Annotated in this window: 44 protein-coding genes (2 of these 44 cut by a window edge); 24 read left to right on the forward strand and 20 right to left on the reverse strand. The window is 68.0% G+C overall.

The features are described from left to right. Positions 1-416 carry the start of an FAD-dependent oxidoreductase gene (locus ACWPN8_RS21770; RefSeq protein ID WP_492242255.1) on the reverse strand. 2,542 nt of this gene lie to the left of the window's left edge, so only the first 416 of its 2,958 coding nucleotides appear in the window; it begins with the start codon at positions 414-416; its stop codon lies beyond the left edge, outside the window. Positions 417-553: 137 nt separating this feature from the next. On the opposite strand from ACWPN8_RS21770, the gene dapA reads away from it, so the two are divergent. The 6 genes from dapA (at position 554) to ACWPN8_RS21800 (ending at position 5,735) form a co-directional block, all read left to right on the forward strand. Further along, the gene (gene dapA, locus ACWPN8_RS21775; protein ID WP_109446850.1) at positions 554-1,447 is read left to right on the forward strand and encodes a 4-hydroxy-tetrahydrodipicolinate synthase; all 894 of its coding nucleotides are present in this window, start codon (positions 554-556) and stop codon (positions 1,445-1,447) included. Positions 1,448-1,494: 47 nt separating this feature from the next. Then, complete coding sequence (locus tag ACWPN8_RS21780) at positions 1,495-2,322, forward strand: ABC transporter substrate-binding protein (RefSeq protein WP_492242256.1); 828 nt, start codon at positions 1,495-1,497, stop codon at positions 2,320-2,322. Between the two features lie 77 nt (positions 2,323-2,399). After that, positions 2,400-3,095, forward strand: coding sequence for an amino acid ABC transporter permease (locus tag ACWPN8_RS21785; protein WP_098737327.1), 696 nt, complete (start codon positions 2,400-2,402; stop codon positions 3,093-3,095). 13 nt (positions 3,096-3,108) lie between these two features. Next, positions 3,109-3,798: a GntR family transcriptional regulator gene (locus ACWPN8_RS21790; RefSeq protein WP_492242257.1), complete on the forward strand. Its 690-nt coding sequence runs from the start codon at positions 3,109-3,111 to the stop codon at positions 3,796-3,798. 46 nt (positions 3,799-3,844) lie between these two features. Then, a complete protein-coding gene (hydA, locus tag ACWPN8_RS21795; RefSeq protein ID WP_492242258.1) occupies positions 3,845-5,293 on the forward strand; it encodes a dihydropyrimidinase in 1,449 nt (482 codons plus the stop codon). A gap of 25 nt (positions 5,294-5,318) precedes the next feature. Then, positions 5,319-5,735 (forward strand): DUF3830 family protein, encoded by a 417-nt coding sequence (locus tag ACWPN8_RS21800; protein ID WP_042700347.1) that lies wholly within the window; start codon positions 5,319-5,321, stop codon positions 5,733-5,735. Positions 5,736-5,843: 108 nt separating this feature from the next. On the opposite strand, the gene ACWPN8_RS21805 is transcribed toward ACWPN8_RS21800, so the two are convergent. Both ACWPN8_RS21805 and creD read right to left on the reverse strand, forming a co-directional pair. Then, positions 5,844-7,160: a glycoside hydrolase family 3 N-terminal domain-containing protein gene (locus ACWPN8_RS21805; protein WP_492242259.1), complete on the reverse strand. Its 1,317-nt coding sequence runs from the start codon at positions 7,158-7,160 to the stop codon at positions 5,844-5,846. Then, positions 7,157-8,440, reverse strand: coding sequence for a cell envelope integrity protein CreD (creD, locus tag ACWPN8_RS21810; protein WP_492242260.1), 1,284 nt, complete (start codon positions 8,438-8,440; stop codon positions 7,157-7,159). Before creD ends, ACWPN8_RS21805 begins: the two co-directional genes overlap by 4 nt. A 209-nt stretch (positions 8,441-8,649) precedes the next feature. On the opposite strand from creD, the gene ACWPN8_RS21815 reads away from it, so the two are divergent. From ACWPN8_RS21815 to ACWPN8_RS21830, 4 genes are all read left to right on the forward strand, one after another. Further along, positions 8,650-9,342, forward strand: a complete 693-nt coding sequence (locus tag ACWPN8_RS21815; RefSeq protein ID WP_492242261.1) for a response regulator — start codon at positions 8,650-8,652, stop codon at positions 9,340-9,342. Between the two features lie 355 nt (positions 9,343-9,697). Next, positions 9,698-10,963: a sensor histidine kinase gene (locus tag ACWPN8_RS21820; RefSeq protein WP_492242262.1), complete on the forward strand. Its 1,266-nt coding sequence runs from the start codon at positions 9,698-9,700 to the stop codon at positions 10,961-10,963. 86 nt (positions 10,964-11,049) lie between these two features. Beyond that, positions 11,050-11,976, forward strand: a complete 927-nt coding sequence (locus tag ACWPN8_RS21825) for an ABC transporter ATP-binding protein (protein WP_492242263.1) — start codon at positions 11,050-11,052, stop codon at positions 11,974-11,976. Next, a complete protein-coding gene (locus ACWPN8_RS21830) occupies positions 11,973-12,734 on the forward strand; it encodes an ABC transporter permease (RefSeq protein WP_109446834.1) in 762 nt (253 codons plus the stop codon). Before ACWPN8_RS21825 ends, ACWPN8_RS21830 begins: the two co-directional genes overlap by 4 nt. Positions 12,735-12,845: 111 nt before the next feature. On the opposite strand, the gene ACWPN8_RS21835 is transcribed toward ACWPN8_RS21830, so the two are convergent. The 6 genes from ACWPN8_RS21835 to ACWPN8_RS21860 form a co-directional block, all read right to left on the reverse strand. Continuing rightward, entirely contained in the window at positions 12,846-13,919 is a 1,074-nt protein-coding gene (locus ACWPN8_RS21835; protein WP_492242264.1) for a two-partner secretion domain-containing protein, read from the reverse strand. A 276-nt stretch (positions 13,920-14,195) separates the two neighbouring features. After that, a complete protein-coding gene (locus tag ACWPN8_RS21840; RefSeq protein ID WP_146208046.1) occupies positions 14,196-14,414 on the reverse strand; it encodes a hypothetical protein in 219 nt (72 codons plus the stop codon). 112 nt (positions 14,415-14,526) lie between these two features. Next, a complete protein-coding gene (locus ACWPN8_RS21845; protein WP_247873004.1) occupies positions 14,527-15,150 on the reverse strand; it encodes a TetR/AcrR family transcriptional regulator in 624 nt (207 codons plus the stop codon). Between the two features lie 47 nt (positions 15,151-15,197). Beyond that, positions 15,198-15,776, reverse strand: coding sequence for a TetR/AcrR family transcriptional regulator (locus ACWPN8_RS21850; protein WP_109446832.1), 579 nt, complete (start codon positions 15,774-15,776; stop codon positions 15,198-15,200). A gap of 73 nt (positions 15,777-15,849) precedes the next feature. Beyond that, positions 15,850-17,274: an MATE family efflux transporter gene (locus tag ACWPN8_RS21855; protein ID WP_492242265.1), complete on the reverse strand. Its 1,425-nt coding sequence runs from the start codon at positions 17,272-17,274 to the stop codon at positions 15,850-15,852. 51 nt (positions 17,275-17,325) lie between these two features. Then, positions 17,326-18,141 carry an oxidoreductase gene (locus ACWPN8_RS21860; RefSeq protein WP_109446828.1) on the reverse strand — a complete coding sequence of 272 codons (816 nt, stop codon included), beginning with the start codon at positions 18,139-18,141 and terminating at the stop codon, positions 17,326-17,328. A 154-nt stretch (positions 18,142-18,295) separates the two neighbouring features. On the opposite strand from ACWPN8_RS21860, the gene ACWPN8_RS21865 reads away from it, so the two are divergent. Both ACWPN8_RS21865 and ACWPN8_RS21870 read left to right on the forward strand, forming a co-directional pair. Beyond that, positions 18,296-19,453 carry an efflux RND transporter periplasmic adaptor subunit gene (locus ACWPN8_RS21865; RefSeq protein WP_492242266.1) on the forward strand — a complete coding sequence of 386 codons (1,158 nt, stop codon included), beginning with the start codon at positions 18,296-18,298 and terminating at the stop codon, positions 19,451-19,453. Next, a complete protein-coding gene (locus ACWPN8_RS21870) occupies positions 19,453-22,545 on the forward strand; it encodes an efflux RND transporter permease subunit (protein ID WP_109446826.1) in 3,093 nt (1,030 codons plus the stop codon). The genes ACWPN8_RS21865 and ACWPN8_RS21870 overlap by 1 nt, the downstream gene beginning before the upstream one ends. A 185-nt stretch (positions 22,546-22,730) precedes the next feature. Here the strand turns inward: ACWPN8_RS21870 and ACWPN8_RS21875 are convergent, their stop codons facing one another. Next, positions 22,731-24,140, reverse strand: coding sequence for an amidase (locus ACWPN8_RS21875; protein WP_492242267.1), 1,410 nt, complete (start codon positions 24,138-24,140; stop codon positions 22,731-22,733). Positions 24,141-24,252: 112 nt separating this feature from the next. On the opposite strand from ACWPN8_RS21875, the gene ACWPN8_RS21880 reads away from it, so the two are divergent. After that, positions 24,253-24,816 carry a TetR/AcrR family transcriptional regulator gene (locus ACWPN8_RS21880; protein WP_109446822.1) on the forward strand — a complete coding sequence of 188 codons (564 nt, stop codon included), beginning with the start codon at positions 24,253-24,255 and terminating at the stop codon, positions 24,814-24,816. Between the two features lie 175 nt (positions 24,817-24,991). On the opposite strand, the gene ACWPN8_RS21885 is transcribed toward ACWPN8_RS21880, so the two are convergent. Next, positions 24,992-26,506 carry a TolC family protein gene (locus ACWPN8_RS21885; protein WP_492242268.1) on the reverse strand — a complete coding sequence of 505 codons (1,515 nt, stop codon included), beginning with the start codon at positions 26,504-26,506 and terminating at the stop codon, positions 24,992-24,994. A 192-nt stretch (positions 26,507-26,698) separates the two neighbouring features. On the opposite strand from ACWPN8_RS21885, the gene ACWPN8_RS21890 reads away from it, so the two are divergent. From ACWPN8_RS21890 to ACWPN8_RS21900, 3 genes are all read left to right on the forward strand, one after another. Continuing rightward, positions 26,699-27,397, forward strand: coding sequence for an ABC transporter ATP-binding protein (locus ACWPN8_RS21890; RefSeq protein WP_109446816.1), 699 nt, complete (start codon positions 26,699-26,701; stop codon positions 27,395-27,397). Next, on the forward strand, positions 27,394-28,683 hold the full coding sequence (locus tag ACWPN8_RS21895) for an ABC transporter permease (RefSeq protein WP_492242269.1): 1,290 nt from the start codon (positions 27,394-27,396) through the stop codon (positions 28,681-28,683). The genes ACWPN8_RS21890 and ACWPN8_RS21895 overlap by 4 nt, the downstream gene beginning before the upstream one ends. 901 nt (positions 28,684-29,584) lie before the next feature. Beyond that, on the forward strand, positions 29,585-30,019 hold the full coding sequence (locus ACWPN8_RS21900) for an efflux RND transporter periplasmic adaptor subunit (protein ID WP_492242270.1): 435 nt from the start codon (positions 29,585-29,587) through the stop codon (positions 30,017-30,019). 62 nt (positions 30,020-30,081) lie between these two features. Here the strand turns inward: ACWPN8_RS21900 and ACWPN8_RS21905 are convergent, their stop codons facing one another. The 3 genes from ACWPN8_RS21905 to ACWPN8_RS21915 all read right to left on the reverse strand — a co-directional run bounded on the left by ACWPN8_RS21905 (position 30,082) and on the right by ACWPN8_RS21915 (position 32,227). Next, complete coding sequence (locus ACWPN8_RS21905) at positions 30,082-30,915, reverse strand: hypothetical protein (RefSeq protein WP_492242271.1); 834 nt, start codon at positions 30,913-30,915, stop codon at positions 30,082-30,084. A 28-nt stretch (positions 30,916-30,943) separates the two neighbouring features. After that, positions 30,944-31,378: a hypothetical protein gene (locus tag ACWPN8_RS21910; protein ID WP_109446809.1), complete on the reverse strand. Its 435-nt coding sequence runs from the start codon at positions 31,376-31,378 to the stop codon at positions 30,944-30,946. A gap of 147 nt (positions 31,379-31,525) precedes the next feature. After that, positions 31,526-32,227, reverse strand: coding sequence for a calcium-binding protein (locus tag ACWPN8_RS21915; RefSeq protein WP_199237589.1), 702 nt, complete (start codon positions 32,225-32,227; stop codon positions 31,526-31,528). A gap of 339 nt (positions 32,228-32,566) precedes the next feature. On the opposite strand from ACWPN8_RS21915, the gene ACWPN8_RS21920 reads away from it, so the two are divergent. The 3 genes from ACWPN8_RS21920 to ACWPN8_RS21930 are packed head-to-tail and all read left to right on the forward strand — an operon-like array spanning position 32,567 to position 36,806. Further along, positions 32,567-33,661 (forward strand): hypothetical protein, encoded by a 1,095-nt coding sequence (locus ACWPN8_RS21920; RefSeq protein ID WP_492242272.1) that lies wholly within the window; start codon positions 32,567-32,569, stop codon positions 33,659-33,661. 44 nt (positions 33,662-33,705) lie between these two features. Further along, positions 33,706-35,499, forward strand: coding sequence for a type I secretion system permease/ATPase (locus ACWPN8_RS21925; protein WP_492242273.1), 1,794 nt, complete (start codon positions 33,706-33,708; stop codon positions 35,497-35,499). Next, complete coding sequence (locus ACWPN8_RS21930; protein WP_492242274.1) at positions 35,496-36,806, forward strand: HlyD family type I secretion periplasmic adaptor subunit; 1,311 nt, start codon at positions 35,496-35,498, stop codon at positions 36,804-36,806. Before ACWPN8_RS21925 ends, ACWPN8_RS21930 begins: the two co-directional genes overlap by 4 nt. A gap of 324 nt (positions 36,807-37,130) precedes the next feature. On the opposite strand, the gene ACWPN8_RS21935 is transcribed toward ACWPN8_RS21930, so the two are convergent. Both ACWPN8_RS21935 and ACWPN8_RS21940 read right to left on the reverse strand, forming a co-directional pair. After that, a complete protein-coding gene (locus ACWPN8_RS21935; protein WP_158285388.1) occupies positions 37,131-37,820 on the reverse strand; it encodes a response regulator transcription factor in 690 nt (229 codons plus the stop codon). Between the two features lie 19 nt (positions 37,821-37,839). Continuing rightward, on the reverse strand, positions 37,840-40,269 hold the full coding sequence (locus tag ACWPN8_RS21940; RefSeq protein WP_492242275.1) for a sensor histidine kinase: 2,430 nt from the start codon (positions 40,267-40,269) through the stop codon (positions 37,840-37,842). Positions 40,270-41,212: 943 nt separating this feature from the next. Here ACWPN8_RS21940 and ACWPN8_RS21945 point away from each other — a divergent pair. The 5 genes from ACWPN8_RS21945 to ACWPN8_RS21965 are packed head-to-tail and all read left to right on the forward strand — an operon-like array spanning position 41,213 to position 52,557. After that, entirely contained in the window at positions 41,213-46,831 is a 5,619-nt protein-coding gene (locus ACWPN8_RS21945; protein WP_492242276.1) for a beta strand repeat-containing protein, read from the forward strand. After that, a complete protein-coding gene (locus tag ACWPN8_RS21950; RefSeq protein WP_492242277.1) occupies positions 46,828-47,880 on the forward strand; it encodes a POTRA domain-containing protein in 1,053 nt (350 codons plus the stop codon). Before ACWPN8_RS21945 ends, ACWPN8_RS21950 begins: the two co-directional genes overlap by 4 nt. Next, the gene (locus ACWPN8_RS21955; protein ID WP_492242278.1) at positions 47,846-48,595 is read left to right on the forward strand and encodes a ShlB/FhaC/HecB family hemolysin secretion/activation protein; all 750 of its coding nucleotides are present in this window, start codon (positions 47,846-47,848) and stop codon (positions 48,593-48,595) included. Before ACWPN8_RS21950 ends, ACWPN8_RS21955 begins: the two co-directional genes overlap by 35 nt. 21 nt (positions 48,596-48,616) lie before the next feature. Continuing rightward, on the forward strand, positions 48,617-50,491 hold the full coding sequence (locus ACWPN8_RS21960) for a tetratricopeptide repeat protein (RefSeq protein WP_492242279.1): 1,875 nt from the start codon (positions 48,617-48,619) through the stop codon (positions 50,489-50,491). Next, complete coding sequence (locus ACWPN8_RS21965) at positions 50,488-52,557, forward strand: O-linked N-acetylglucosamine transferase, SPINDLY family protein (protein ID WP_492242280.1); 2,070 nt, start codon at positions 50,488-50,490, stop codon at positions 52,555-52,557. Before ACWPN8_RS21960 ends, ACWPN8_RS21965 begins: the two co-directional genes overlap by 4 nt. 250 nt (positions 52,558-52,807) lie before the next feature. On the opposite strand, the gene ACWPN8_RS21970 is transcribed toward ACWPN8_RS21965, so the two are convergent. From ACWPN8_RS21970 to ACWPN8_RS21985, 4 genes are all read right to left on the reverse strand, one after another. Further along, complete coding sequence (locus ACWPN8_RS21970; protein ID WP_492242281.1) at positions 52,808-54,160, reverse strand: ABC transporter ATP-binding protein; 1,353 nt, start codon at positions 54,158-54,160, stop codon at positions 52,808-52,810. Between the two features lie 45 nt (positions 54,161-54,205). Next, positions 54,206-55,228, reverse strand: a complete 1,023-nt coding sequence (locus ACWPN8_RS21975; RefSeq protein ID WP_492242282.1) for a rhamnan synthesis F family protein — start codon at positions 55,226-55,228, stop codon at positions 54,206-54,208. A gap of 38 nt (positions 55,229-55,266) precedes the next feature. Continuing rightward, positions 55,267-57,033 carry a class I SAM-dependent methyltransferase gene (locus tag ACWPN8_RS21980; RefSeq protein ID WP_492242283.1) on the reverse strand — a complete coding sequence of 589 codons (1,767 nt, stop codon included), beginning with the start codon at positions 57,031-57,033 and terminating at the stop codon, positions 55,267-55,269. 200 nt (positions 57,034-57,233) lie between these two features. Further along, on the reverse strand, positions 57,234-57,671 hold the 3' portion of the coding sequence (locus tag ACWPN8_RS21985; RefSeq protein ID WP_492242284.1) for a glycosyltransferase. Its footprint extends 1,665 nt past the window's final position; only the last 438 of its 2,103 coding nucleotides appear in the window; its start codon lies beyond the right edge, outside the window; the stop codon is at positions 57,234-57,236.

The raw sequence follows: 57,671 nt of genomic DNA on the forward strand, positions 1-57,671 counted from the left end.
CGCCTTGCCGCCGCTGTCGCTGCCGCCAGACCGGCCGGCCCGGCGCCGATCACCAGCACATCGACCACCCGCTCCTCCGGCGCATCGCCCACCGGCGGCGGCACCAGCGCGACCAGCGGATCCTCCGGCGTGCCGGCCGGCGGCTGCGAGCGGATGGTCTGGCCATCCGCCACCTTGGTCAGGCAGGCGCGCTGGCTCGCCTTGCCGTCGACCGTCACCAGGCACTCGAAGCAGGCGCCCATGCCGCAATAGAGGCCGCGCCGGCCGCCGTCGCGGCTGTGGCGGTAGGCGGCGACGCCGTGCGCCGCCAGGGCCGCCGCCACCGTCTCCCCGGCCAGCGCGGGAATCCGCTCGCCGTCATAGGTGATCTCGATGGGGGCGCCGTCGCGGCGGACGCTTGGATGTTCGAGGCGCATGGGCGGTCGGCTTTGTCCGGGTGCGGTGGAAAGCGCTTTTCGAGGCTGCGTCAATTAGCGCTGGATTCCTGTATACAGGTAGTATACGAGTAGTATTTAGGCAAGGTCAAAAATTAGGCAGGAGCTTGGGGGAACCCATGACGGCATTGCGCGGCACCTACACGGTCCTCATCACCCCCTTCACCGCCGACGGCGGCGCTGTGGACGTTCCGGCCTTGAAGAAGCTGGTGAACTGGCAGATCGAGCAGGGCATCCACGGGCTGATCCCGCTCGGCAGCACCGGCGAGTTCCTGTCGATGACGCCGGAGGAGCGGGCGCAGGTCATCGAAATCTGCGTGACCGAGGCGGCGGGCCGCGTGCCCGTGCTGATCGGCACCGGCGCCGAATGGACGCGCGACGCCGTCGCGCTGGCCAAGGAAGCGGAAAGCATGGGCGCCGACGGGGTGATGGTGATCCCGCCCTATTACAGCTCGCCGACACCCGACGAACTGTTCGAGCATTACCGCCGCATCGGCGAGGCGATCTCGCTGCCGGTGATGATCTACAACAACCCGGCGACCGCCAACGTCGACCTCACCCCGCCCATCGTCGCGCGGCTCAGCGAGATCGACAACGTCCTCTACATCAAGGAATCGACGCTGGAGGTGACGCGGGTCCGCGACATCATCGAGCTGTGCGGCGACCGCATGACGGTGTTCGCCGGCATTCTCGGCTATGAATCCTTCTGGCTCGGCGCCCAGGGCTGGGTCGCCGTCTGCTCCAACCTGATCCCGCGCGATTCGGCCCGCCTGTTCGAGCTGGTGGCCGACCATGGCGACAAGGAGCAGGCGCTGGCGCTCTACAAGAAGATGCTGCCCATCGTCCGCTGGGTCGGCGGCCACCGCTACGTCGCCGCCTCCAAGACCGGGCTCGGCATGATGGGGCTGCCGGTCGGCGACCCCCGCGCACCGCGCCTGCCGCTGCCGGAGGCCGACGCCCTGGCCCTGCGCGCCGATCTGGCGGCCTACGGCCTGATCGACTCCCTCGCCTGACCGCTTCGCCCGCATCCGAGATCCGAACACGAGAAAAGGGGTTTACGATGACCATTCGCACGCTGCTGATCGCCGCCGGCCTGACCCTGTTCGCCCTCCCCGCTGCTGCCCAGACCGCCTGCAAGCCGGCAGTCGCCGATTCCGAGCTGGTCAAGCCCGGCACGCTGGTGATGTCGACCAACCCGACCCTGCCGCCGATGCAGTTCGTCGACAGCAGCGGCCAGCTGAAGGGCATGCGCATCACGCTGGGCAACGAGATCGCCAAGCGCCTGTGCCTGACGCCGGAATATGTCCGCATCGAGTTCTCGGCGATGATCCCCGGCCTCCAGGCCGGCCGCTGGGACCTGATCAACACCGGCATCTTCTGGACCGAGGAACGGGCCAAGATGATGCCGATGATCAATTATGAATCGCAGGCGATCAGCATTTCGGTGACCAAGGGCAACCCGCTGAAGATCGCCAAGCCGGAGGATTTGTCGGGCCGTCCGGTCGGTGTCGAGCTGGGCGGCTTCGAGGAGCGCAAGCTGCGCGAACTCGACAAGATGGTCGTCGCCAAGGGGTTGAAGCCCATCGAGATCAAGACCTTCGACAATTTCGCCACCGCCTATCAGGCGCTGCGCGCCGGCCAGACCGAGGCGTCGGTGGCTATCGACCCGACGGCGGCGGAATACGCCAAGCGCGGCGATTTCGAGCGCGCCCTGCACGGCCTGTTCCCGACCCCGGTCGCCCTGGCGATGAAGAGCAAGACGCTGAGCGAGGCCGTGGTCGGCGTCCTCAACGACATGCAGAAGGACGGTTCGTACAAGAAGCTGATGGACGAGTACGGCCTGCTGCCCAACGACGGCGCCTTCAAGGTCAACGGCCCCGGCATGTGAGACGCATAACGCGGGCGGCGGCAGGGACCCGTTCCCGCCGCCGCCCGCGCATCGGACAAGAGTGAAAGGGTGAGGGAATGACCAGCGGCTGGAACTGGGACGGTTTCTTCGAGTACCTGTTCAACGGGTATCTGTTCAGCGGAGCGATCACCACCCTGTGGCTGACGCTGGCGGGCATCGCCGGCGGCCTCGTGCTCGGCTGCGTGCTGGCGCTGCTGCGGCTGTCGCCCTATCGCTGGGTCGCACGGGTGGCGCAGACCTACATCTGGGTGTTCCGCGGCACCCCGCTGCTGGTCCAGCTCATCATCATCTACACCGGCCTGCCGCAGATCGGCATCAAGCTGTCGGTGACGGAATCGGCGCTGATCGGCCTGATCCTCAACGAGGCCGCCTATCTGGCCGAGATCATCCGCGGCGGCATCCTCGGCGTCGCCGCCGGGCAGAGCAATGCCGGCCGGGCGCTCGGCCTGAATTCGGCCCAGGTGATGGCCTATATCGTGCTGCCGCAGGCCGTCCGCATCATCATTCCGGCGCTGGGCAACAGCGTGAACGGGCTGCTGAAGACGACCTCGGTGACCTCCGTCATCTCGATGGAGGAGCTGCTGCGCAGCACCCAGCTGCTCATCCAGGAGCGCTTCATGGTGCTGGAGCTGTTCACGGTCGCCGCGCTCTATTACCTGCTGATGACCTCGCTGTGGGACATCGTCCAGCGCCGCATCGAGCGTCATTTCGGCCGCGCCTACCGCAACATCGCCATCGTCGACGGCCAGTGAAGGGCGCTCTGCCATGAGTCCTCCCCTCCCCCCGGCCCTCCCGCCATCCTCCCGGACCGCCAACCTCGGCGACCGCGCCTTCGCGCACCTGCGCGAGCTGATCCTCAGCCGCGAGATCCCCGGCGGTGCCGAGGTGCCGGAGGGGCGGCTGGCCGAGCGGCTGAACGTGTCGCGCACGCCGATGCGCGAGGCGCTGGTCCGGCTGGTCGGCGAGGGGCTGCTGGAGCGCACCAGCGAGCGCAGCTACCGCGTCCGCATCGTCTCGGCCCGCGAGTTCTTCGAGTGCATGCAGATGCGCGAGCTGCTGGAGTGCCACGCCATCGAAACCGCGGTGCCGCTGGTCGGCGACGCCGATCTGGCCGAGCTGCGGCACGGGCTCGAGGCGCTGGAGGACGGCGAGGACGACATGCAGCACTGGCTCTACGACAACCATTTCCACAGCTTCTTCGCCCGCGTCAGCGGCAACGCGACGCTGGCCGAGACCATCACGCGCATGCGGGTGGTCGCCCGGCTGTTCCGCATCTCCAGCAGTTTCCACCGCAAGGGCGAGATCGACACGGAGCACCGGGCGGTGCTGGACGCGGTGGAGCGGCGCGACGCCGCCGCCGCCAAGGCCGCCATGCTGGCGCATCTGCGCAACCTCCAGGATGACGCCCGCCGCGCCATCGCCACAGAGGCCAATCCGGGCGGCTATTTCCTCTAATCCCGGCAACCGCAAGACCCGTCCTTCGGGACCGAGGGAGAGTTCCATGCCGCAGTTCGACACCGTAATCCGCAACGGCACGCTGGCCACCGCGTCCGACGTGTTCGCCGCCGACCTCGGCGTGATCGGCGGCCGCATCGCCGCCATCGGCGCCGGGCTGGGGCCGGGCACCCGCGAGATCGACGCGACCGGTAAACTCGTGATGCCCGGCGGCGTCGACGGCCATTGCCACCTCGACCAGCCGACCAGCGACGGCTCGCAGTCGGCCGACGATTTCGAGACCGGCACCCGCTCGGCGGCCTGCGGCGGCACCACGACGGTCATCCCCTTCGCCTGCCAGTTCAAGGGCCAGTCGCTGCGCGACGCGGTGACCGACTACCACCGCCGGGCCGACGGCAAGGCGGTGATCGACTATGCCTTCCACCTCATCGTCAGCGACCCGACCGACCAGCTGCTCGGCCAGGATCTGCCGGCGCTGATCCGGGACGGCTACACGTCGTTCAAGATCTACATGACCTACGACGACATGAAGCTGAACGACCGGCAGGTGCTGGAGCTGCTCAGCGTCGCCCGGCGCGACGGCGCCATGGCGATGATCCATGCCGAGAATGCCGACTTCATCGGCTGGCTGACCGACAAGCTGCTCGCCGCCGGCCACACGGCACCGCGCTACCACGCCGATTCCCGACCGATGCTGGTGGAGCGCGAGGCGACCCACCGCGCCATCGCCATGGCCGAGCTGGCCGACGTGCCGATCCTGATCGTCCATGTCTCCGGCCGCGAGGCCATCGAGCAGATCCACTGGGCGCAGGGCCGCGGCATGCGCATCTACGCCGAGACCTGCCCGCAATACATGGTGCTGACCGAGCATGACCTGCACGGCCACGGCATGGAGGGGGCCAAGTGCATCTGCTCTCCCCCGCCGCGCGACAAGGCCAACCAGGCGGCGGTCTGGGACGCGCTGGCCGGCGGCACCTTCCACATCGTCTCGTCCGACCATGCGCCCTTCCGCTACCAGGATCCCAAGGGCAAGATGCTGCACGGCGCCGACACGCCCTTCAACTGGATCCCCAACGGCGTGCCGGGCATCGAGACGCGGCTGCCGATCCTGTTCTCGGAGGGGGTGAAGAAGGGCCGCATCAGCCTCCAGCGCTTCGTCGAGCTGTCCTCGACCAACCCGGCCAAGATGTACGGCCTGCACCCGCGCAAGGGCAGCCTCGCCATCGGTGCCGACGCCGACATCGTCATCTACGACCCGGACCGCAAGGTCACCATCACCAACGCCATGCTGCACCACAATGTCGACTACACCCCCTACGAGGGGCTGGAGGTGACCGGCTGGCCGGAGACCGTGCTGTCGCGCGGCGAGGTGGTGGTGGAGAAGGGCGCCTGCGTGGCGCAGCCCGGCCGCGGCGCCTTCCTGCACTGCGACACCCCGGATTCTGGCGCGGCCGAAGGTCGGCGCCGCCTGAAAAGACGATTGCCCATTTTTTGAATTTTAGACGCGAGGATCATCCAGCATGGACGCCCTGACCATCACCGCCGGCCCCTTCACCTTCGGGGCCCGTTTCGAGACGGCCGCCGCGCCGAAGACCTGCGCCAAATTCCGCAGCCTGCTGCCCTACGAGGGCCAGATCGTCCATGTCCGCTGGAGCGGCGAAGGCGTCTGGATTCCGCTGGGCGACACCGATTTCGGCCTCGGCTACGAGAACCACACCAGCCACCCGGCGCCGGGCCAGATCATCCTCTATCCCGGCGGCATCAGCGAGACCGAGATCCTGCTGGCCTATGGCGGCGTCCAGTTCTCCAGCAAGATGGGCCAGCTCGCCGGCAACCATTTCATCACCATCACCGACGGGCTGGAGAACCTGGCGGAACTCGGCAAGCGCACCCTGTGGCAGGGCGCGCAGCCGATCCGCTTCGAACTGGCGCGCTGACGCGGCAGAGGGCATTGGCGCCGCGGGGCCTGCCTCGGCCCCGCCGCCAGGGATGCGCCTGCCGCGAACAAGCTCCAAGCTCCCCAGTGAGAACCCCGCCGATTCCCTTTACCGGCCCAGTGCGAGATCACGGCTCATCGGTCCGGACTGTCCGGAGCCTTCCAGGCGACTGCCGCTCGCCGCCAGCATGGCCCGATCCAGCCGGTCCTGCTTCCCGGCGTCCATGGCGCAGGCCATGGCCCGGTAGAACTGGCTGCCGTCGAGCGCGAACAGCAGAAGATCGACCCCGGCGTTGAGCGCCTCGACGACGGCCCGGCACAGACCGTACTGATAGACCGGCGTCATGACCATGTCGTCGGTGACGATCAGCCCGTCGAACCCCCAATCCCGGCGGATCACCCCGTCGATCAGCAGACGCGAGTGGGAGGCCGGCCGGTCGGGATCGACGGCCGCCACGATGGCGTGGCCGACCATCAGAAGGGTCTGCGGATCGCCGGCCAGCACGCGGCGGAAGGGCAACCAGTCGGTCGCCTCCAGCACCTCGCGCGGTTCGCCGATGACGGCGCGGAAATGGTGGGTGTCGCTTTGCGCCCGGCCCAGCCCGGGGAAATGCTTCGCCGTCGGCCGGACGCCGCCGTCGGTGACGCCCCTGGCATAGGCCGCGGCGACCTCGGCCACCACCTCCGGATCGTCGGAGATCGCCCGCTGAGAGATGAGGCTGTGGAAATCCAGCGGATCGGGCGGACGGTCGCGCCGCAGGTCGAGGACCGGCGCGAGGTTGACGGTCACGCCGATCGATTGCAGGTCCCGCCCATGCGCCTGCCCGAGCGCGCGGGCGGCGGCCCGGCGCTCCTCGGCGGGCAGGCCGGCCAGCGACGCCGGGGCCGGGCGATGCGGCAGCCAGGGCGACAGCCGGGACACGATGCCGCCCTCCTGGTCGGCGGCCACCACCAGCGGCGGCAGCCCGGCCCGCCGCCGGATCTCCTGCAAATGGCCGATCTCGTCGCGCAGTTCCTCGGCCGACCGTCCGGCCAGATTGTGCCGGGACACGAACACCCCGCCGATCAGTCCGCGCGCCGCCAGCGCCTCGACCTCCGCGACCCGCCGGTAGCCGACGATGAAGTGCCGCCCCAGCCCGGCCGCCAGCGGCTCCTGCATCGCCAGGACATGCGCCTTGCGGATCTGGAACACCGCCTCCGCCCCCACCGTGCAGAGCGGCACCGCCAGCCAGAGCAGTACCAGCGCCGGCCGCCCGCCGACGCCCTTCCGCAGCGGGGGCCGCCGCAGGACCAGCAGGCCGCACAGCCCGGCCGCCGCAATCACGGGCAGCGACCAGCCCTTGACCGGGGTCAGGTAGGGATCGTGGATGTTGGCGCCGGCAAGAGCCAGCAGCAGGCCGCCGACCCACCAGACGAAAGCCCTCACGACTCATCTCCCTGCCAGTCCACGCGCTGGGTGACGGCCATGACCGCCGACAGGACCAGGAACAGGGCAACCGTCCCCACCAGCAGGGAGTAGTTTTCCAGCCCGATGAGGAGGTGGAGGAAGGCGAACAGGCCCGCCAGCGCCACCGCGAAGACCAGGGTCGGACCGGCGCGCCGGGTGACCGCCGCGGTGTAGGCCGTCGCCTGGACCAGGACGAGCGCCGCGCTGATCCAATAGCCGGCGACATAGCCGAACGGTTCGGCGAAGGACACCAGCAGCAGGGAGAACAGCGTCATCGACAGCCCGAGCAGGCCATACTGGACGATGTGGATGCGCACGCTGGAGAGAAGCTCGAACAGCGCATAGACCGTGAAGGACAGCACGACGAAGAGACTGGCGTATTTCGAGGCACGGTTGATCATGCGGTAGGTGGGAACCGCCTCCAGCAGCTCGACGCCGACCGAGGGGAGATACTGGGCTTCGGCGGAGTCCAGCAGCGCCGCGTCGGACCGGAGCGGCGGCCTGGAATAGTCGGAGACGGTCCACCGCGCCTCGAAGCCATCGGCGGTCACCGTCGGGTCGGACGGCAGCACGGTGCCGACGAAGCTCGGCGTCGGCCACGGCGCCCTGATGGCCGCCGTCGCCTGCCGGCCGTCCAGGGTCTGGTGGAAGGCCCCGGTGCCGCGCAGGGTCACCGTCGCCTGGAACTTCATCTCCACGCTTGCCGCGGGGGCAGCCGCCATCGTCGGACGGGCGGCGAGCGCGGCGCCCCAGCAATCCTCGGCGCGGGCGACCAGCTCCTGGCAGCCGCGCCAGGGGATGGTCTCCCCGTTCCAGACCACGCGGTCCTCGGCCGTCATGCCGGCCAGCCCCGACAGCTGGAGCAGGAAGACGCTGTCCTGCCAGGAGATGGAGCCGCCGCGCCCGACCAGCTTCTCCAGGCTGGACGCGGACGGGACCGCGAAGCTGCCGGTCATCTCCAGCGCCGCGGTATAGACGGTCGCGGAGAACAGGCCGCGCCTCTTGCGCTCGGGCGCCAGGGCCGCCTGCGTCGCCAGGGTCGCCGGCGCGATCTTCAGGTAACCGCGGGTCTTGCCGTCGGCGGCGAGATAGGGCACCGCCAGCACCGGCGTCCGCACGGTCTGCTCGGGACTCCAGCTCCGCGCCAGCTCCTCCTGCATCTCGGCCTGCCGGTCGGAGCGTTCGCCGATGATCCCGGAGACCGGCAGGCCGGCGATGAGGGTCACCACCAGAAGCAGGACGATCTGCAGGAACTTCACGGACCGGCGGTTCCGGCGCGCGGGTGGGGAAGCAGGCGCGGGACTGGGTGGGGAATCAGGCGGCACGGTCATTCGGACACTCCACGAGGGGAAGGGAGACAGGCCCCCAGCGTGGCGTCCCGGCATGCCGCGGCGATGACGCGGTTGTGCAGCCGGGAAGGAATCTCCGTGCAGAACTTGTGCAGATTATCGGATAGGCTTGCGCTGCCATGACCAAGATCCTGCTGATCGACGACGATCCCCACATCCGCGACATCGTCCGCTTCGCCCTGAACCGGGAGGGCTTCGCCGTGGTCGAGGCCGGGGATGGCGTCCGGGGGCTGGCGCTGGCCCACGCGGACTCTCCCGACCTGATCCTGCTCGACATCGGCATGCCGGAGATGGACGGCACCGAGGTCTGCCGCCGGCTGCGCCGGGAGAGCCGGGTCCCCATCATCTTCCTGTCGTCGCGCGACGACGAGATCGACCGGATTCTCGGCCTCGAACTGGGGGGCGACGATTACGTCACCAAGCCCTTCTCGCCGCGCGAGCTGACGGCGAGGGTCAAGGCGGTGCTGCGCCGGATGGTCCCGCCGGAGCCGCCGGCTCCCGAGGCTCCGGCACCGGTCCTCCGCCACAACCGCCTGCGCCTGGACCTCGACGGCGTGCGCGCCTTCTGGGACGAGACGGAGGTGGTGCTGACCGCCACCGAGTTCGGCCTGCTGCGCACCCTCGCCGACCGGCCGGGCAAGGTGTTCAGCCGCGACGCGCTGATGGACGGCGCCTACGCCACCGAACGCTATGTCGCCGACCGCACGGTGGACAGCCACATCCGCCGGGTCCGGGCCAAATTCCAGGCGGTCGGCGGCGCTCCGGTCGAGACCGTGCATGGGCTGGGCTACAAGCTGTCGGACTGCCGATGAGGTCGCCTTTCGGGAGGTCGCCATCCGCGCGGCGGCCGTCCATCGGAACCGTTCTGCTGGTCATGACGGTGGCGGCGCTGGTGCTGCCGCTGAGCGGCCTGTGGATCCTGCGTCTCTACGAAAGCGCCCTGATCCGCCAGACCGAATCAGAACTGATCGCCCAGGCCGGGGTGGTGGCGGCCTTCTACCGCGACGCCTGGCGCCGCGCCGGCGGACAGGCGGAGGCGCTCGGCCCCTCGGTCGATCCGGCCTGGACACGCCCGCCGGGCTTCGATCCGCCCTGGACGCCGCGGTTCGCCAGCCTCGACCTTGCCGAGGATCCGATCCTTCCCCCGCCCCCGATCCGGTCCCGGCGATGGCGAGCGACCCGTCCGCCGCCATTGCCGGAGCGACGCTCGGCCCGATCCTGCGCGAGGCGCAGCGCATCACCCTGGCCGGCATGCGGATCACCGACCGCCGGGGCGTGGTCGTCGCCAGCACCGGCGAGGAGATGGGCCTGTCCCTGGAACGGCAGGACGAGGTCCGCCGCGCCCTGGCCGGCGAGGCCGCCAGCGTCCTGCGCGAACGCACAAGTCACGACAGGGTGAGCTACCGGTCCGGGTCGGACAGCCCGGCCGTGCCGGACCGCAGCCGGTCGGTGCGGGTCTTCACCGCCCAGCCGGTGCTCGACGACGGGCGCGTCGTCGGCGTGGTGGTGGTGTCGCGCACGCCGCGCAGCATCGCCGACACCCTCTACGGCAAGCGCTGGCACCTCGCCGGGCTGGCGGTGCTGCTGCTGGTGTCGGTGGGGGTGCTGGCGCGGCTGGGGACGGTCGCCATCGCCCGCCCGCTGCGCGCGGTCACGGGCTTGGCGAAGCGCACGGCGGACGGCGAACGGGGCGTGATGGTCCCGCTGCCCCGCCCGGTGGTGCGCGAGGTCGCCGAACTGTCGGACGCGCTGACCCGGATGGCCAGCACGCTGGAGGAGCGGGCCGACTATATCCGCGACTTCGCCGCCCATGTCTCGCACGAGTTCAAGACGCCGCTGACGACCATCCGCGGCACCGTCGAGCTGCTGCGCGACCATATGGACAGCATGCCGGCCGAAGACCGCGACCGCTTCCTCGCCAACATGGACGCCGAGGCCGGACGGCTGTCCCGCCTCGTCCGCCGCCTGCTGGAGCTGGCCCGTGCCGACGTGATGGCCGTGACCGACGCCGCGGTGACCGACGCCGTGCCGGTCGCCGCCCGTCTGGCCGAACGTCATGGCGCGGACGCGTCGCTGCCGGCCTCGCTGCCGGTCGCCATCGGGCAGGACTCCCTGGAAAGCGTCCTGGCGAACCTGATCGAAAATGCGAGACACCATGCCGGCGCCGACGCGCGGGTGACCGTCACCCTGCGGGCCGAGGGCGGGCGGGCGATCCTGCGGGTTGCCGACGACGGGCCGGGCATCTCGCCGGCCAATGCCGACCGCGTCTTCGTCCCCTTCTTCACCACCGCGCGCGACCGCAGCGGCACCGGTCTCGGCCTTACCATCGCGCGGGGGCTGGTGGAGGCCCATGGCGGAAGCATCGCCCTGCTGCCGTCGGACCGCGGCGCGCTGTTCGAGGTCGCCCTGCGCCGGGTCCTACCACGCAGGTAAAATTCCGCCGGGCGCCGCGGAGCGCTATGGTGGCCCCGCCCTGGTGGCGTCCGCAGCCGGGAATTGGCCCCAAGCCGAGGAAAGATATGCAGCCTATAATTGAGATTCGTGGGTTGGAGAAGACCTACGCATCCGGCTTCCAGGCCCTGAAAGGAGTCGATCTCGACATCCGGCGCGGCGAGATCCTGGCGCTGCTCGGTCCCAACGGCGCCGGCAAGACGACGCTGATCAGCATCGTCTGCGGCATCGTCCGGGCGACGTCGGGCAGCGTGACGGTGGACGGCCACGACATCCGGCGCGACTGGCGCGCCGCGCGGTCGCTGATCGGCCTGGTCCCCCAGGAGCTGACGACCGAATCGTTCGAGAGCGTCTGGGCGACCGTCAGCTTCAGCCGGGGCCTGTTCGGCAAGCCGCCCAACCCCGCGGTGATCGAGCGGATCCTGAAGGATTTGTCCCTGTGGGACAAGAAGGACACCAAGGTCATGGCACTGTCCGGCGGCATGAAGCGGCGCGTGCTGATCGCGAAGGCGCTGTCGCACGAGCCGCGCATCCTGTTCCTGGACGAGCCGACCGCCGGCGTGGATGTGGAGCTTCGCCGCGGCATGTGGGAGATGATCGGTCGCCTGCGCGACAGCGGCGTCACCATCATCCTGACCACCCACTATATCGAGGAGGCGGAGGAGATGGCCGACAGCATCGGCGTGATCTCCGGCGGCCGGATCGTCCTGGTGGAGGAAAAGGCCGCCTTGATGCAGAAGCTGGGGAAGCGGCAGCTGACCCTGCAATTGCAGAGCCCCCTGGGCGCCATCCCGGCCGAACTCGCCGACTATCCCCTGACCCTGTCGGAGGGCGGGCGGGAGCTGGTCTACAGCTTCGACACGCAGCAGGAGCGCACCGGCATCGCCGGGCTTCTCCGCAAGCTGGGCGACCACGGCATCACCTATACGAACCTGCGCACCGAAGAAAGCTCCCTGGAGGAGATCTTCGTCAATCTGGTGAGGGAGCGGGCATGAACCTTCATGCGATCAAGGCCATCTATCTCTTCGAGCTGGCCCGCACCTGGCGCACGCTGGCGCAGAGCATCGCCGGCCCGGTGATCTCCACCTCGCTGTATTTCGTCGTCTTCGGGGCGGCGATCGGCGGGCGTTTCGCATCGATCGAGGGCGTCAGCTACGGCGCGTTCCTCGTCCCCGGCCTCGTCATGATGTCGGTGCTGACGGAAAGCGTGTCGAACGCGTCCTTCGGCATCTACATGCCGCGCTATTCCGGCACGATCTACGAGCTGCTGTCGGCCCCCGTCTCCGCCTTAGAGACGGTGATCGGCTATGTCGGCGCGGCGGCGACCAAGTCCCTCATCCTTGGAACGCTGATCCTGCTGACGGCGCGGCTGTTCGTGGATTTCTCCATCGCCCACCCGGTCTGGATGGTCGCCTTCCTCGTGCTGACATCGGTGACCTTCAGCCTGCTCGGCTTCATTCTGGGCATCTGGGCCGACGGCTGGGAAAAGCTGCAGATCGTGCCGATGCTGATCGTGACGCCGCTCGCCTTCCTGGGCGGGAGCTTCTATTCGATCAACATGCTGCCGCCGTTCTGGCAGACGGTCACCCTGTTCAATCCGGTCGTCTATCTGGTCAGCGGCTTCCGCTGGAGCTTCTACGGCGCCGCCGACATGCCCGTCGGATTGAGCCTCGGCATGACCGCCCTGTTGCTGGCGATCTGCCTTGCCGTCGTATGGTGGATTTTCCGCACGGGCTACAAGCTGAAGAACTGACCGGCCACCGGCGTCGCCCAGAGCAGTCAAGGAGAGGCCCCGGCGGGTGAACCGCCCGCCCGGCCTCGGTCCGCGGCCGGGTCCTCTCCGCTTCGGGCAGCGTCAGCCCCTTCAATCCTGTTGCGAACGAGATTGCACCACGGAAAGGCACATCGCCTCGAACCGCTCGGCAAATCGTTGGGCATCGCACAGATCCGACGCGATCAGACGACCGCGCAGTCCTTGGCGAACCGTCGCCAGATGATCGGGATCGGCAGCCAGAGCCACCGCCTTGGCCACGAAATCCTCCTCATCGGCGGCAATCCAGCCGGTCAGACCGGCGGTGGTCAACAGGCTGGCGCCCACCCGCGCGGCATGGCGATCACCGGGGAGCGTCAGCATCGGCACGCCCATCCACAACGCCTCGCAAGTGGTCGTGGTGCCGTTGTAGGGAATGGGATCGAGCGCGATGTCGATCTCGCCATAGCTGTTCAGATGACTGAAATGATCGGGGCTGTGGCACAGCAACGCAAGGCGGTCCGGCCCGATTCCGGTTCCCTGGTTGTCGACCTGGCCGGTTCCGGCCCGCACCAGCACCCGTCCCCGCCGGCTGTCGCCCCCTTCGGTCAGCAGCACCTCATGTCCGCCGGCAAGGGCGGCGGTTCCATTCGGCGCGGACAAGCTTCCCTTGTTGGACACCTCGCGGGCGATCAGCAGGACGTCGCCGCCGGACGAAGAGATGGCGCCGAGATTTTCCACCTTGGCCGTGCTGTCGCCCTTGAAGGTCAACGGCTTGGCCGACATGAAATCGTCGCTGGGCACGTCATGGGTGCTGGCGACGAAACTGCCGCCGGTGGTCACGGTGCCGGTGGGGCCGACCACCACCCCGGCGGGGTTGATCAGATAAACCGAGCCGGTGGCGGTCAGCGAACCGGCGATCGCCGACGGATTGCCGCCGCCGACCCGGTTGAGGGTGGCGCCGCTGCCATTCTCGAACGCGACCTTGGCGCCTTGGCCGATGGAAAAGCCGTTCCAGTTGACGATGCCACGGCTGCCTTGCTGGGTGACGGTCATGGTCGCGCCGGTGGTGGCGATGCCGCCGCTTCCCGCCACGAATCCCCCGCCGGTCGGAAGGGTTTGCGCCGACAGCGGGCCGTTCAGGACCAACAGGCTGGTCAAGCTGCTCGTGCTCAGAATGACGCTCAACCACCCCTTCCAGGTCATGCTGCCGACGCTCCCATTCGCTCAGCCGCCGTCGATGATCGCCTCCGCCAGGATGATCCGGACGGCATAGGTTTCATCAATTTTGGGGAGGAGTGTATGGCCCGTTCTACCTATGGGACATCCCGTATTCATGTGAGATGGCCCCGTTTCCCGGACAGTTCGGCGGCTGGATTAAGCTTGTTTCAGGTTCGTGTCAGGCCGCCAGCCTGTGTGTGTTTTATGCACCCAGAGTGCGAGTTCCGTCCCAAGCTTTGACGGCTATAAAGGCACAAAATCATTGATTAGCGTGTCGGAACTTTGCCGTTTCATTTCAAAAATGAGTCCAGCACAGGCAATGACCTTGCCGTCGTCTTTGACGTAATGACCAATCGTAAATTCAGTGACGCCAAACCATCGGAAACCGGCATGAGCAAGTGGAGCATTTCGGCTGTAGGCTCCCACATTTCCGACTGATGGCGAGCTTGCCGCTTCAGGCACTTGTCTCTCACCTCCGCGACTTTCCGGTCTTTCCAGATCAGACTGTTCGCACTATCAGCCTTTGACGGATATACGGGAAAATTCCGTCCGTTTCTTCTCATTATTTTGAAAATCAGAGATATACTTGTCTCAGACAGCCTCGCAGGAAGCGGGCGACCGCCTGCTGGGCGACGCTGCCGACATCCTCCGGGGAAGCCGATTCGAATACACCCCACAGGCATTCCTCATGCAGACCGGCTTCACAGAGAGCCCGGAAATGAGCAGCAGCGCCGGGCAGTGCCAGAAAGTCCCAGCCGGGTTTGTCGCTCCGCTCTGCCAAACGCTGCAATATGGCTGCGATCTGACTCTCCGCGCGCCGAATTCCGCGCTCGTAGAAGATGCGGCCGATCTCCGGGAAACGACCGGTTTCAGCCATCACGAGGCGGGTCACGGCAAGCGCTGAAGGAGACAGTATCAAGTCCAGATAGGCCCGCGCCGTGTCCTCCAGCACAGCCTCGGTTCCCTTTTCCTCCACCTGTACAGCGGCAAGGGCGGACCAGGTCAACGTCCCGATTTCCTCGACATAGGCTGCGAACAGCGCCGCTTTGGAAGGGAAATACCGATAGAGGGTGCTCTTGGAGCCGCCCACCTCGGCGGCGATACCATCCATCGAGGCATCGGCATAGCCCTGCCGAAGAAAGGTTCTGCCGGCGATCGTCAGGATTGCGGTCCGCCGGGCGGATGTACCTGCTGGCATGGTCAAACACCCTCCGATCGACCAGTTCACGGTGTGGTCATGCCCGGTCACGCGGCGGCAATATTTCGGACCTGCGCAGCAGCCGTATCCAGAAAGGCCTGAGCAAGGCCGGGATCGTTGACGACACGCGAGAGCGTCAGCGCACCGACCATCAGTGAAAGAATTGCCATCGCCTTGCTTTTGAACTCTTCGCCCTGCGTTTCCGAAATCAGCCGTTCGAGGATGTCGAGATGAGCCCTGATCCCGGCTTCGAACGACGTCTTCACCGCGGCGCCGTGTCTGGCGGCGTCGGAACCGAGCGCCACGATTGGGCAACCGTCGGTCTTTTCCTCGCGGTGCCCGGCGCTGAGATAGAAGCCGATCACCGGGCCAAGCGGATCCTCTGGATTTGCTGTGGCCGCCGCCGTCCATCGGCAGTAAGCGCTCTCCAACGCCCGCGTCGACGCCTGAGCCGCCAAATCCTCCTTAGAGGCGAACTGCTTGTAGAAGGCACCCTGGGTCAGGCCCGCCGCCTCCATCAAATCCTTGAGACCGATGCCGTCGAAACCGTGCTCCCGAAAAAGACGGCTCGCCACGTTGATCACGGTCTGCCGGTTTTCCTCAGCCTGAACGCGACTCACACGCATGGTATGCTCCTATTTAGATTTCGACTGACATCTATAGGAGATATGGATGACCGACACAATTCTCCACCTCGACCTACTCCGCAGGACGTCTCCGAACTGGCGGATGGGACGCGTGATGCCGGCCCCAGGCACCCCCCATCATCGCGGCGGCCGTCAGAAGCCCATATGAGAGCGCGGCCAGGGCGGTGATCTGGAACAGGGTCGACAGTCCGGCACCGAACCAGATCACCGCCGCCCAGCCGATGACGGCGGCGACGATCATGCGGACGGTGCCGGCCAGGACGGGAAACAGGACGCGCTTGGCTCCCTGGCTGGCGAAATAGAGCGCCAGCCCCAACCCGACCGCGCCGTAAACCGGCGCCACGGTCCGCAGATAGAGGGTGCCCATCGCCAGTACCTGTGGCTCGTCACTGAACAGGCCGATCCAGGCTTGCGGACAGAGTGTGGCGGCAAGGCCGATGGCCTCGGTCATCCCGAAGGCGATGGCGGCACCGCTCCAGGCTATGCGGCGCGCCCGCGCCGGCTGCCCGGCCCCGATGTTGTGGCCGACCATGGTGACCAAGGCGGTGCCGAGCCCGAAGATCAGCGGAATCTGGATGTAATCGAGCCTCGATGCGATGCCGTACCCGGCGATGGCATCGGCGCCGAACCGGCCGACCGCGGCGGTGACGAGGGTGACGGTGAGGTTGACCTGGACGGTGCCGATCGCCGACAGGAAGCCGACCCCGAGGATATCCTTGAACAGGCGGGCGCGCAGGGGAACGGCCCTGAGCTTCAGCAGGCTCCGTGAAGAGCGCAGATACAGTGTCAGCGCAAGCGCCGCGACCAGATAGTAGACGACCACCGCAACCCCGCCGCCGGCAACGCCGAGACGGGGAAAGGGGCCCCAGCCGAAGATCAGGACCGGCGACAGCAGGAGGAGGAGCACGGTGCCGGCCGAGATCACGAGCGCCGGCACCCTCACATTCCCGGCACCGCGAAGGACCGACGACAGCAGGGCGGTGAGCCAGACCGGAATGGAGCCGGCGAACACGGCCCCGGAATAGGCGAGCGCCGCCGTCAGCGCCGGTCCGGTTCCTCCCATCGCCCGATAGAGGGTCGGTCCGGCGAGAAGAGCCGCCACGGTGAAGAGCAGGCCGAATGCGCCGGCCAGGACGACCGCGTGCCAGAGCAGCGCTTCGGCATCCTCGTGGCGTTTCGCCCCCAAGGCCCGCGCGACGGCCGAGGAGACGCCGCCGCCGATGCCGCCATTCGCCATCATCTGCATGAGCATGAGCACGGGAAAGACCAGGGCGACTCCGGCGAGCGCATCGGTCCCGAGAAAGCCGACGAACCAGGTCTCGGCCACCCCGACCAGCGTCTGGACGACCAGCACCAGGGTCGTCGGGACCGCCAGGCGGAGCATCGTCGGCACCACCGGCCCGTCGAGAACGCCGGGCGGCACTTTGTAGGTGGGCGCCGGCGTCGCCGGACCCTCCCGACGGGACAGGGCGGTCATGGACTCTCCTTCCTTGCAGCGGATGTGACGGGTTTGTTCCCAAAAACGGGATCAGACCGGCAGCCGCAGCATCTTGCGCAGGCTCTTGTCGAAGGCGGCGGCCGGGACGAAGCGGCGCAGGAGGCTGACCTGCCGGGCCAGTTTCCCCGCCGGGTAGCGAAGCTTCGGATCGGAGTCCGTCGCGGCCTTGACGATGGTTTCGGCGATGGTCTCGGGCGTGTCGCCCTTCCCGATCGCGTCCTCGACGGCCACGGTCACGCCGGCAAGCGCGGACGCATAGGCGTCGAGCGAGCGGTCCGGCTTGAAGAGGTTCCCGTCGAACGAGGTCCGGGTGTAGGCGGGCTCGACCAGCGTCACCCGGATGCCGAGCGTGCGCAGTTCATGGTCAAGCGATTGGGAGTAGCCCTCCACCGCATGTTTCGTCGCCGCGTAGAGTGCGAAATAGGGGGCCGGAATGAATCCGTGCGCCGAGCTGAGATTGACGATCCTGCCGCTTTTCTGGCGCCGCATGATCGGCAGCACGGCGTTGGTCATGCGGATGACGCCGAACATGTTCACGTCGAACAACGCCTTCGCCTGGGTGAGCGAGGACTCCTCCGCACCGCCGAAAAGCCCGACGCCGGCATTGTTGACCAGCAGATCGATGCGGCCGGCGTCGTCCAGCACCTCATCGACCAGCGCGGCCACGGAAGCGTCGTCGGTGACGTCGCAGGTCAGCATGGTGACGCCCTCGGGGCCTTCGGCATCCGCGTGACGGCTGGTTCCGAACACATCGAATCCTGCGGCCTGCAGGGCCTTGGCCGCCGCGTGGCCGATGCCGGACGATGCGCCCGTCACCAGCGCGATGCCACGTTCGATCTTTGCCATCGATGTCTCTCTTTCTTCCTCGTGTCGGGGTGGGCCCCGGAAGCGCCCCGATGGCGGTGCCGCCATGCAAGAGCGCCCTGTCATTTAGATTGCGTTCGACCTCTATAATCAATATAGATGTCGTACGCAATCTAATTTGATCGAGGCGGCGGGCATGAAAAAGAGACCCATGGTCGTGGCGGGTGGCGTTCTGACGGTGGCGCTCGGCGCTGCCGCGGTCGTGACGCTGTCCATGCACACACAGGAGGCGTCGGCGGTGAGCGATCCCCGGCAGGAGGCGCCGATCGTCCGGCTTGCCGCAGCGGTTCCGGTCGCCGGATCGGAGCGCGGCTTCACCGGCGTCGTCGGGGCGAGGGTGCAGAGCAATCTCGGCTTCCGCGTCCCCGGCAAGATCATCGAGCGGCTGGCGACGGTCGGGCAGCCGGTCAAGGCCGGCCAGCCGCTGATGCGCATCGACGAGACGGACCTGCGCCTCGCCCTCACGGCGAAGCGCAACGCGGTCGCCGCGGCGCGTGCAACGGCCGTGCAGACCCAGGCGGACGAGCGGCGCTACGCCAGTCTGGTCAATGACGGCTGGGCCACCCGGCAGCGTCATGAACAGGCGAAGGCCGCGCTGGACACCGCCAGGGCGCAGCTCGCCAGTGCGGAAGCCGATGCGCGGGTCGCCGAGAACGAGGCGACCTATTCGGTCCTGGTCGCCGACAGCGACGGCACGGTGGTCGAAACGCTGGGCGAGCCGGGACAGGTCGTCGCCGCCGGCCAGACCGTCGTCCGGATCGCCCAGGCCGGCCCGCGCGAGGCGGTGGTGGCGCTGCCCGAAACCATCCGGCCGCAGATCGGCTCGCCGGCCGAGGCCAGCCTCTATGGCACCGACGGGCAGCGCTACGGTGCGCGTCTGCGCCAGCTGTCGGACGCCGCCGATGCCCAGACCCGCACCTACGAGGCGCGCTACGTGCTCGATGGCGACGCCGCCTCGGCACCGCTCGGCGCGACGGTCACCATCAGGCTGGCCGGATGGACGGCGGGCCGGGCAATGGATCCGGCAGTGGATCGGGCAGTGGATCGGACAGGTCAGGCGGACATGCAGGTGCCGCTGGGCGCCGTGCTGGACGATGGCCGGAAAACCGGTGTCTGGACCCTGGACCGCGCCAGTTCGACGGTGCGCTTCCAGCCGGTCCGGCTGGTCCGGGTGAGTGGCGACACCGCCGTGATCTCCGGGCTCGGCCTCGGCGACCCGGTGGTGTCGCTCGGCGCCCATCTTCTCCAGGACGGGGTCCGCGTCAGGACCGCCGCCGAGAGCGGAGGCCGGTGATGAGCCTCAATCTTTCCGCCATCGCCGTCCGTGAACGGGCCGTCACCCTGTTCTTCATCCTCCTGCTGGCGGCGGGGGGCGCCTTCGCCTTCGTCATGCTCGGCCGGGCGGAAGACCCCTCCTTCACCATCAAGACCCTGACCGTCACCAGCGTGTGGCCGGGCGCCACCGCGCGCGAGATGCAGGATCTCGTCGCCGAACCGCTGGAGAAACGCCTTCAGGAACTGAGCTGGTACGACCGGGTGGAGACGACGACCCGGCCCGGCTACGCCTATATGACCCTGACGCTGAAGGACAGCACGCCGCCGGCCAAGGTGCAGGAGGAGTTCTACCAGGCCCGCAAGAAGATGGGCGACGAGACGCGCAACCTGCCGCCCGGCGTGCTCGGCCCCTTCGTCAACGACGAATATTCCGACGTCAGCTTCGCGCTCTATGCGCTGAAGGCCAAGGGCCTGCCGATGCGCGAGCTGGCCCGGCAGGCGGAGACGATCCGCCAGGACCTGCTGCATGTGCCCGGCGTCAAGAAGGTCAACATCCTGGGCGAGCGTCCGGAACGGATCTTCGTCGAGTTCTCCTATGCCAGGCTGGCGACGCTCGGCGTGTCGGCCCAGGACATCATCGCCGCCTTGCAGCGGCAGAACACCGTCACGCCGTCAGGGTCCATCGACACCCAGGGGCCGCAGGTCTTCATCCGGATCGACGGCGCCTATGACGGCGTGCAGGCGATCGCCGACACGCCGATCGTCGCCGCCGGGCGGACGCTGAAGCTGTCGGACATCGCGGAGGTCCGCCGCGGCTACGAGGATCCGCCGACCTACATCATCCGCCACCAGGGTGAACCCACCGTCATGCTGGCGGCGGTGATGCAGGAGGGCTGGGACGGCCTGGCGCTCGGCAAGGCGCTGGAGGACCGGGCGGCGGGCATCGCGCGGTCGCTTCCGCTCGGGATGACGCTCGACAAGGTGACCGATCAGGCCGTCAACATCGCCTCGGCGGTCGACGAATTCATGATCAAATTCGCCATGGCGCTGGGCGTGGTGCTGCTGGTCAGCCTGCTCAGCCTCGGCTGGCGCGTCGGCATCGTCGTGGCGGCCGCCGTCCCGCTGACGCTCGCCGTCGTCTTCCTGATCATGCTGGAAAGCGGGCGCTTCTTCGACCGCATCACGCTCGGCGCGCTGATCCTGTCGCTCGGCCTGCTGGTGGACGACGCCATCATCGCCATCGAGGTGATGGTGGTGAAGATGGAGGAGGGCGTCGACCGCATCAGGGCGGCCGCCTACGCCTGGAGCCACACGGCGGCGCCGATGCTGTCGGGGACGTTGGTGACGATCGCCGGCTTCCTGCCGGTGGGGTTCGCGCGCTCGACCGCCGGCGAGTATGCCGGCAACATCTTCTGGGTCGTGGGCTTCTCCCTCATCGTCTCCTGGATCGTGGCGGTGGTCTTCACGCCCTATCTGGGCGTCAAGATGCTGCCGGCGATCAAACCGGTCGCCGGCGGTCACGAGGCGATCTACGGCACCCCGAACTACCGGCGCCTGCGGGGGATCATCGGCTTCGCCGTGCGCCACAAGATCGTGACCTGCGTCGTCGTCGGCCTCGCCTTTGCCGTCGCCATCGTCGGCATGGGCGGCGTGAAGCAGCAGTTCTTCCCGACCTCCGACCGCCCCGAGGTGCTGGTGGAGGTCCGCCTGCCGGAAGGCACCAGCATAGAGACGACGACGGCCTCGGTCCAGAAGATAGAACGCTGGCTGGCCGATCAGCCGGAGGCGAAGATCGTCACCAGCTATGTCGGCCAGGGCGCGCCCCGCTTCTTCATCGCCCTGTCGCCCGAACTGCCCGATCCCGCCTTCGCCAAGATCGTCGTGCTCACCCCGGACGCCGAGACGCGCGAGGCCCTGAAGCACCGGCTGCGGCAGACGGTGGCGCAGGGATTGGTGCCCGAGGCCTATGTCCGCGTCACCCAGCTCGTGTTCGGCCCCTACACGCCGTTCCCGGTCGAATTCCGGGTGATGGGCCCCGATCCGGCAAAGCTCTACGACATTTCCGAAAAGGCCCTCGCCATCATGCGGAGCGTGCCGGATGTCCGGCAGGCCAACCGGGATTGGGGCAACCGCACGCCGGTGCTCCGCTTCACGCCCGACCAGGATCGCCTGAACCTCATCGGTCTCTCTCCGGCCGAGGTCGGCCAGCAACTCCAGTTCCTTCTGACCGGGATCGCCGTCACCCAGGTGCGCGAGGACATCCGCAACGTCCCCATCGTGGCGCGCAGCGCCGGCGGCGAACGCCTGGACCCGGCGCGTCTTGCCGACTTCTCGCTGACGAGCCGCACCGGCCAGCAAATCCCGCTCGACCAGATCGGCCATGCCGACATCAGGCTGGAAGAGCCGATGATGAAGCGCCGGGACCGGACATCCGTCATCACCATCCGCTCGGACTACAACGAGGCGACCCAGCCGCCGGAGGTCTCCAAGCAGATCATGACGGCCCTTCAGCCGCTGATCGCCTCGCTTCCGGCCGGCTATCGCATCGAAGCGGGCGGGTCGATCGAGGAATCCGCCAAGGCCAACACCGCCCTCGGCAAGGTCTTCCCGGTCATGATCGCCGCCATGCTGGTCTTCATCATGCTGCAGGTGCGGTCCTTCTCGATGATGGCCATGGTCCTGCTGACCGCACCGCTCGGCGTCGTCGGCGTCGTGCCGATGCTGCTCGCCTTCAACCAGCCCTTCGGTTTCAACGCCATCCTCGGGCTGATCGGTCTGGCCGGCATCCTGATGCGCAACACGCTGATCCTGACCGAACAGATCAAGGAGAACCAGGCGGCCGGTCTCGACGATTACCACGCCGTCATCGAAGCCACGGTGCAGCGGACGCGGCCGGTGATCCTGACCGCTCTTGCCGCGGTGCTGGCCTTCATCCCCCTCACGCATTCGGTCTTCTGGGGGTCTATGGCCTACACGCTGATCGGCGGCACGGCGGTCGGCACGGTGCTGATCCTGCTCTTCCTCCCCGCTCTCTATGCGGCATGGTTCCGCATCAAGCCGGCGGCGGTCGAGGAGACGTCCAGCCCACAGGCCGGTCTCGGCTTGATCTGAAGTGCTTTCGAGGTGGTTCTCCGGAACGGGGAACCACCTCTCATTGTGTCCGCCAATCGACCCTTTGACCGACAACATGCGAAAACTCGCTATTTGCATGTTGAAGAGGAGCGCATGCTTTCCTTTTCCGCGATCAACGGAAATATTTCACCCGGAAGCATGCAGCTTCCGGCTGCGGATTGACCTCAAAGAGTTGGGTGGCCCCCGCGAACGGGACTTACGCCCTCCAGCAGAGTCGCGAGGTGCAGGATCGTCGACTCCGCGAACCAGCTTCCGACGATCTGCACATTGATCGGCAGGCCCTCGTTGCTCGTGCCGAACCGCATCGCAATACCAGGCAGGCCGGTGATGTTGAGCGGCACGGTCGCGCCCTGGAGGTAGGTTGCATCGACCTTTTGGCCGTTGATCACGAACTCGTCCTGCCCATGCTTGTGCGCAGGAATGGGCAGGACGTGCGTGATCAGAGCGTCATACCCGCGGAAATATCCCGCGTAGCCATCGCGTAGGCGCTCCGCCGCCTGCTCAGCCTCGATGAAATCGTCCATCGATGTGTCTGGCAGCGACAGCATGGTCTTGGCCATCTTGTAAAGCTCGTCGTCGCGACGGCCGGCCGTCGCCATGCGGAAGGCGGGCTTCATCTCCATCACATGGAGCTTGTTGAACACGTCGAGGGCGAAGTCGCGCTCCAACGCAGGGATCCGTACCTGCTCGACATGGATGCCAAGGGTCGCGAGAGCCTCGGCGGCCGCCTTGACGGTCGCAGCGACCTCGGGATCGACCGGCCCGAAGCCCGGCTCGACCATCCAGCCCACCCGCAGCTGGCGGTAGGGCTGACGACCGACGCCGGCGTCGAACCGGGCGGCGCTGGTCGAGAAAGCGTCGTGACCGTCCGGGCCTGAAAGCTGTGAGAAGGCGAGCGCCAGATCGCGAATGCTGCGAGCCATCGGGCCTACGTGCCAGAAACGGCGCGGCGCACGCGGCCAGATGCCCGTCATCGGGACGCGCCCGTGCGTTGCTTTGAGAGACACGATGCCGGTCTGGGCGGCGGGGCCGCGAACCGAGATGGCGAGGTCGGTGCCGAGACCGAGCGGCGACATGCCCGCCGCGATCGCCGCAGACTCGCCACCGCTTGAGCCGCCCGGCGTCCGCTCCAGGTCCCAGGGATTGTTGGAACGGCCGGAAAGCAGGTTGTCGCTTTCAATCCAATACGAGAATTCAGGAAGGTTGGTTTTGGCGAGCAGAATGCCACCCGCCTTTTTCAGCCGCGCAACGCTGGTCGCGTCCATGTCGGGGATGCGCCCCTTGAAGATCGGCGAGCCGCGTTGCGTCATTACGCCAGCCGTATCGATCGAATCCTTGGCCGTGAAGGGGACGCCATGCAGCGGGCCAAGCTCTTCGCCCGCCAGCACCGCAGCCTCTGCTGCCTTGGCGGCATCGAGTGCACCACCGGCAATGGTGACAATGGCGTTGATTTTGGGATCTACCGCCGCGATCCGGTCGAGATGGGTCTGGACGACCTCGACCGGCGAGACCTCGCGGGTGCGGATCAGTTCGGCAAGCCGGGTGGCATCGGAAAAGAAGACATCATCGCTCATGGTGCACCTACCTAACGTTCGATAGGTGACAGATTTAGATCTTCCATTCTGGACCGTCAAGCCCTAACTAACAGCCGGTAGGTCACAACGCCGATTGGTCCAAGGGACGAAGATGAGCACGAACTCCAGGGAGGCGATACTCGCCGCAGCGACCGACATCGCGCAGGCGCATGGCTATGGCGGCATGAATTATCGTGAGCTTGCCAGTGCCGTGGGCATCAAAGCGGCGAGCATTTATCATCATTTCCCGAGCAAGGCCGACCTTGGTGCCGCGGTGGCGAAGCGCTACTGGGAGACCACCGCGTCCGACCTTGAAGCGCTCTTGATCGAGACCGGGGATCCGACACGGGCGTTGCAGGCCTATTCCCGGATTTTCCGGCGCTCGCTGGAGCGCGAAAACCGCCTATGCCTCTGCAGCTTCATGTCCGCCGAGTACGATGATCTTCCCGATGCGGTGAAGACCGAGGTCCAGGCTTTTACCGATGTCAACGTGGATTGGCTTGCAAGGACGCTGGCCGCCGCGAACGGCTCTCGTGTCGAAGCCAATGCAGCCAAGGCGCGCGCGATCTTCGCGGCCGTCGCCGGAGCTCAACTGCTTGCTCGAAGCCGAGCGGACATCTCAGTGTTCGATGCGCTGATCGAAAGCTACCGAAGCTCAGGGCTCATTGCAGCCTGAGCTGGTCCCCGTTTCCCGGACAGTCGGATAAGCTTGGTTCGCCACGAGGAAGAACGGCCCCGATGACGGGGAAACGGACGCGGTATTCCGCGGAGTTCAAGGCGAAGGTGGCGCTGGAGGCGATCCGGGGCGAGTTGACGGTGTCGCAACTGGTGGCCAAAGCAACGGGATGGCCTTATCGGGCGGTGTCGTTCAGCTCGATGCGCCAGGTGTCCAGCGTGGTGCCGAGCAGTTGGTCGAGAGCCACCAGACTGTCCAGATAGGCGATCAGCGTGCCCAGCTCCGCGCCCTCGGCGGCGCGCAGCTGGTCCTGGAACGCCACGACCTGGAAGTTGGTGGAGCGCCCGGCCCGCAGCTTCACCGTTTCCACCGCCAGCGTCCGCTCCGCCAGGTCCCGTGAGCGCCGGCTCAGCGTGTAACGGCGCCAGGAGGCCTCGAGGTCGCGCACGCCATCCCGCACCTGCGTCTCCACCTGGATCCGCAACTGGTCGAGCTGCACCTCGGCTTGGCGCAGGCCGACGGTGGCCTGCACCTCCTGCTGCTCGATGGCCGGGTTGTTGATGGGGATGCTCAGCTGGATGCCGCCCCGCAGATCGGTCTTGGTGCTCGGCAGGCGTTCGCTGGCGCGCAGCCCCGTTCGGCCGCTGCCGGGCAGGCTGACCCCTGCAACCACCGTCAGGTCCCACAGCCGCTGGTTCCGGGCGACGTCCAGCCCGATCTTGGCGGCCTCGTTGGAGATGATCTGCGACAGATAGTCGGGACGGTTCTCGAAGGCGAGCGCCCGCGCGGTCTCCAGCTCCACCCGGACAGGCTCGGCCGTCAGCCGGTCCGACGGAACGATCCGCGTGTTCAGGTCGAGCGCCAGCAGGCCAAGCAGGCGGAGCCGCGCCGCGTCGAAGCCGCTCTCGGCCTGCAACACCGCCAGTTCCTGGTTCACCGCGGTCGATTGCGCCTGGACCAGCTCCGCCTCCGCCATGCGGCCGGCACGGATCAGCGCCTGGTTGGTGGTCTCCAGCCCGCGGGCGCGGTCAAGCGCAGTGCGGGCGAGCGCGATCTGCTGGCGGGCCTGGAGGAACTGGTGGTAGGCGCCGACGATCTCGGTCACCGTGTTGGCGACGGTGCTCTTCAGGCGGAGCCGGTTGTAGCGTTCCTCAAGCCGTGCCTGACGGAGCGGCGCCGTCGCCACGTCGGGGCCGGCGCCCCTCAGCAAAGGCTGGATCACGCTCAGGGTCAGGTCGGAACTGCCGGCCAGCATGCCGTTGCCCACCTGCCCGTTTCCTGTCTGGCGCCGTGCCCGCTGGCCGACATCCCAGCCGAAGCTGATGGTGGTGCCAAGCGGGGTCAGCAACTGCACCGTGGGTGCCGCACGGAGTTCGCCGTTCCGGCTGGAACCGGTGCGGTCGATGAGCGCCGACGTGATGAGGACGCCTTTCGGCGAGAACAGCGATTCCGCGACGCGCAGGTTGAAGCTGTCGAGGACCCGTTGCAGATAGGCGCCGCGCACCGCCGAATTCTGGCGCAGGCCCAGATAGACCGCTTCCGGCAGGGTCAGGGGCAGCTCCGGTCCCGGAACAACCGCCGGCACCGGCGTGCCCGGCTGGGCATAGGACCGCACGGGCACGGTCTGCGCCCGGACGGTGCCGGCCCAAAGCGAGGCGGCGGCCAGCAAGGCACCCGCCAGCGCGATCAAGACCGCGAGACGGCCCTCACACGTTGCAAACTCCGCTCCCAAACCGCCCAGCCCTTCCCCATCCGCCTTGAAACAGGGTTGGAAGATTAACGGAAGACGATTGTTTTCTCCACCCATGCTTGCAAGCGATGTGCGTACAGGCTAGAAGCTGCACAGCCTTCGGGCGGTGCATCGAAGCGGGACGGCCTGCCCATGCTCGACCTTACGGGCGTTCACAAAACCTATGGCACCGGAGCGGCGCGGGTCCCGGTGCTGCGCGACGTGTCGCTCGCCATCCGGGCGGGCGAGGTTTGCGCGATCACCGGATCGTCCGGATCGGGCAAGTCGACGCTGCTCAACCTGCTGGGGCTGCTGGATCGGCCGGACGCCGGCCGCGTCCTGTTCGACGGCGAGGATTTGGGCGCGACATCGGTGGACCGGCGCGCCCGGCTGCGCAACCGCTGCATCGGCTTCGTCTTCCAATCCTTCCATCTGCTGCCCCGGCTGTCGGCCCTGGACAATGTGGCCCTGCCCTTCCTGTACCGGGGCCTTTCGCCGCGCTCCTGCCGCGACCGGGCGATGGCGGCCCTGGAGCGGGTGGGGCTGGCCGACCGCGCGCATCATCGGCCCGATGCCATGTCCGGCGGCCAGCGGCAACGCGTCGCCGTCGCCCGCGCCATTGTCGGCAAGCCCCGGCTGCTCCTGGCCGACGAGCCGACCGGCAACCTGGACAGCGAGTCGGCCCGGCGGATCATCGACCTGTTCGCCGCACTGAATGCCGACACCGGCGTGACGATCGTCGTGGTGACGCACGACCCTGCCATTGCCGCGCGCTGCCCGCGCCGCATCCTCATGCGGGACGGCCGGGTGGCCGCCCCGGAGGACGCGGCATCCCGGACGCCAAGCGCATGACCGGATCGCCCACGACCGGTTCTTTTCCTGCCGGAACGGATGCGGCGGAGCCGGAGGAGGCTGGCGGTCCCGGCCTGTGGCGTGCGCTGGTGGCCGACGCGCTCGGCAACCTCCGGGCGGTACGGCAGCGATCCTTGCTGGCGCTGCTGGGCATCGGGATCGGCACGGCGGCGGTCATCGCCATGCTTGGCGTCGGTGACGCCGCCAAGCGGCAGGCGCTGGGCCAGTTCCGGGCGATGGGCACCGACCTGCTGGCGATCCAGGCGGACACCGCCCAGGCCGGCCGGCCGGCGCCGCTGATGCCAGGCGACGCCTCGGCACTGCTCGGGCGGTCCGGACTGGTGGCGGTCGCTCCCATCGCCGTCACCGGAATGGAACTGGCGCACGGACGCGCCCGCGCGGTGGCAAGCGTGGCCGGGGTGACCGGCGACCTTGCGGCGGTGGCACGTCTGCGCATGGCCGAAGGGCGGTTCCTGTCCGCGTTCGACGGATCGCAAAGCTTCGTGGTGCTGGGCGGCGGGCTGGCCCGGAAGCTTGGCGGCGATGGCGGCCGGAAGGACGGCTGGAATGATGGCCCGGATGGAGCCGGTCCGGCGGTCGGCGACGATTTGCGCCTGGGCGGATACCGCTACACGGTCATCGGCATCCTGGAGGAAACGCTCCCCAACCCGCTGCTTCCGGTCGACCTGAACGGCGCAGCGCTCGTTCCCCTCCCCGGCCTGCGGCGCATCGCCGCGGACACCGGATTGACGGCGCTGGTGGCCCGCATGGCACCGGACACCGACGACACGGCGGCACGGCACGCCGTGGCCGCGCATTTCGCCGATGCCCCCCATCCCCGCCCCGTGGTGGTCCAGAGCGCCCGCCAGATGATCGCCGCCATGGCCGAGCAGATGCAGGTCTATACGCTGCTGCTCGCGGCGGTCGGCGGGATTTCGCTGATCGTCGGCGGCGTCGGGGTGATGAACGTCATGCTGATGAGCGTGGTGGAGCGGCGGCGGGAGATCGGCATCCGTCTCGCGCTCGGCGCACGGCCACGCGACATACTGGGCATGTTCCTGGTCGAAGCGTCCGTCCTGTCGCTGGGCGGCGGGATTCTCGGCACCGTGCTCGGCATCGCAGCGGCGGCGGTCTATGCGCGGTCCGCCGGCTGGCCCTTCGCGCTGCCGGCCGCGGCCTTGCCGCTGGGACTGGGCATGTCGGTGCTGGTGGGCCTGCTCTTCGGCATCCTGCCGGCCCTGCGCGCCTCCCGCCTCGATCCAATCCAGGCCCTGCGGGGAGAGTGAGCCATGAAGGAAGCTGCGGGCATGACGGGATCGCCCAGGATCGGCATGGCGAAGGTCGTGGGGGTGGCGGCAGTGGCTGCGGTGGCCGCGCTCGGTGGCTGGGCCGCCTCGCCCGGCACCGGCCTGTTTCCCGGGGGGGACAGGTCCGGCCCGGCGATGGTGGCACAGGCAGCACCGGAACATGCGCCGGGCGCCACCATCATCGCGCAAGCCACGCCCGTGACGGCACGCCTCTCCCTGGTCGGCACCATCGAGCCCGCCCGCACGGTGAACGTCATCGCGCCGTTCGGCGGCATGGTTCGGGACAAGCGATTCGCCTATGGCGAGCGCGTGGAGCGCGGCCAGCCGCTGTTCGTCATGGATTCCTTCGAGTTGGATCTGCGGTTGCGCGACGCCGAAGCCACCATGCTGAAGGCGGCGCAGCGGGTCGGGGAACTGGCCGACTGGTCCCGCGGCGCCGAGGTGTCCCGCGCCCGCCGTCAGGTCGCCGGCACGGAACGCGACGCCGCCCAGGCGCAACGGCGCCTGCGGGACGCCAAGCCACTGATCGACCAGGGCATCATCCCTCGCCAGGAATACGAGGATCTGCGCCATCAGGCGGAGGGCCAGGCCGCCGCCCTGGCGACGGCGCGCGAGGATCTGGACGCCCTGCTCCGCCGCGGCGGAGCGGAGGCCCGCCGCCTGGCGGACTTGGACCTCGCCTCCGCGACTGCCCGGCTCGCGGATTTGCAGGAGCAGCGCGGCCGCGCCACGGTGGCGGCGCCGGTATCCGGGCTGGTGTTGAAGCCGCCGGCAACCGCCCAGACGGGCGCCACCGCCGTGGAGACCGGCAGCAGCGTGACTGGAAACCGAGATTCTGCTTCTGATCGCCGAACTGGAAAGCGTGGCGGTAACGGCGCGCGTGGACGAGATGGACGTCAACCGCCTGCGCGTCGGCCAGCCGGTGACGGTGACCGGCGACGCTTTTCCAGGCGGCCCGCTGCATGGGCGCCTCGCCTGGGTCGCGCATCAGGCGACGCCGGCGGAGAACGGGGCGCCGGGCGCGTCTTTCGCCCTGCGGGTGGAATTGCCGTCGCTGACGGAGGAGCAGCGCACGCCCGTGCGCATCGGCATGTCGGCCGCCCTGTCGATCACCCTGCACGACAACCCGGCCGGCATCGTCCTGCCGCCCGAAGCGGTGCGGCGCACCGCCGCAGGACCCGCGGTGCTTCGGCGCGATCCGGCGAGCGGTGCCGAGGAGGAGGTTCCCGTCACCCTCGGCGAGGCGACGCCGGCCGGTGTGGAAATCCGCGACGGCGTGCGGGTGGGCGACAGGGTCGTGGTCGCGCCGCCCTGAGCGGCTTTCCTGCGGCCTGCCCTGCCCAGTCCCGTCACGGCTTTTCCGTCACACCCCTTCCGTCACACCTTGCTGTCAAGCAGGGACCCCTGTTTGGTCGAGGCGCGGTGGGCCTGGTCGATCTGCGTTTCGAGGCCCTTCGCCCAGGGCTGGCTCTTCAGGCTTTCCAGACTGTCGATGCGGCCTTCGCTCCGCTCGCGGGCGGGGTCGCCTTTTGCCGCGCTCAACGCGGCCTTGATGACCTTGACCAGCGGATTGTCGCTGTCCAGGTTCTCAACCGGCTGCCCGTCCCGTTCCGCAAGCATTTCATGGCTCTGCTGCATCGACGCGCGGGACATGGCCCAGTTCACCGATTGCTTTTCCTCGTCGCTGACCGAGTCGAGGAATTTGGCCCCGGCTTTCATCGCGTTCGCAAGATTTCCCTGGAAGGCGGCGATGCTGGCGGGATTGGCCGAATCGATGCCCTGCGCCTGCTCCACCTGCTTTCCCATCAGGAAGTCGGCCGCGCCCTGCTCGTCCTTGCTGAACTGGCCGCCCGCATTGCTGGCGACGGCATAGAGCGCGCGACGGTCCATGCCCTGGAAGGCGGCTTCCCAGTCCTTGCCGGACGTGTGCATGTCCATGGCCTTGCCGCGCTGCTGGTAAACGGCATCGAGCGCGGCACGGGCGTCCTTGGCGACGGTGGCGAAGTCCTTCTTCACCGCGCTCCCCCCGGCGGTGGCGGAGGCAGTGGCGGTGGCGGTGGCGGTGGCGGCCCCGCCGTCCGCCGTCGCGTTCGCGCGCGCGTCCGCAGAGACCTTCGCGCTTTTAACCGTGACGGCGGTGCTTGCCACGCTCTGGCCGGAGATCATCATCGCAACATCCCTCCTTGGAAAAGAGAGGCGTCCGGCCGCCACGCGATGCGGCCGGACGCCCGGGCTACGATCAGTTCACGTTCAGCGTCACGGCCCAGTCGCCGTTCGAGCTGACGCTGGTGATGGTGTAGGTGCAGGTGATCCCGCTGCCGCTGGCGGTCGTGTTGACCGTCGGGTAATTCCACGGGCCGGTCAGCGAGCTGCGGAGCCGCGTGGCGACGAAGCGGCAGGAACGGCCATTGTCGGCCCGCTGATAGGTGACGCTGCACCCGTTCGACGTCAGCGAGCTTGTGGCCGTGCGGGTGGCGAACGAACCGGCCAGGATCGAGGACGGCCAGGACTGATTGAGGGTGCCGACGCAGCTGCTGGTCTGGTAGGTCAAGGACACGGCGGTGTTGTCCTTCAGCGTGAGCGTCGCGGCGGACTGCGCCGAAGCCGCGCCGGCCCCCAGCGAGACGAACGACGCGACCGCAAAGCCGACGGCACCCTTGAGAATGGCGTTCATTTTTGAATCCTTTTTGCCTTTGCGGCGGCCTGTCCGGCAGATCGTTCCTGCGGCAGGCAAGCCTTGAGAATGTTTTGAAGCGGCCATCGCACCGATGACCGCCAATGGACCGAAGTCAGCGGCGAAATGCTTCGTCAGCGCGCAAGGTCAAAGATTCTGCGTGACACTGTTGAACCAGTAAGTGGTTCCGCCAACGTAGAGATACTCCACGCGCCCGGCGCCCGGCGCCGTCCCGCTCCAGTAATTGTCGATGTAAACGAACTCGCTGACGGCGCTGTCCCCCACCCGCTGGACGACGAGATCATTGGAATCGTTGCTGGAGCTGTAATAGGTCGCCCGATGGAACTCCAGGCCGGAGATGTTCGTGACCCCGCCGATGTTCAGAGTGTCGTACTCCCCTGAACTGTCGGAAATGTAATCCTGTCCATCGGCGTTGAAGGTGAACAGATAGGTGTCGTTGTAAGCCCCACCGTACAAGGTGTCGCTTCCGGCCCCGCCGGCCAGGACATCCTGTCCCAGCGCATCCCCGCCGTCGCCGTAGATCAGGTCGTTTCCGGCACCGCCATAGAGAGTATCGTTGTTGTTGCCGCCGACGAGCGTGTCGTTTCCGGCCTCCCCCACCAGCAGATCGTTTTCATTGTTGCCGTAAAGAAGGTCGTCCCCGGTTCCGCCATAGATGGTGTCGTTTCCGCTCCACCCATACAGCGTGTCATTTCCATCGTCGCCGGAGATGAGATCTGCGCTGGTCGTTCCAAGCAGATCGTCATTACCGGCACCGCCATAGAGCGTCGTCTCATCCGGGAGAGCATCGTGAACATCGTTCCCGGGACCGCCAAACCACGTCGTCATTGGATGCCTTTCCGGTAGTAAAATTTCTTGCATTTGCACACGCCGCGATGTCGTGGCGGTGGTAACGCTTATAAATTACGTCCAAAGGGTTGTATATAGAGATTTTTAATCAACTTAGTTTGGTTTCAAATCTTTTCCCGCGTTTTCATGCGGAAGATTGCATGGTTACAAGGGTTTCACTGAAAATTCCTTAGAATTCTAACGATTAGAATTCTATTCTCTTTCTCCTACTCTTTTGACCTGACGCTATTTGATTATGAACCATGGAATTTTAACATTTCGCTAATAATCTTGTGAAAGGAATCTGGCCGGAGAGAATATCAACCGGAGGACGGGGAAATGACCATGTCTATCGATCATATCGGGCGATCCCCCGCACCGTTGTCTTCGGCAGGTGGAACCCGGCGCGCTGCGGACTCGGCGCCCTCCACCACCCCATCCTCCGTTTCGGCCGGCACCGGCACCCCGACCGGCGACAGCGTGTCCGTGGGGAAGCTCGCCAAGGCGCTCAAAGGTCCCGCGGCCGATGCCTTCCAGTATCTGGACCCGAAGGCCCGCGGGATGCTGGAAGGGCTGGTGACCTCGGGCAAGATGAGTGCCGACGAGGTCGTCGACGGCCTGAACCATCTTGCCAAGACGGCAGGGTTCGACCTCTTCATGACGCAATCCCCGGCGACGGCAGGCGAAGCGCAGGCGGGTCAGAAAATGGCGGACCTGAGCCGTCAGGTGGGCGAGCGGGGACAGGCCGGCGACCGCGCGCTTGCCGCCATGTCCGCTCTCGACCAGGCCCACGGCAAGGGCCAGGTCTCGGACGCGGACTATGCCGTGCAGGTCAGGCAGGCGGGCAAGGCGTTCGAGGCCTCCCAGGCGAAATACGCCGACAGCGGGAACGCCCTCGAAGAGATGGGGCAAAGCATGGGCTTCGTCATTTCGAGCCGGCGGGACCGGTATGCCGACCAGCAGGGCGCGGATCAGCTGCCGACCGACGACACCCAGTCGAAGGAATTCAAGGCTTACGACAAGCTGACGTCGATGGGTTTCGACGCGTCGGTCTACCAGTCCGCCTTTACCCGCTATGCCGCCGGGGCCGAACCGGCCGCGTCCGCGAAAGCGACCTCCCAGGCCGCCCACAACTCCGCCCCCCAGGCCACTTCGCAACCCGATGCGCCGCCGACGCCCGCAACCGCCGCAGCCACAGCCGAACCGCGCCCCGCCGCCGACCGCTCCAACGCCGCGGCGGCCCTGTCGATGCTGCAATCGGCGCTCACCGCCCGTTCGGCGTCGCAGCAGGCCAGCCCGTTCAACGGCTCGGCGTCGGCCGACGCCGGGTCGGCGACCGGTGCGGCCGAAAGCATGCTCCAGGCCCTGAAGACGGGCACCAACACTGCGGCGGCTTCGCAGAAGGCCGCCCCCCGCGACCCTCAGGATGGCTGAGCGTGCGACAGCCGCCATGTTCCGGCCCTCCGGATGGCGTCGACGTGACGGACACGGCTGGCCTTCTGTCCCGTTGCCGGGCCCCCTTGGTCTGGGCAACGGGATTCAGCCTGCTGATCAACATCCTGATGCTGGCCTCGTCACTCTACATGATGCAGGTCTACGACCGTGTGCTGCCCTCCGGCAGCCTGCCGACATTGCTGTTCCTGTCGCTGATCACCGCCGGCGCCCTTGCCCTACTGAGCGCGCTCGATTTCTTGCGGGCCCGTCTGCTGGGCACGCTCGGCGATTGGCTGGAACGCCGCCTCGCCCCACCGGTCCTGGACCGCATGGTCGAGGCGGCGTTGCTCGGGCGGCGGGACGGGACAGCGATGCTGAAGGATCTCGGCACGCTGCACAGCGTTCTCGGCAACGGCGCCGCCTTCCTGTTCGATGTTCCGTGGGTCCCGGTCTACCTCGCGCTGATCTACGCGCTCCACCCGGTGCTGGGGCATCTGGCGGTGGCCTCCGCCCTGCTGCTGTTCGCCCTGGCGCTGGTCAACGACCGGGTCACCCGCACCTGCCTGCGCGACGCGACGGTTGCCAGCAACCGCGCGGTCGCCACCGCCGAGGCCGCCTTGCGCAATGCCGAGGTGGTCGATGCCATGCATCTGCTGCCCGGGCTCGCCCGCCGCTGGGGCCGCGACCACAGCCTTGCCCTCGATGCGCAGGACCGCGCCCATCGCCGCGGTGCGGTCTTGCTCAACGTCACCAAGTTCGTGCGCCAGCTTGTGCAGGTGGTCCTGCTCGGCACCGGGGCTTGGCTGGTGGTGCGCCACGAGATGGGCGCCGGCTCCATGATGGCCTCCTCCCTGGTGGTCGGGCGCGCCCTGTCCCCGGTCGAGCAGGCCATCGGCGGCTGGCGGCAGGTCAGCGCCGGGCGGGACGCCTGGCGGCGCCTGTCCGCCGCCTTCCTGCGGCCACGGCGGCGCGTGCCCGGACTGCCCTTGCCAAAGCCGGTCGGACAGCTCACCGTGCGCAACGTCGCCTTCCGCATCGGCGGAGGAGAACAGGGCGGGGAACCGGGTGGCGCGACGCCGGGGCGGGCCGTGCTGCACAACATCTCGTTCGACGCGCGGCCGGGAGAAGCCCTGGCGGTCATCGGGCCGTCGGCTGCCGGCAAATCCACGCTGGCGCGCCTGCTGGTCGGATTGCACCCGCCGCTTGCCGGGGTGGTGCGGCTCGACGGGGCGGACCTGTTCCAGTGGCGGCGCGACGACGTCGGCCGGCACATCGGCTATCTGCCGCAGGACGTGGAGCTGTTCGCCGGCAGCGTGGCGGAGAACATCGCCCGGATGGGCGACCCCGATCCCCGGGCCGTGGTGGAGGCTGCGACCCAGGCCGACTGCCACGCCATGATCCTGCGCCTGCCGCAGGGATACGACACCCAGGTCGGCGACGGCGGCGCCTTCCTGTCCGGCGGCCAGCGCCAGCGGGTGGCGCTGGCCCGCGCGCTGTACGGCGCTCCGAAGCTGGTGGTGCTGGACGAGCCGAACGCCAGTCTGGACGCCGAGGGCGAGCAGGCGTTGAACCGCGCAATCACTGCCCTGAAGGACCGTGGGGCCTGCGTGGTCGTCATCGGCCACCGCCCCGGCACGCTGGCCCAGGTCGACCGCATCCTGGCCTTGCGCGATGGCCGGATCGAAGCATTCGGCCCGCGCGCCGAGGTTCTGGACGCTCTGAAACGCCGGACGATGCATCCGGTGGCGGCCCGGCCGGCGCTACCGGACGCTGCGGGCGACCGGATTGGACCTCCTGCGGCACCGGTGCCGAAACTGCACAGCGTGGAGCCAGAATGACCGGGGATCCCTTGGCGCGCCCGCCGGTCGGGCGCCTTGTCGCCGCAGGGCTGGCACTCTCGCTGGCGGGCTTCGGCGGCTTCTGTGCCTGGGCGGCCCTCACGCCGCTTGCCAGCGCCGCGGTCGCGTCCGGAACGATCACCGCGGACAGCAACCGCAAGGCCGTGCAGCATCTGGACGGCGGCGTCATTGCGGCGATCCTGGTGCGGGACGGCGACCGGGTCAACGCCGGACAGCCCCTGATCCGCTTCGACGATCTGGAGGCCCGGTCCACCGCGACGCTGCTGGATGGGCAACTCTGCTCCCTGCTGACCCAGGAAGCCCGCCTGCTGGCCGAGCGCGACGGTGCCCTGTCGCTTGCGCCGATCCCGCTCCTGGCGCAACGCCTTGGCGCCGGCGATCCGGCGGTGGCGGAGATCGTCGCCGGACAGGAACGCATCTTCACCAGCCGCAAAGCCAGCCTGGATGGGCGCATCCTGATGACCCGGCAGCGCATCGCGCAGCTGGAGGCACAGATCGCCGGTTTGGAGGACCAGCGCCGGGCCGGGCTCAGGCAGCTGGCCCTGATCCGGGAAGAGACCGAGGCCGTCGCCGACATGGTCAACAAGGGGCTGGAGCGCAAGCCGCGCCTGCTCGCCCTGATGCGGCAGGCGGTCGATCTGGAAGGCGGACAGGGCGACCTCGCGAACCGCATTGCCCAAGCGCGCGAGGGCATCGCCCAGGCCGAGCAGGAGATCCTCACCCTGCGCGACGACCGGCAGAGCGAGGTGGCGGCGGAGTTGCGCGACGTGCAGATCCGTCGTGCCGAGACGGAGGAAAAACTGTCGGCCGCCCGCATCCGCCTGGACCGGCGCGATCTGCTTGCACCGGAGGCCGGCACGGTGATGGCCTTGCGCCGCTTCGCGTCCGGGGCGGTCGTGTCGCCGGGGGAGACGGTGCTGGACCTGGTGCCGCTGGATGACCGCCTGGTGGTCGACGCCCGCATCAGCCCGACGGACATCGACGTGGTCCATACCGGGCTGCCCGCCAAGGTGGTGTTAAGCGCGTTCAAGAGCCGCACGACACCGCAGCTGGACGGCACGGTGTTCCGCGTCTCTGCCGACGCGGTGACGGACGAGCGGACCGGACAGCCCTATTATCAGGCCCGCGTCGCCGTCGATCCCGGCCAGCTCGACCGTCTCCCGGAAATCCGTCTGCTGCCGGGGATGCCGGTGGAAACCCTGATCGTCACCGGGGAGCGCACACTGCTGCACTACCTCGTGCAGCCCATCGAGGACGGCTTCCGGAAAGCGTTCCGCGAAGAATAGGGAGACAGTCCCGGTTTCCCGGACAGATTTGCGGCTGGAACAAGCTTGGCTCTGGTTCCGGTTATGCCGCAAATCCGATCTGTGAGATGGTCCCCGTTTTCCGGTTCTCCCGCACTTTGCGTGGATCAGGCTGCAAGGGGGACGCGACGGCGCAGCGGATCGAAGCTGGCGCGTCCGTACATCTGACGCTTGATCAGCTTCAGCTTGTTGACCTGCCCCTCCGCCTGCCCGCTGCTCCAGGGCAGGGTGAGCGCCGCTTTGACGGCTGCCTCGTCCTGACGCCGGCGGCGAGGGTGAACCGGAAATGGGGACCCGCTCGCTTCCTCAAGGTGCGACAGGTGCGGCGAAGGCATAGCCACGAGACCGCAAGGTCCGTACCGGCAGGCTTTCCCCGGCCTCGCCCTCCACCTTCCGGCGCAGCCGGTGAATCAGCAGGTCGATGCTGCGGTCGTCCACCATCAGACGCTCGGCCAGCACGCGCCGCTGGATCACCTGCTCGGGGAACTCGAAGAAGGGCGCCAGAAGCTTGACCTCGGCGTCGCTGAGGGCGACCGCCTTTCCGCCCGGCGTCATCAGACGCCAGTGCGTTGCTTCCAAACGCCATGGGCGCTGGGCAAGCGCGGCGGGGCCGGCCGGACCGCGGCGACGACGCACCACCGAGCCGATGGCAGCCTCCAGTTCGCGCATGTCCAGCGGCTTGACCAGATAAATGTCGGCTCCGGCATTCAGGCCCAGAATGCGGTCCTCGACACGACCGCGCGCCGTGATCATCACCACGCCGAGTTCGGGTTCGCCGGGCCGGACACCGGCAGCCAACCGTTGGGCGATCGATACGCCGTCCTCCTCCGGCAGGCCGAGATCGAGCAGGATCAGGTCGGGACGACGCTCGGCGATGGCCCGATCCATCGCCCGGCCGCAATCGGCAGCGCGCACGGTCATGCCGCGGGCCTGGAGATAGGAGACAATCTCCTCGCTCAGATCCGCATGATCTTCGACAACCAGCACGTCCAGCATCGCCGCGGGCCCTCCAGTCTCAGCCATTTCCGTTCTTCGCCCTCTCCGGGATGCTTCCCCAGCCGAATCCGTCATCGCCATCCGCCGGCAGGTCTTCCAGGACGTTCAGCCGGATCGTGAACAGCGTCCCCCCGTCCGGCCGGTTCCGCATGCCGACAGTGCCGCCATGGGCCGACACGATATGGCGGACCAGATGCAGCCCCAGCCCCGCTCCCGGAATACGTGCGGAGCCGGCTCCCCGGTAATATTTCTCGAAAATGCGCTCACGCTCGCCCTCCGGAATGCCCGGCCCCCGGTCGGCGATGCAGAATACGGTCTCGTGCCCCTCCCGCCGCAGCCCGACCTCGATCACGCTGGCCGGGCCGGAATATTTCACCGCGTTCTCGATCAGGTTGGCCAGCGCCATGCCCAGAAGCGGTTCGTCACCGGTCAGGTCCGGCACGTCGTCGAGCCTCACGGCGAAGGTGTGATGCGGAGACGCCCCTTCGGCCGCCTCTACGATCCGGCGGAGCAGAGCTGCCGGATCGAACCGGTTGGAGCGCAGCATCAGGCCCGCCCCCTCGATACGGTCGTCCAGCAGGCAGGCGTCGATCATGCCGTTCATATGGCGCACCGACCGTTCGATCCGCTGCACACGCTGTACGGTGGCCTCGTCCCCGGCCGTCAGCGCCATGTTCTGGGCAGCGGTGCTGATCACCGCCAGCGGCGTCCGGAACTCGTGGCTGATCATGGCGAGGAATTGGCGCTGGGCCTCGCGGGCGGCCCGTTCCAACGCGACGGAGGCGTCGGCCATCTCCTTCGCCTTTGTCAGCTCCTGTTCGAGCTGCTTGCGGCTGGTGATGTCGTTGACGGCGAGCAGCCGGGCCGGCTGGCCCTGGTAGTCCAGCGGCACCATCGATGCCAGCGCCCAGAACCGGATGCCGGCCGCGTCCAGCATCTCGATCTCGGCGTTCTCCACCCGCCCGTCGCGCTCCAGCAGGGTCAGCAGCCGGTCGCGGTCGGCGGGATCGTGATAGAGATCGCTGCCCCCCAGCGACTCCCGCGCGCGCCGGTTGGCATAGAGGGGAGTCACGCGGGTTCTGTGGCTGATGACGATGGCGAGCGGCACCGCCTCCAGGGTCCGGCGAAGCTGCGCTTCGCGATCCTGCAACGCCATGTTGGCGTGATCGAGCGCCGCCGTGCGCTGCGTCACCCGGTCCGCCAGTTCGGCCTCGTTGCGGCGCAGGGCGACCACCAGGGCACGTTGGGCGTTGTCCTTCTCCACCCGCAGCAGACGCAACTGCGCCGCCATCATCGCCCCGAACAGCAGCATTTCGGCCATGGGCGCGTAGACCGGCAGGAAGTAGGTCGATTCCACCCACGGCACGATGCCGGCATTGCGCAGCGCCGTCACCACGTTGCCGGCCGCGAGCACCGTCCAGCCGGCAATCATGTAACGCGCGGCCCGGTGCCCGCCGGCCAGCCAGGACTGGATGCTGGCGGCAAGACCCGTCACCAGGATCAGCAGCGCAAGGTTGCGCGGGCGCAGGATCACGTCCGGCTCCAGGTCGCCCTCGATGAACAGATCGTAGACCGCGAGCATCAGGACACCGAACAGGATCGGCGTCGCCAGGATCGGGGCGATCCACCGGACATCGCGGCGCATCGGCAGCGCCGCGAACAGGAACCCGATGCCGAACGCTCCCGAGACGACCAGCCAGACGAAGGGATTGTTGTCACCGGGCAGCACGTGCCGCCCCCACAGCAGCCTGTCCAGGCCGGTCATCGCCAGGATGTGTCCGGCGGCCGCAAGAGCCGAAACGCCGTAGAACGCCAGCGCCACGCTGGTCAGCGCCACCGCCAGCGCCAGGGCGACGACCCCCAGCAGCACGACGATGGTGATCAGCGCCGTATGCATCAGGTTCTCGACCTGCTCGGTCCGCATCAGGGCGCCAGGACGCCAGAGATCGAGCGGGACGGCCATCGAGCCGCTGGTCACCCCCCGGAACCACAGGGTGTGGTGCCCCGCCGGCAGATCGATGAAGGCCGCATTGCGGCGGACCGGCAGCGACTGCGGAACGCGGTCGCCCAGGACCGCGACCGGGTCCGGCGACACGCTCCAGGAGGCCCACACCTCCATCCGGTCGAAGTTGGGCACCGCCAGGGTGAGGATGCGGCGCCCGGCGGCCGCGGGAAGAACCTCGATCTCGGTCCGCAGCCACAAGGCGTCGCGGGTGATTCCGAGGCTATAGTCCTGGGACAGGCGGGAAGACGGCGTGAACGAGCCTGCCTCGCCTCCCCGCAGGTCATCGATCGACAGTCGCCGACCCGGATCGCGCCGCATGGAAAAATCCGACAGCTCCACACGGTCCCGGCCGTCGACCAGCACGGGTTCCGCCCGCACTATGGTGGTGGCCAGGCTCAGGCACAGGGCGATGAGGCTGCACGCCGCGATCCAATGCCGTTTCACGCGCCGCACATCCCGATCCACGAGTTTCTCTCCCGCCATCCGGCGGCGAAAGCCTCACGCCGCCGATGAGCGGCCTTCCGTTTCGCCTCCATAAGGATCCGCTTTCGACCTTCAAGGATGACCGGACTCTGGCTTCCATCGGCACCATACAGGCTAGCCGCCAGCCGGAAAATGAAAGATTGTGAAACATAAAAGCAGGATGAAATATTAGGGCGGTCTTATCGCCCGTCTCCAACAAAAAGAATTCCGGCGTCGGCAAGCTCGAAAGCCCGATCTGGAAAAAGCTCAGGCCACTCCGCTTCGAGACAATTACTGGTAGCTGCCGCCTTTTGAAATAACTGCCGCCAGGAAGCGCTCATTTCGAGAGGCATGGGTGGTGTTCCTGGAAGCCACCGCCTCGAATCGGCTGCCGCAACGCTTCATTGAACACGCCATCCTCGGAAGAGGAGCGGTGCTGCAATCCCTCGCACGCAACCGTGACATTCGTCAGCCGAAGCACAGCCGCGTCGAACGAATCGAACGCAGAGCAAGAAACATAATTTCTTTCAACTAATTGGATGATGAAACCTTCTGAAAGGAAGTGAAAGATAGTGAAAGATAACGAAAAGCCAACTGTTCAAGAGGTTGCAATTCGTTTCATTTACCGACTCACAGGCATTGAGCGAATTCTATAAGATAGCAGAATGAGGTAATTACTTTGAGACAGGGCGGCAGTCCCACGTGATGTTCGTCCGGAACCCGACCGGATCGGCGGCACGGGAACCACTGCGGGCGAAGGTTCGACGATGGAACATGGTGATGAGCAACCATTAGGTTGCACCCCCTAAAGGACCGCCATGGTCTGGCACGCCGCGCCGGGGTTCCGGGCCTGTCCCGAACCTCCGGCAAAGCCTTCATATCCCTCAAGTCAACCGGCAAATCTTCCTGGAACAAGGTGCGTGCGATGCGTTACGGATCCCTGCGGGTGCTGCTGTTCTCCACGGTCGCCATCCTCCCCACCAGCGCCGTCCTGGCGCAGACCGCGCCGATGCTGCCGGTGGAGGGCGCCTTCGTGGCGGGGCGCGGCGGCATCAGCCGCTCCGGCGCCACCATGACCGTCGACCAGACGACCGCGCGCGGCATCATCGAGTGGAAGGACTTCTCGATCGGCCAGGGCGCCACCGTCCAGGTCAACAACGGCGCGGGCGCCACGCTGAACCGGGTGACCGGCGGCAACCTGTCGCAGATCCTGGGCACGCTGAAGGCGACCGGCTCGCTCTACCTGATCAACCCGCAGGGCGTGGTGATCGGCGACAGCGGCGTGGTGGTGACCGGCGGCAGCTTCGTCGCCTCCACCATGGACGTGCTGAACGAGCATTTCATGGCCGGCGGCAGCCTGGTGTTCCGGGGCGACAGCAACGCGACGGTCACCAACCTGGGCAAGATCAGCTCGACCGGCGGCGACGTGGTCCTGATCGCGCGTGAGGTGGTGAATTCCGGCAGGATCAGCGCGCCGAAGGGAACGGCGGCGCTGGCGTCGGGGACCGAGGTGCTGCTCAGCGAGAGCGGGGCCGACGGCGAGCGGGTCCTGGTGCGGGTCGGGACGGCCGGCGGCAAAGTCGAAACGTCGGGGATGATCGAGGCGGCGACGGCGGAGCTGAAGGCGGCCGGCGGCAACGTCTATGCGCTGGCCGGCAACAATGGCGGGCTGGTCCGCGCCACCGGGGTGGAGACGCGCGGTGGCCGGGTGGTGCTGTCGGCGGCGGGCGGCAACGTCACGACGGCGGGCACGGTGGAGGCGAAGACGGCGGCCGGCGACGGCGGGACCGTCAGCGTGGCGGCCACCGCCGTCACCACCGGCACCGGGGCCGGAGCCGTGAAGACGGGCGGGCTGGCGATGCACACCGGCACGCTGTCGGCCAACGGCCGCCGCGGCGGTTCGGTGACGGTGAAGGCCGAGCGGGTGTCGAACCAGGGCCGGCTGTCGGCCGACGGCACCGCCGGCAAGGGCGGCAGCGTCGCGGTTGAATTCGGCAAGACCTACATCGCGCCGTCGAATTCGACGCTGTCGGCACGCGGCGCGACCGACGGCGGGCAGGTGTCGGTGACGGGCGCGCAGGCGGACTCGACGCTGTTCACCTCGGGCCGGCACGATGCGACGGGCGGTCAAACCGGCGGTGCGGTCGATCTGTTCGCCGGCGCCGTCACGATGGTGGACGCGTCGGCCGACGCGTCGGGCGGCGGCAAGGGCGGGTCGATCCGGGTCGGCGGCGACTATCAGGGGTCGGGCGCGATGCTGAAGGCGGGCTCCACCCGCATCAGCCCGACCACCAGCCTGCGCGCCGACGCGACGGGCGCTGCCGGCGACGGCGGCCGGATCATCGTGTGGTCGGAGACGCGGACCGATTATTACGGCGCCGCGTCGGCCAAGGCCGGCCTGAATGGCGGGGACGGCGGCCTGATCGAGGTGTCGTCGCACGACACATTGACCTTCGCCGGGACCGGCGACGCCTCGGCGGCGGCCGGGCGCGCCGGCTCGCTGCTGCTCGATCCCAAGAACATCGTGATCGACAGCACCGCCAACGGCTACCCGCAGTTCCAGCTCAACGACCCCAATCCGGCGGCCGGCAACAAGTTCGGCGCCGTGGTCAAGGCGCTGTCGACCGGCAACATCGTCGTCAGCGCGTCGCAGGACGATTTCGCGGCGACCGACGCCGGGGCGGTCTATCTGTTCAACGGCCTGACCGGGGCGCTGATCTCCACCCTGACCGGTGCCTACAGCAACGACAGGATCGGACAGAATCCCTCCGACATAACCCTGCTCGCCAACGGCAATTTCCTCCTCAACAATCCCTATTGGAACAACGGGACGATCACCAACGCCGGGTTCATCACCTGGGGCAGCGGCGTGACGGGGGTCAGCGGCGTCATCTCCGCCGCCAACAGCCTAGTCGGCACCGCCGCCGACAACTCGATCGGTTCGAGCTGGACCACGCTGTCCAACAGCAACTATCTGGTCGTGTCCTACAACTGGAGCAACGGCACCGCGACCGCCGCGGGTGCGGTGACCTGGGCCAACGGCAGCACCGGCATCACCGGTTCGGTGTCCGCCGCCAACAGCCTCGTCGGCACCGCCAGCGGCGATTACGTCGGGATCAGCTATATAACGCTGTCCAACGGCAACTACCTGGTCAAGTCCGCGTCTTGGGCAAACGGCACCGCGACCAGCGCGGGTGCGGTGACCTGGGGCAACGGCACGGCCGGCGTGACCGGCGCGGTGTCCGCCGCCAACAGCCTCGTCGGAACCACCGCCAACGATGCCGTCGGTTCGCTCATAAACACCCTGTCCAACGGCAATTACATCGTGATGTCCACGGGCTGGGCGAACGGCACGGCGGCCACGGCGGGTGCGGCGACCTGGGGCAGCGGCACCGCCGGCGTGACCGGCGTGGTGTCGGCCACCAACAGCCTGGTGGGAAGCTCCACCGGCGACAGGGTCGGGACCAACATGGTGCCCCTGACCAATGGAAACTACGTGATGATGGCCGGGAGCTGGCGCAATGGCACCGCGACCAGCGCGGGGGCGGTGACCTGGGGCAACGGCACGGCCGGCGTGAGCGGCGTGGTATCGGCCACAAACAGCTTGGTGGGAAGCTCCGCCGGCGACAAGGTCGGTTCGCTCATCACCCCGCTGTCCAACGGAAACTACGTCGTCGCCGCCTATGGTTGGAGCAACGGCACGATGACCTCGGCGGGCGCAGCAACCTGGAGCAGCGGCACGGCGGGCGTGACCGGCGTGGTGTCCGCCGCCAACAGCTTCGTCGGCACCAGTGCCGGCGATCAGATCGGCGAGGCGAAAGCCCTTGCGAACGGCAATTACCTGCTCATCAGCCGGTTCTGGAAGAGCGGCACGGCCACCAATGCCGGCGCGGTGACCTGGGCCAACGGATCGACGGGCATGACGGGAAGCGTCTCGTCCAGCAACAGCCTGGTGGGATCTTCCGCCAACGATAGTGTCGGGTCCAGCGTCTACACCCTGTCGAACGGCAATTATCTGGCAGGCTCCAGCAACTGGAATTACGGGACCGTGATGGCTGCCGGGGCGATCGCCTGGGGCAGCGGCACGGCCGGCGTCACCGGGGTCGTGTCCGCCAGCAACAGCCTGATCGGAACCAGCAGATTCGCCGGGGTGGGCGGACAGGCGACGCAGCTCGCCAATGGCGCCTACGTGCTGCAATCCACCGGCTGGTCGAACGGCACCGTGACCTATGTCGGGGCGGTCACCTGGGGCAGCGGCACCGCCGCCATGACCGGCACACTCTCGGCCGCCAACAGCCTGATCGGAACATCCGCCAACGACAAGGTCGGCGACGGCATCACCGTGCTGTCCAACGGCAATTATCTGGTCAAGAGCCTCTCCTGGAAGAACGGCACCGCGACCAGCGCAGGTGCTGTGACCTGGGGCAACGGATCGACCGGGGTGACCGGCACGGTGTCCAGCGCCAACAGCCTCGTCGGCACCTCCAGCGGCGATTTCCTCAACCTCATCCTCAACCCGCTGAGCAACGGCAATTACGTGGTCCGCGGCACCTTCTGGGACAACGGCACGGCGAGCAACGCCGGCTTCGTCACCTGGGGCAACGGCACGGCCGGCGTCACCGGCGCGGTGTCGGCCGCCAACAGCCTCGTCGGCACCTCCAGCGGCGATTATGTCGGTGCAAACCTGACCACATTGTCGAACGGCAATTACGTGATCCAGTCCACCAACTGGGCCAACGGCACCGCGAGCGGCGCGGGTGCGGCGACCTGGGGCAGCGGCACGGCCGGGGTGAGCGGCACGATCAGCGCGGCCAACAGCCTCGTCGGCACCTCCGCCTATGACGGTGTCGGCTATCAGGTGACCACGCTCGCCAACGGAAATTACGCCGTCTCCAGCTATCAATGGGCCAACGGCACGGCGACGAGCGCGGGTGCTGTGACCTGGGGCAACGGGACGAGCGGCCTCTCCGGCACGATCTCGGAGGTCAACAGCATCATCGGCTCCCAAGCCAGCGCCTGGCTGGGGAGCGATAGCCCCATCGTCGCCGCCGACGGCTCCCTCATCATCTCGTCGCCCCGCGACGGGACCGGCGGCCGGGTCTATGTCATGCTGACGCCGTCGTCGATGGGATACGCCATGGCGGCCGGCCAGACGGTGACGCTGGCGCCCTCGCGCATCACCAGCGTGCTGAACACCGGGACGGCAGTGACGCTGCAGGCCAACAACGACATCACGATCAACAGCGCGATCACGGCGAACAACCCGTCGGGCAACGGCGGGGCGCTGACGCTCCAGGCCGGGCGCTCGATCCTGGTCAATGCCAACATCACCACCGACAACGGCACCCTGACGCTGATCGGCAACGACCTGACGGCCAATGGCGTCGTCGACTCCCAGCGCGACGCCGGCAACGCCGTCATCACCATGGCGAGCGGCACGGCGATCGACGCCGGCACCGGGGCCGTGTCGGTCGAGCTGCGCACGGGCGCCGGCAAGACAAACAGCGCGTCGGGCGACATCACGCTGGACACCGTCACCGGCGGCACGATCAGCGTCCTCAACCAGGGCCTGTCCGTCAACAGCGGGATCACGCTGAACGGCGGCACGCTCACGGCCTCGGGGACCGGCAACGCGCTGGTGCTGGCCGCCGACAACGGCGTCTTCAACAACAGCGGCTCGGCAACGCTCAGCACCGCCAGCGGCCGCTTCCTGATCTATTCCGCCGACCAGCCCACCACGACGCTGGGCGGCCTGACGCCGGGCGTCCTCACCGGCAAGACCTACGCGACCTACGCACCGGGCTCGGTCACCGAGACCGGCGACCAGATCCTCTACGGCAACGGCACGTCTTCGCCGCCCCCGCCGCCGCCTCCTCCCCCGCCGCCGCCTCCGGTATCTCCGCCGCCTCCGCCGGTGGTGGTTTCCCCTCCGGTGGTGGTCTCGCCGCCCGTCGTGGAGACGCCGGTCTCGCCCCCGGTGGTGGTCTCGCCGCCGCCCGTGGTGGTGACGCCGGTCTCGCCTCCGGTGGTGGTGTCTCCCCCCGTCGTGGTTTCCCCGCCGGTCGTGGTGGCGCCGCCCGTCACGCCCACCACGCCCGTCGTGGTCGCTCCGCCTCCGCCGGCTCCCGCCCCGGTTCCGCCGGCCCTGGTGCCGCAGACCACGGTCATCGGCGGCACGGCGTCCGGCACGGTCGGCAATGCCGGTTCGGGAAGCGTGGTCATGGCTCCGGTGACGTCCTTCGTCGCCCCGCCGCCGCCCGCCGCCCCGCCGCCGAACGGGCAACCGGCCGGCCGGGTCGAGGCGTCGGTCAGCGCCGGCGGCTTCCAGGTCGTCTACAGCCAGCCGGCCAACGCCCGGCCCGGCGCTGGCCCCGGCGCGGGAGGCGGATCGGCCTCCATCGCCGGCACGGACGGCACGGGCAATGCGCTCGCCACCGCCTCCAGCTTCTCCACCTTCCGCGCCGACGACAAGCCGGCCGTCGCCATCATCGACGGCGCCAGCGCGTCCACCGGCACCGCCGACGACAAGAAGACCGCCCCATGACCCGCCGTTCCGCCGCCACCCCCGTCTCCCTCTCCCTCGCCCTTCTGCTGGCGGCGGCCCCGGCAGCGGCCCAGGACTGGGAGCGGGTGGCGCCCAAGCAGCCGCCGGCCAACCCGCCGGCCGAGGCCCCGGCCCTGCCGGCCCCGGCACCGGCGGTCCCCGCCGGCGACAGCGTCGTCACCGCCGACCTGAAGGGCCTGCTCTTCGTCCCCGCCGGCTCCGACGTCCGGCGCGGCGGGAGCGACCGCCGCGGTGTCGCCGCCGCCGGCCTCGACATCCCCGACGACCCGGCCTTCCGCGCGGCGCTGGCCTCCCGTCTCGGCCGGCCGCTGACCCTGGACGGGCTCAACGACATCGTCCGCACCACGGTGCTGTGGTTCCGCGAGCACGACCGCCCGCTGGTCGACGTCGTCGTTCCCGAACAGGACGTCACCTCCGGCACCGTCCAGATCGTCGTCGTCGAGTTCCGGGTGGGCGCCGTCGCCGCCGAGGGCAACCGCTGGTTTTCCGACGACCTGCTGACCTCGCAGATCCGCACCCGTCCCGGCGAGCGGGTCCGCGCCTCCACCATGCTGGAGGACATCGACTGGCTGAACCGCAACCCCTTCCGCCACACCGACCTCGTCTACCAGCGAGGCGCCGAGCCCGGCACCACCGACGTGGTCCTGCGCACCGCCGACCGCTTCCCCGTCCGCGTCTTCGGCGGCTACGAGAACACCGGCACCGCCGCCACCGGCCGCGACCGCCTGTTCGCCGGCTTCAACTGGGGCAACGCTTTCTGGGCCGACCAGCAGATCTCCTACCAGATCTCGGCCAGCCCCGACCTGCTCGACCGCGGCCTGCGCGGGCCGGGCGGCGACCCGCGCTCCGTCACCCATGCCGGCAGCTGGTTCGTGCCGCTGCCCTGGCGCCACACGCTGACCGTCTTCGGCAGCTACACCGAGACCCACCCCGACCTCGGCAGCGGCTTCGACCAGACCGGTCGCTCCTCGCAGAATCTCGGCCCGCTACGCGGTGCCGCTGCCCAACCTGGGAACGATCCGCCATGAGCTTCAGGGCGGCGTCGATTGGAAACGGTCGAACAACAACCTGGATTTCGGCGGCAGTTCGGTGTTCCGCAGCAGCACCGACATCGCCCAGGCGGTGCTGGCCTACAGCGCCTCGCGCCCCGACGAGTCCGGTGCGACGGCGCTCAACGCCAGCCTGTTCCACAGCCCCGGCGGCATCGGCGACCGCAACAGCGACAGGGTGTTCCGCACCAGCCGGGCCGGGGCGGACGCGCGCTACAGCTACGCCCGGCTGGGGGTTGACCGGCTGACCCGGCTGCCGGCCGACCTCTCCTGGCTGGTGCGGGGGCAGGCGCAGCTGTCGAGCGGCAACCTGCTGCCGTCGGAACAGCTGAGCCTGGGCGGCAACGCCAGCGTGCGCGGCTATGCGGAGTCCGAGGTGCTGGGCGACCAGGGGCTGCTGCTGTCGACCGAGCTGCGCTCTCCGGAGACGAGCCTGGCGCGGCTGTTCGGCGAGCGCGACCTTGGCGACAGCCTGCAGGGATTGGTTTTCGCCGATTACGGCGTGGCGTCGCAGCGCCACCGCCAGGCCGGGGACGACCGGCACACGGTTGTGCTGGGGGTGGGGCCCGGGCTCCGCTACAGCCTGCCGCCCTACGTGACGCTGAAGCTCGACTGGGGTTTCCAGCTCCGCCAGACCAACATGGGGGAGAACCGCTTCGGCCGCCCCCATCTCGGCCTGTCCATCGCCTACTGAGCCTTCCCGCGGAGCGACAGCATGTCCGGCACGCCGATCCCGCCCCCGTCCCCGCAAACGCAGACGCTGCGCATCGAGGAGGCGGTCGCCCTGGCCGCGGCCCATCACCGGGAAGGCCGGCTGGAGGAGGCGCTCGCCCTCTACGGACCGGTGCAGGCGGCCCGTCCGGCCGATCCGGAGGTGAACGCCCTGCTCGGCACCGTCCTGGCGCAGCTGGGCCGGCTGGAGGAGGCGCTCGCCTTCCTGGCGCAGGCGGAGCGGCTGGCTCCCGGCAATCCGGAGACGGTGAACAATCTGGCGATGGCGCTGGAGCAGGCCGGCCGGACCCGGGAGGCTGCCGACGGCTGGAACCGCCTCGGCAGCCTGTTCTACACCGCGCGACGCTACGAGGACGCGCTCGGCATCTTCGGCAAGGCGCTGGTCCTGGTTCCCGGTCATCTGGGGGCCAACGCCAATCTGGGCGCGACGCTTCAGGCGCTGGGCCGCCACGCCGAAGCGGTGGAGCGGCTGGGCGCCCTGCTGGAGGGGAACCCCGACGAGGCCGAGGCGCACAACAATCTGGGCAACGCCCAGATGGGAGCCGGCGATCTGGAGGCAGCCATCGCCAGCTACCGCCGGGCCATCGCCCTGCGGCTCGATTACTTCGAAGCCTACAGCAACCTCGGCCTCGCCCTGGCGATGCAGCGTCCGCCCGCGACCGGGGAGCACGGACCTGACGGGGGTGAGGCCGGAGACGACGCATCGCCTGTCCCGTCCAGCCAGGACGTGGCCGGCGCGCTGGTCAATCTCGGCAATGCCCGCGGCAGCCTGGACCCGGCGCTGAGCGTGCGGAGCTGCTACGAGAAGGCGCTGGAACTGCGCCCGGACTTCCCGGCCGCCCACTGGAACCTCGCTTTGTGCCTGTTGCTGCAAGGCGATTTCGCCCGGGGCTGGGCGGAGTACGAATGGCGCTGGCGCTGGGAGGGCTTCGGCGAGCAGGTCCGGCCCTTCGCCCAGCCGGTGTGGCAGGGCGAAGGGCCGCTGGCCGTCGGCGGTCCGCTGCTGGTCACCGCCGAGCAGGGGTTCGGCGACACGCTGCAATTCGTGCGCTACCTCCCCCTGCTGGTGGAGCGCGGCTTCACGGTGGTCTTCGAGGCGCAACTGCCGCTTTTCACCCTGCTGTGGCACAGCCTGGGCCGCTTCGGGGTGCGGGTGGTGCCGCGAGCCGACAGCCCGGCCCGCGTCCACGACGACCTACCCTTCGCCCGCCATGTGCCGCTGCTGAGCCTGCCCGCCCGCTTCGGCACGACGCTGACGACCATCCCCGACGCCCTTCCCTACCTGTTCGCCGAACCGACCCGGCAGGCGCTGTGGGCCGACCGTCTGGCCGCCGCCGCCGGCCCGCGGCGCAAGGTCGGGCTGGTGTGGAAGGGCCGTCCCGCCCATGCCCGCGACCGCGAGCGGTCGATGCCGGCCGCCGCCCTCGCCCCGCTGCTCGCCCTGCCGGACATCCAGTTCTTCGCCCTGCAGAAGGCCGATGCCCTGACGGGCGGCATCGGGCCTGGAGACGGGCCGGGAGGCGAGGCGGAAGCCCTGCCGGCCGGCATCGTACCGCTGGACGGGCTGCTGCATGATTTCGCCGAGACTGCGGCCGCGGTGGCGACACTCGATCTCGTCATCACCGTCGACACCGCCGTCGCGCATCTGGCCGGCGCGCTGGGACGGCCGGTCTGGCTGCTGCTGCCTTTCAGCCCGGACTGGCGCTGGCTGCTCGACCGTGACGACAGCCCCTGGTACCCGTCCATGACCCTGTTCCGCCAGAGACGGGCCGGCGACTGGGAGGAGATGGTGGCGGCGGTGGCCGCGCGGCTCGCGGCATTCGTCGAAAACGGGCAGACGAAGAGAACCGGCGCATGACGGCGGACAGGTTGGCGGACAAGCTGGCGGAGGCCGGCGACGCCCTGGCCAAGGGCGATCTGGCCCGCGCACAGGCCCTCGCCGAATCCTTGCTCGCCGATGCGTCCGGCCACCCCGAGGCGCTGTTCATCCTGGCCAGCGCCACCGCGATGGCCGGGGCGGCGGCCGAGGCGGTGCCGCTGTTCCGCCGCAGCATCGAGGCCGGCGGGGCGACGCCGGAGCGGCTCTACAACCTCGCGCTGGCGCTGCACCAGAGCGGCGCGCTCGCCGAGGCCGAGCGGAGCTTCTTCGCCGCCATCCTGCGCGCGCCACGCTTCGCCGAGGCCTATCACGGGCTTGGGGTGACGCTGGCGGCGCGCGGCGATGGCGAGGACGCCGCCGCCGCCTTCCGCCGGGCGGTGGAGGAGCGGCCCGACTGGATCGACGCCCGCCTCAACCTCGCCGCCGTGCTCTCCAACCACCGCCAGCCGCAGGCGGCCTTCGAGGTCTACCGCGACCTGTCGGCCCGACAGCCGCAGAACGGACATTTCCTCTTCCTGGCCGGGACCGCCGCGCTCAGCGCCGATTTCCTGGAGGAGGCCGACCGGCTGCTGCGCCAAGCCCTGCTGCGCGCCCCCCGCGACGCGGGCGTCCTGAACAATCTGGGTCTGGTCCTGGGACGGCTGGGCAGGGTCGGCGAGGCGGTGCACAGCTTCCGGCAGGCAGTCGCCATCAGGAGCGATTACGTTGAGGCATGGTTCGGTCTGGCCGCGGCGCTGGAGGCACAGGGGGATGCCGACGAGGCGCTGGAGGCTTATCGCAAGGTGGCGGAGCTGCGCCCCGACGATCCCGGCGCCGACAGCAACCGGCTGATGGCGCTGAACTACCGCGAACCGCTGGCGCCGGCCGAGCTGTGCGCCGCCCACCGGCGCTGGGGCGAACGGTTCGAGCGCGCACTGTCTCCCCTGCCGGCGCCGGTACCACGCCCGCTGGACGGCCGGCGGCTGCGCATCGGCTACGTCTCGCCGGATTTCCGGCTGCATTCGGTGGCGATGTTCCTGCTGCCCCTGCTGGAGGCGCATGACCGGACACGGGTCGAGCTGTTCGCCTATTCGAACGTCGAGATGCCGGACGTGATCACCGACCATGTCCGGCGGTCGGTCGACGGCTGGCGCGACATCCAGGCCGCATCGGACGCCGCGGTGGGGGAGCGGATTCGGGCCGACGGGATCGACGTGCTGGTCGACCTGACCGGACATACCGCCCGCAACCGGCTGGGTGTCTTTGCCCTTCGACCGGCACCGGTGCAGATCTCGTGGCTCGGCTATCCGGCGACCACCGGGCTGCCGGCGATCGGCGCCCGTTTCACCGACGCCGTCGCCGATCCGCCGGGCGAGGCTGACCGTCACCACGCCGAGCGTCTTGTCCGGCTGGACGGCGGCTTCCTGTGCTATCGCCCGCTGGGGCCGACCCCCGATCCGGCGCCGCCGCCCTGCCTGGAGGCCGGGTTCGTCACCTTCGGGTCCTTCAACACGCTGAACAAGGTGAATCCCCCCGTCGCGGCGCTGTGGGCACGGGTGCTGCACGCGGTGCCGGACAGCCGGCTGGTGCTGAAGGCCGGGCCGCTGATCGACGCTGCGGTGCGCAAGCGGGTGCGCGGGCTGTTCACCGCCCACGGCATCGCCGCCGACCGGATCGAACTGCTGGCGCGGGTCCCCGACAATGACGGGCACCTGAAGGCCTACGGCCGGATGGACATCGCGCTCGACCCCTTTCCCTACAACGGGACGACGACGAGTTGCGAGGCGCTGTGGATGGGCGTGCCGCTGCTGACCCTGCGGGGCGACCGTCACGCCGCCCGCGTCGGCGCCTCGCTGCTGACGGCACTGGGCCGGCCGGACCTGATCGCCGCCGACCCCGAGGACTACATCCGGAAGGCCGCAGCGCTCGCCGCCGACCGGGAAGGGCTGGCGGCCCAGCGCAAGGGCTTGCGTCCGCTGATGCGCACCTCCCGCCTGTGCGACGCCGCCGCCTTCGCGCGGGAATTCGAGCGCCAGTGCTTCGCCTTGGCGCAAGTGGCGGAATAGGCGGGGCTTCCGGTCGCGCTCCCCTCCGGACGCGGCGGGCGGTGGCTCAGGATCGGGCGGAGGGTTTCCGGGATCGGATGGCCGATCAGTCGATATTGCCGATTGAACACCATCGTCGAGCGGACGAAGGAGCATCTCCTCGCCATCCTTCAAATCGCCTTCATCTCGATCCTCTCCAGACGCCTGAAGCGGCTCGTTCCTCAGGAGTCAGCGTGTGACTGCTACAAACAGACACTCAAAAAGTTGCTCCCTACATCAGTTTCAGTTCGATGCGCTGCATAGGCACGCCAACCAGCCCGCGGGCAACATGGCTTGACACCACTTTAAGGAAAAACGCCTCATCCAGCCAGTGATGCTGGACACAATCGCTCTGAGTTCCCTCGGCGATAGCCACTGTCACCGCATAGTCGCCGACAGGCAGATACGGTAACTGGAACTGGAAGGCTGCGCAAAAAGTACGGCCGGGAGGAATAACGGGCGGGTCCTCCTGGAACGTGATGAATGTATTGTCGCCGAACAAGGGCTGGCCCAGCCGGTCTTTCACCAGGAATCCGACGATGGGCTGGGTCAGGGCAACGTGGCTTTGGCAGACGATGCGAAGCACCACATCCTCTCCACCATGGAAACTCGACAGCACCACGCCTTCGGGCGTCGTGACCTGCACGCCCTCCACGGTTGCGCCACGGTTGCCGAACCACGGGGCGTTCGGATTGAAATCGAACAACTCGATCCTGTTCGACCACTCCGATGCCTGAAGCCGCTCGTGCCGGATGTCCCGTCCGGGAGACCGCTCCGCCTGTCGCTGAGGCAGCGAGGGTGGCGGTGCCCGACGTCCGCCGATCTGGAACCGGCCAGCGTCGTCCTGTTGCCGGTACAGGTCGGCCAGATAGTCGTGGCAGACCTCCTTGGCTGGCCCCGCCGCCCGCACGCTTCCCTGGTCGAGCCACACGGCGGTGTCGCAGAGAGCGCTGACCTGACCGATATCGTGCGAGACGAAGAACAGGGTGCCGTGCTCCTTGAAGCGGTGGATGAAGCGCATGCATTTCTGAGTGAAGGCAGCGTCACCGACCGCGAGGATCTCGTCGACGACCAGGATGTCGGCATCGACATGGGCCATCACCGCGAAGGCAAGGCGGGCGTACATGCCGCTGGAATAGAGCTTCACCGGCTGTTCGATGAAGTCGCCAATACCTGCAAACTCGGCAATCGAGTCATAGCGCTCGGCGATCTGCTCGCTCGACAGGCCCAGCACCGAGGCGGCGAGATGAACGTTCTCGCGGCCGGTGAATTCGGGGTTGAAGCCGGCACCCAGTTCCAGCAGTGCGGCGATGCGCCCATTTACCGCGATGCGGCCGGAGGTCGGCGTCAGCGTGCCGCAGAGAAGCTGCAGGAAAGTCGACTTGCCGGAGCCGTTGCGGCCGATCAGCCCGACCGCCTCGCCGGGGCGAACCTCCAGCGAGACATCCCGCAACGCCCAGTACTCGTCGTAATATTTGCGCCGGTGGCCCATAAGCATCTGCTTCAACCGGTCCTGCGGCCGTTTGAAGATCGCATAGGCTTTGCCTAGCATTTGCGCCTCAATCACAGGGGCGTGCATCGTCATCCCTCGCGGGCTCTCGGAAACAACTGGGCTGGTGGCAGCACGGCCTTAAACGCAATGATCTTTCTGCGACACCTCAAGGTGACGGAGGATCAGGTCGGGATCATAGGTGCTGGAACGCTCGATAACCGTGTCCCAACAGTTCACGAACGGCACACGGGCCGGGTTCTTCTGCAGTAGCTCGCGCTTGATGAACGGGCATCCCATGTCGGCAATCAGGTAGTCCCAGAAATAATGGCTGCCGTTGAGCGGGTCGCCACGGTCGACCGCCCCGGTGAGCATGTCCAGATAGTCCTTGTGTCGCCGGCCCAGCGATGGTGAGGAAAGCATGTCGCGGTCTCGCACCGCCTCGCTGATGCCGGACGCAGCCTGCCTGTAGGGATAGAGCGCCGCGCAGCGCAGGCCGGACTTGATCAACGCCCGCGACAGGCCGACCTCATAGCGCAGCACCACCCAGGTCTTGGACTGGACATACCGCAGACGCTGCCAGAACTGCACGAAGGCCGGGCTGAGCAGCGCCGGGCGCTTGAACAGCAGGAAATAGCTTTGCAGGTGATAGCCGAACTGCCAGCTGTCGGTGATGCCCCACACCGCCGCCCGTCCGGAGTCGGTCCGCTTCAGGATCGCATCCAGATTGTGGAAGGGGCCGTAGACGCTGTCGTTCGCCAGCAGCAGTTCATCGAAACGGTCGAGCGGGCCGAGCACACCCAGCCCGTCTTTGAAAGCCCCGAAATCATAGCCGATGTTGCGGCGCCGGATGACGGTGACGCACAGTTCCCGCAGATTGGCGAGCGACCGCTCGGCCAGCGTCGGGGCGTTGCTGACGAAAATCACCTCGAACCCGGCAAGGCGCAGCTGACGCAGATAATAGACCACATAGTCATGGACGATGCCTGCGCGGTCGTAATGGACGAACAGTGCTATCTTCTTCGTACCCTCCAGCGACCGTTCGCCCTCCCAACGCTCCGCTATGTAGTTGTCTCGCCGCCGCAACCAGCTCAGACCGTAAGCGGCATAGGCTACCGCCCGCGGCGCAGTGCGCCGGAGCCACCACCATCCGGCGGATGCCAAGCGGCCGACTTGCCCCAGAATGGAAGAACCGCCGGTCATTACTGCACTCCCAACAGCTGGGCCGCCCAGGCCCTGTAGGGAGCGGGAACCTCGGGTTGACCCTCCTTCACCGGAGCCAGCAGATCGATGGCGGCGTTCTGCGCCGAATCGCTCCGCCCGGCTTGGCTGAGGGCCAGCGCCTCATGGTAACGGGCAGGCCATAGCAGAGTCCGAGCGCCAGACGTTCCGGGCCGCATCCGGCACGCGTCGTACAGGCGCCTGAAAACCTGCGCCGCACGCCCATGGTCGGATTGATAGTTGAGCGCCAGCACGCCAACGACGAAAAGGAGTGAGAGCCGGTCGGCGAAAGCGATGGCGTCGGCGTCCTGAGGTATCGGATCACCGTCGGTTTCCATGACCAACGATTGCGCGGCATCATAGGAACCGGCGTTCACCAGCGTGACGATCAGCCGCTGCCGGGTCTGCTCCAGCAACGCAGCCGACAGGCTGACCGATTTGTCCCAGGGACCGGTGCCGAGGCGTGCATGGAGACCAATAGCCTTTTCCGCGTCGAAGCGCGCCAGTGCAATAACCTCCTCGCAGAGGGCGCGGGCGCCGAGGTCCGCGGTTTCACCGTCGTCCGTGCCCATCGCCTGGAGCGCCTTGCGGAGGATCGCACCGAAAGCGGAAGCTGCGGCGAAGCAGTGTGCCGCATGCGCTGCGTCGCCGGATGCATTCAATTGGAGAATCCCCTGCGCGTAGAGGACACTGCACAGATCCAGCGGAAAATGCATCGCCAGCGTTTCGAAGTCCAAAGCCCCCGGTTCCGGAAACCGGATATCCTGCGGCGCCGAGAGGTCGATTCCGTACGCCTTCGACCAGCCTTCCGCCAGCGATGCCAGCGGCGCGCGTGCCGCATCATAGTCGCCGGCGTTGACATATTCCTTGATGAGACGGTGGCGGAAGCCCGTGCCGAGCGGTGTATCGGCATCGTGCAGCATCACCCGGTCCGCGAGATAGGCGCGATAGCGGGCTCGGTCGAGGGGCGCCGGCGCGGGCAGAGGCCGGCGGGATGCCACCGCCTGGAGTTGGTGAGTCGTGCCGCCAATGCGGATCTCGGTGAAACCCGCTCGCCGCAGCGCGCCTTCAAGCGCGGCTGCGGAAAACAGCATCGTGTGGAAGCCGGCGCTGAGCAGCGGCAGAAGCGCGCCGAAATCGGTCGACGGGTCGATGCCGGCAGCGTTCGGCGTCGTTATCACCAGCACGCCGTCGGGCGCCAGCGCGCGGCGGATTACGGAAAGAAAAGCATCCGGGTCATGGACATGCTCGATCACCTCCGAACAGAGCATGGCGTCCCAGGCCCCGTCCTCCAGAGGAGTGTGGGCCGTCAGATATTCCGAGCGGATGTCGAGCCCCAGCGCCGTCCGGCCGGCCTGCGCCAGCAGCCCTGGATCGTAGCCGCGGCACTGCCAGCCGCGCGACCGCTGCGCATAGTCCAGCGAAAACCCGAAACCGCAGCCGATCTCCAGATAGCGCCGCACCGGCAGCTGGTCGAGGATGGCGGTCGGCTCCAGCATGACGTCTGGACCGGCGCCCTGCTCGACATAGAACTTGATCGCCGCCTCCGGATTGCCGCCTTCTTCGTAGCGCGGCTGTGGCAGCGGATCGAAGAAGGCGCCGCCGCAGGAGGGACAGCCATACAGGGCATGGGCAGCTCCGCCATTGGCGCGGTCGTATGCCACCAGACGGCGGGGCTTCGGCCCGTCAGCCCGACACAACGGACAGGCCGTCGTCACGTCCGCCCCTGCAGTCCAATCAATCAGCATGGAAAATCCTCGGCATTCGGCATCCGGGCAGGAGTCGGATGAAACGTTTCATATCGAATAATATACGCCTGACGAAACGCACAGGCGCGACAGGATAATCAACCACCCCGACGCTTGCGATCATAGACTTGTTATTTTTTGACACGTTTCCCGCTCCACCACCGGGGGCAGGATTCCGGCAGCCTTCACCGGAATGCCATTCAGGTGTCCATCAACGCCGCGATCTCATCGATCATGCGTTCGATGTCGAAATTCTGCCGTGCGAAAGCCTGAGCCACCGCACCGGCCTTGCGGGCCAGAATGCTGTCGTTGAGGAAGGTGAGCACCGCGGCGGCAAGCTGATCCGGATGTGCCGTGTCGAGCACCACACCGCTTTGCTCCGGAAGCATGGCATCCGCCACAGCGCCGGCTCGCCGGGCAACGACCGGAAGGCCGCTCGCCTGAGCCTCGATGACGACGTTCGGCACGCCTTCGCTGTGGGATGTCATCAGGAACACGTCGAACGCAGGCAGAACCGAATAGGCGTCGGCGACCACTCCGGGAAACAGGAATGCCGGAGTCAGTCCGGCCTCCTCGACCGCGTCCTTCATGGCTTGCGCCAGCGGACCGTCACCGATGACGACGAAGCGGGTGTCCTT

Source organism: Azospirillum sp. UENF 112521 (assembly GCF_058780665.1).

Coding starts and splice junctions, on each gene's coding strand:
- ACWPN8_RS21945 (WP_492242276.1), top strand. CDS start 41,213: ATGCGTTACGGATCCCTGCGGGTGCTGCTGTTCTCCACGGTCGCCATC.
- ACWPN8_RS21935 (WP_158285388.1), bottom strand. CDS start 37,820: ATGCTGGACGTGCTGGTTGTCGAAGATCATGCGGATCTGAGCGAGGAG.
- hydA (WP_492242258.1), top strand. CDS start 3,845: ATGCCGCAGTTCGACACCGTAATCCGCAACGGCACGCTGGCCACCGCG.
- ACWPN8_RS21915 (WP_199237589.1), bottom strand. CDS start 32,227: ATGACGACGTGGTTTGGCGGTCCCGGGAACGATGTTCACGATGCTCTC.
- ACWPN8_RS21895 (WP_492242269.1), top strand. CDS start 27,394: ATGACCGGATCGCCCACGACCGGTTCTTTTCCTGCCGGAACGGATGCG.
- ACWPN8_RS21965 (WP_492242280.1), top strand. CDS start 50,488: ATGACGGCGGACAGGTTGGCGGACAAGCTGGCGGAGGCCGGCGACGCC.
- dapA (WP_109446850.1), top strand. CDS start 554: ATGACGGCATTGCGCGGCACCTACACGGTCCTCATCACCCCCTTCACC.
- ACWPN8_RS21790 (WP_492242257.1), top strand. CDS start 3,109: ATGAGTCCTCCCCTCCCCCCGGCCCTCCCGCCATCCTCCCGGACCGCC.
- ACWPN8_RS21930 (WP_492242274.1), top strand. CDS start 35,496: ATGACCGGGGATCCCTTGGCGCGCCCGCCGGTCGGGCGCCTTGTCGCC.
- ACWPN8_RS21970 (WP_492242281.1), bottom strand. CDS start 54,160: ATGACGATGCACGCCCCTGTGATTGAGGCGCAAATGCTAGGCAAAGCC.
- ACWPN8_RS21860 (WP_109446828.1), bottom strand. CDS start 18,141: ATGGCAAAGATCGAACGTGGCATCGCGCTGGTGACGGGCGCATCGTCC.
- ACWPN8_RS21850 (WP_109446832.1), bottom strand. CDS start 15,776: ATGCGTGTGAGTCGCGTTCAGGCTGAGGAAAACCGGCAGACCGTGATC.
- ACWPN8_RS21825 (WP_492242263.1), top strand. CDS start 11,050: ATGCAGCCTATAATTGAGATTCGTGGGTTGGAGAAGACCTACGCATCC.
- ACWPN8_RS21950 (WP_492242277.1), top strand. CDS start 46,828: ATGACCCGCCGTTCCGCCGCCACCCCCGTCTCCCTCTCCCTCGCCCTT.
- ACWPN8_RS21815 (WP_492242261.1), top strand. CDS start 8,650: ATGACCAAGATCCTGCTGATCGACGACGATCCCCACATCCGCGACATC.
- ACWPN8_RS21785 (WP_098737327.1), top strand. CDS start 2,400: ATGACCAGCGGCTGGAACTGGGACGGTTTCTTCGAGTACCTGTTCAAC.
- ACWPN8_RS21980 (WP_492242283.1), bottom strand. CDS start 57,033: ATGCTGATTGATTGGACTGCAGGGGCGGACGTGACGACGGCCTGTCCG.
- ACWPN8_RS21820 (WP_492242262.1), top strand. CDS start 9,698: ATGGCGAGCGACCCGTCCGCCGCCATTGCCGGAGCGACGCTCGGCCCG.
- ACWPN8_RS21880 (WP_109446822.1), top strand. CDS start 24,253: ATGAGCACGAACTCCAGGGAGGCGATACTCGCCGCAGCGACCGACATC.
- ACWPN8_RS21910 (WP_109446809.1), bottom strand. CDS start 31,378: ATGAACGCCATTCTCAAGGGTGCCGTCGGCTTTGCGGTCGCGTCGTTC.
- ACWPN8_RS21865 (WP_492242266.1), top strand. CDS start 18,296: ATGAAAAAGAGACCCATGGTCGTGGCGGGTGGCGTTCTGACGGTGGCG.
- ACWPN8_RS21800 (WP_042700347.1), top strand. CDS start 5,319: ATGGACGCCCTGACCATCACCGCCGGCCCCTTCACCTTCGGGGCCCGT.
- ACWPN8_RS21920 (WP_492242272.1), top strand. CDS start 32,567: ATGACCATGTCTATCGATCATATCGGGCGATCCCCCGCACCGTTGTCT.
- ACWPN8_RS21960 (WP_492242279.1), top strand. CDS start 48,617: ATGTCCGGCACGCCGATCCCGCCCCCGTCCCCGCAAACGCAGACGCTG.
- ACWPN8_RS21870 (WP_109446826.1), top strand. CDS start 19,453: ATGAGCCTCAATCTTTCCGCCATCGCCGTCCGTGAACGGGCCGTCACC.
- ACWPN8_RS21875 (WP_492242267.1), bottom strand. CDS start 24,140: ATGAGCGATGATGTCTTCTTTTCCGATGCCACCCGGCTTGCCGAACTG.
- ACWPN8_RS21855 (WP_492242265.1), bottom strand. CDS start 17,274: ATGACCGCCCTGTCCCGTCGGGAGGGTCCGGCGACGCCGGCGCCCACC.
- ACWPN8_RS21830 (WP_109446834.1), top strand. CDS start 11,973: ATGAACCTTCATGCGATCAAGGCCATCTATCTCTTCGAGCTGGCCCGC.
- ACWPN8_RS21890 (WP_109446816.1), top strand. CDS start 26,699: ATGCTCGACCTTACGGGCGTTCACAAAACCTATGGCACCGGAGCGGCG.
- ACWPN8_RS21780 (WP_492242256.1), top strand. CDS start 1,495: ATGACCATTCGCACGCTGCTGATCGCCGCCGGCCTGACCCTGTTCGCC.
- ACWPN8_RS21845 (WP_247873004.1), bottom strand. CDS start 15,150: ATGCCAGCAGGTACATCCGCCCGGCGGACCGCAATCCTGACGATCGCC.